Here is a 57,671-nt window from a genome sequence, read left to right as displayed (position 1 = left end):
GTTTACCCTCTTTCGCTTTATTGCTGGCCTAGGATTAGGAGGTGAATTTGGAATCGGGATGACCTTAGTAGCAGAGACCTGGCCGGCACATAAACGTTCACGCGCAACGGCGGTTGTTGCGATCGGATTCCAAGTGGGGATCGTCTTAGCGGCATTAGTGAGCCTACTCTCCCCCTATATCGGCTGGCATGGAATGTTCCTTATTGGTGCTTTACCGGCACTTTTAGTCTGGTGGACGCGCCGAAATCTAAATGAACCGGAGATTTGGTTACAAATTAAGCGGGAAAATCGTAATAAGATCTCCATTAAGCCACTCTTTAAGGATTCACGGACAACACTAACGACAATCGGTCTTATTATTGCCACTAGCGTTCAAAACTTTGGCTTTCATGGGATTATGATCTGGATGCCGATGATGCTCGCAAAAGAGCATAACTTTACACTCTCTGGTACCTTCTTCTGGACAATTATCACAACAATCGGGATGGTTATCGGTACACTTACCTTTGGGGCAACTTCTGACAAGATTGGTCGACGTCCAACCTATATCTTCTTCCTCTTAGTGAGTGCGGCTTTTGTCTGGATCTACTTCCAACAATCAAACTACTATGTTCTTCTCTTTCTTGGCGCAGTTTTAGGGTTCTTTGTTAATGGCATGATGGGGGGGTATGGAGCGCTTCTCTCTGAACACTATCCAACAGAAGCTCGCTCTTCAGCGCAAAATATTATCTTCAACCTAGGTCGTGGTATTGCCGGCTTTGCACCGGTCATTATCGGTACATTAGCAATGAAACATGATATTAGCTATGCATTGAGCCTTATTTCAGGGGTTTATCTTCTTTCGGCGCTCTCCTTTATCTTCTTAATTCCCGAGACAAAAGGAAAGATTCTCGATTAGATTTCTCTTTTACAATCTCAATCAACAAAAGATCTATCCAATGGTAGATCTTTTTTATTTCAACCCACAAGAAAGTTTTTCGAACCACAGGAACTCACTATTTTTGTTCTCATTACCACGGCATCCGTGTAAATCAGCACACTTAGTTCCTAAGTAATCGCTAAGATCATGAGACTTGCGGGAACGCAATTATTAGGAGAGTGAAGGGGCAGAACCCGGCAACATTCAGCCTCTTTTTCTCAATAACTCTCTATCACTCTAGATATCAAAAGTAGATATCAAAAGATCATTTTTAAGAATTATCGCTGGATCTGTTACCAATTGTAGAGGGATCCCATCCCAACCTTGTCAACAGAGTTATCCACAGCTTATCCAAAGGCGCGGTGATTGTTACAGGTTGACCACTTTTAGGATGATCTAAGGTCACACGATAAGCATGTAACAGAAGTCGATCAACATCATAATGCTCTCTAAAGAGCCTATTATGCCGTAAGTCACCATAAGTAGTATCTCCCACAATCGGGTGTGAAAAATGATTCATGTGTCGCCGTAATTGATGTTTTCTTCCGGTCGTCGGCGATAATGAGAGCAGAGAGTAACGAGAGGTTGGGTATTTCCCTGTGGATAACTCTATCTCACATTGAGCAAGCGGTTGATAAAAAGTGACAGCCTCTTGATCTTCAATCTCCCCACGGTCTCGATCGGCAATCTTATCTCGAATAAAAGAGAGGGGGGAATCGATCACGCCCGTCTGCTCAACATATCCACGAACAAGCGCAAGATACTCCTTTTGCACTGAGTGCGCCATAAATTGCTCTCCTAAAGAACGCGCACTCGCTTGATCAAAAGCAAAACAGAGAACTCCGGACGTTGGCCGATCTAAGCGATGAACCGGATAGAGGTAGGCTCCCACTTGATCTCGCAAATGCTGCAATACAATCGTTGTAACTTTAGGATCAAGCAGAGAGCGATGAACAAACCAACCACTTGGCTTATTAATCGCAATTAAAAAGTCATCTTGATAGAGGATCTCTAATGGGGTCTCTGCACTCTTTTCCGGCAGTAGCACTCGATGACCCGCTTGCTGACCAAATTTAGGTTGATCCATTATGATTCAATCCCCTCACCACGGCGCTGAGTAATATCGCTATTGAGCCCTTTGCCCCCGCGCTTGCCATCTGCACCATAGGTCATAATTTGATAATTTTGCTCTGAAGCTTCGTAAAGATAGGAGGCGCCCCAAGGATCAAACAAGATCTCTTCCCGAAGATAAGGGCCGTTCCAACGATCATCTTGTGAAGAATAAAGAAGGATCGATAACCCCTCTTCCGTTGTAGGATAGCGATAAAAATCATCTCGAAATACCGCCAAAGCGCCCTCTATTGAGCGTAAGTTTTGCTTAACCTTAACACGCTTCGATTCATCATTTATTTCCAAAATGTTTTGTGAAAACATAATGATTAAAATCGCCCCAATGACCGTTAATATCATCAACTCAACAAGCGAAAATCCCTGTTTATAGACCGTTTTAAATGTATGTTTAAACATCTTAAGAGACCTCGCTAAAATCTACTTGGTAACTTGAGAAAAGAGTTCAAAGTAGGTCGGGAAAGTCTTATCAACACATTGCGGATCTAAAATTGTGATCGGCGCTTTAAGCGAAAGCAGTGAAAAACACATAGCGATACGATGATCATCATAGGTCTCTATCTCTATATTGGGCGTAATCGTCTCCTGTGGATAGATCACTAAATAATCCTCACCCTCTTCTACCTTGACCCCCACTTTTGTCAATTCTGTCGCCATCGCCGCAATTCGATCGGTCTCCTTCACACGCCAGCTACCGATATTGCGTAATATGGTCTTACCTTTGGCAAAAACGGCCAAAATTGCCAAAGTCATCGCTGCATCAGGAATGTGGTTACAATCAAGATCAATTCCTCTTAAAGAGCCTTTTTGAGGCCTTGAGACAAAGATCTCATTCTCTCCCCATTTAACCTCTGCCCCCATCGCAATAAGCGCATCGACAAAACGGATATCTCCCTGAATCGATGCAGTTCCGACCCCTTTAACCGTTAATGGTCCCGCTAATGCCCCTAAAGCTAAAAAGTAAGAAGCACTTGAGGCATCGCTCTCAACAAAGAATGTTCCCGGCGTTACAAAGGTTCCATCGGCAGGAATCATAAATGATTGGTAGTGATGATGATTAATCTCAATCCCAAATTGGCGTAACAGCGTTAGGGTGATCTCAATATAGGGTTTTGAGATTAAAACCCCCTCAATATCGATGGTGATCTCCCTTTTTAAGAGCGGTAATGCGATTAGTAGTGCCGTTAAGTATTGACTTGAAACATCCCCTTTAATGGAGATTCTCTCGGCTGTAAAGTTTCCCTTACCGATCTTCAGTGGAGGATATCCCTCATTTTCAAGGTATTCAACATTCCCTCCTAATGCACGCAAGGCATCGACAAGATCTTTGATCGGTCGCTCATGCATTCTTGGAATTCCCGTTAATTCATACTCCCCTTGATTGAGTGCTACAGCGGCAGTTAATGAGCGAAAAGCGGTTCCGGCATTACCTAAAAAGAGTGTCGCGCACTTATTGGGAAATCCACTATTGCTTCCTCTTACCTCAAAGATACGCGCAACCGGATCCTTCTCAACAATATCGACTCCTAGAGTACTTAATGCTTCCAACATTCTCTCAGTATCATCACTTTCTAGAAGATTGATAATGGTTGTCATCCCCTCTGTTAATGCGGCTAAAAGTAAAATTCGATTTGAGATACTTTTCGAGCCAGGAATGGTGACCGAACCAGCAGCTGCGCTTATTTGAGGTAAATTCAGTTTCATCATTGTAGCTAAATCCAATTACAGAGAAAATTACAGAGAAGATGGGTAAATTAAGGATCGATCTCTCTTAAAAAAATACCGATCAGCAGTCATAAGTCGTGAATAATCAATATCTTCATCAATATTTTAGAGAGTCTTACATAGGTAAGACGCAATTGACTAGAGTAATGATCTTACCACATCAGTGCAACTCTATTCTTTTTTGATCAGATCGTTTAAGAAGACTTAAAAAATCTAAAAAATCTGGAAAGTCTCGAAAGACTAAAAAAGCTGAAAAAAATAAAAGGTTAAAAAATAAAAAAAGAGCTAGTTTTCAACTAACTCTTTCTATCGATTAAGACTCATTTGAATCAATAGAGCTCTATTGCCCTTTCTCAGGGGCATCCCCATAAACATCATAATCGAAATATTTTGCTTCAACCGCTTTATAAGAGCCATCTTCACGAGTTGTTTGAATCGCTTTATTGAAACGCTCTAAAAGTTCAGTATCTGATTTACGAAGACCGACACCAACACCTTCTCCTAACCACTCTTCATCAAAAAAGGCAGGTCCTATAAATTCAATTTTTCCTGCATAATCTTCTTTCAGATAACCGATATCTAACGGTACAACATCAGCAAAGACTAGATCTATTCGTCCTGTTTCAAGATCCATCATTGCTTCATCTAAACTACGATAACTGCGAACATCTGCGGATCTACGATATTTATCATTCATATAGATCTCATGGATTGTACCACTTTGAACACCGATCTTTTTCCCTTTTAAACCTTCATCGGTAATGTCGATACTCTTACCTACGGGAATGACGAATCTTGCAGGTGTTTGGTAATACTTGTTACTAAAGTTAATCGCCTTTTTACGAGTATCTGTAATTGACATTGACGCTAAGATCGCATCGATACGTTTAGTGTTTAAAGAAGGGATTAAAGCATCAAAGTCCACTTGAACAATGTCACATTTCTGTTCCATCTTTTCGCAAAATAATTTTGCTAGATCAGGTTCAAATCCTTCAATTGTCTGATTTTCAGAGATGTAACTAAAAGGAGGGTAAGAGCCTTCGATCCCTATTTTAATGACATCTTGAGCCATTACTTGCGTAGCAAATAGTAGGGAACTACTAATAATTAATTTTTTTAACATAGCAAACCTCTAATGAATGATCGATCAATACTCTTGTCTATAATTCTTATATTCATCTCTTTAAAGAATAAAAGATAATGATGAGTCGACAGAGTTATCCACAATTTACCGCCTTTGTTGAGGAATAATCAAGTATTAGCCCCCTTTTTTTCTGTGTATATCTCTCATCATAAATAGTGGGATGAGTTCGGGGATAAATCGGGAGCTTTTTTATCACGAAGTTATCCACAGGTTTCTACCGCTTTTTTGCGGATAATTATCCTAAAGTGATATTTTTATGCTTTCTATCACTTTAAAAAGGGGGAGTAAGTGGCCAATAAGTCTTTCTCTACATTAAAAAGGAAAAAACCGCTAATAGCTGAATATTAGCGGTTTTTAGATAGCATCTTCAATTACGCTGCCTATCTTTTATCTTTCATTTGATCCTGTATTAGTTACGTTTGATCGCTTTTCCTAAGATCAATCCAACGACAAGAGCTACAATCGCTGGAACCATCCAACCCATACCACTCTCCTGGTACGGTAGATAATTGAGGAGTGATGTGATAGATGCTTTAAATCCAGAATCATCAAGATACCCCAAAATAACTGAAATCGCGCTGATAACAAGCGTGACATAGATCGGCAGTTGGAACGCAAGATTAGGCATTCCTTTTAAGAGGCGATCGATAAAGATTAAGACAATTAGAACAATTGTGATGGGGTAGATAATCAGAAGAATCGGAACGGCCCCCATAATGATCGAGCTTAATCCTTGGCTTGCAAGAATAAAGCTGATGAGGGTAAAAATAACCGCATAGACACGATAGGAGATCTTGTTATAGATCTCATTGAAGTAACTACTAACAGCAACAATAAGGCCAATAGCGGTTGTTAAACATGCCAGTGTCACAATCAGACTTAAGAGAAAACGTCCTGCTTCGCCATATGTTAAACGTGCAACCCCAGTTAAGATCGAGGTTCCCATATTACCACCTGCCGCTTCCGCTTCAGTTAAAGGATAGTTATTTCCCATCCATGCAAGGGAGATATAGACCAGACCTAAACCTACACCCGCAATAATGGCGGCAATGGAAGCTTGTTTAAAGATCGATGCTTGTGATGTTAATCCTGTCGCTTTTACTGCATTAAGAACAATAATGGAGAATGCTACAGCCGCAATGGTATCCATTGTTTGGTAGCCTTCGGAGAATCCAACAAAGAAAGGGGCTTTTTCAAATTGCGCTGATACCTCTGTAATAGGGGTATTGAGATCAAAAAAAGATTTGATAATCAAAAGCACAATAGTGATTAAAAGTAGTGGCGTTAAGATTTGACCAACACGATCCACCAACTTTGTAGGATTGAGTGCGAGATAGAAGGTTAAACCAAAATAGATAACGGAGAAGATAATTTTTGATGAAAAGGTCTCAATCCCGCCATCTAAGAAGGGAAGGACCGCCATCTCATAAGAGACCATTGCAGTTCTTGGAATTGCGAAGAAAGGACCAATGGTAAGATAGATCACTACCATAAAGATCAGCGCAAAGAGTGGGCTGATACGTCTTGCCTCTGAACGAAATCCCTCATTAGAAAAAGATCCGGCAATAATACCGACAAGTGGTAGTCCTACTCCGGTCACAATAAAACCGAGAATGGCTGGAAGAAAGTTAGTACCACTCAATTGCCCTACTGTCGGGGGAAATATCAAGTTACCCGCGCCAAAAAAAAGCGCAAATAACATAAATCCTATAAATAAAGTTCTTTTAGACATACAAATTAATCTCTAGAAAATGCAATTCAACTAGCGCTTTTGCGTGAGTTGATTAATTACAGATAGTTACTCCTATAACAATTTTGATGTCTTTTAGAGTAATTCCTCAGATTTTTTTAGTTGTTAAAGCCATCTGAACCCAAGCGCTCTTCGAAATAATAAATTATTGGTGTCCTTTTATTATTATCATCTCTTTTATAAAGATTGATGATGATGAGCAGCCATAGTTATCCACAGTTTTTGATAAAAAGCAGTGAATAACTCATCTTAAGCCTAATTTTAGCTGTTGAAAAGTAGTTGTATAAATATCTGGATCACTTTGTCGATAAAAAAAGAAAAAGTTATCCACGAGTTATCCACATTTTTGTGGATAACTTTATACTAAGGTTTATCCCCAGTATATGTGGATAACTAATTAAGTTATTGATTATAGAGATAAAATTTTCTTGAGAAGCTGTTGAAGAGCATTGTTTCGGTGGGAAATTTGATTTTTTAGTGTTGCCGGTAGAAGACCAAAGGTCGATTTTTTTTCGGGATAGAAGAAGAGAGGGTCATAGCCAAAACCTTCATTACCTTCAATTTTTTCTGTAATAAAACCATGGACTTCCCCTTCAGCAATGAGTGGAACGGGATCATCGGCGCTGCGAAGGAGCACAAGAACCGCTTTAAAGTAGGCGGCGCGTTCTACGCCTGAAAGATGGCGCATCTTGGTCAGTAGTTTGAGGTTATTATCATGATCATTGCCTGACTCGCTATAACGAGCAGAGTAGATTCCAGGTTCTCCGTTGAGTGCCGGGACAACAAGCCCTGAGTCATCCGCTAATGTTGGCAACCCACTCTTTTTCGCGGCATCGCGCGCTTTAATCAATGCATTTTCGATAAAAGTGAGTCCATTCTCTTCTGGTTCAGAGTCAATATTGAGATCTTGTAGAGAGAGAACTTCTATCTCAAGTGGTGCAAAAAGCGCCTTAAATTCCTTAATTTTTCCTTGGTTGTTGGATGCGATTAAAATTTTTTGTAATGGTTGTCCCATAGGGAACCCTCCTTAATTAGTGTGGATAGGACATAAAAAGAGTATTTCAAAAAGAGCATTTGAAAAAGTGTGCTTAATACAGTGGGTTAATCGATCAAATCAATGGGTCAATGGATCAATCGGTAAGATGATTAAAAAATAAAAAAATAAAAAAATAAAAAGATTAAATAGATCAAAAAAACCGATAGAAGTATCTTATTGATCGGTATCGAATTTCTTTATCTTGATTTATTCATCTTGATATTTTGAAGAGGAGAATCGGCGATGGGGATAATATCGAAGCGATCCTCTAAATGGTTGAGATGATTTGAGAGCGCACCATGCATCGATGTACTTAAGGAGGGATTTATCTCTAAAAGGGGGACTAAAACAAAGGCGCGTTGATGCATAAAAGGATGGGGGATGGTTAAATCGGGGTGATCAATCGTCTCATCATTGTAGAGAAGAAGATCGATATCGAGCGTTCTCGGCCCCCAATGAATGGTTCTTTCTCTTTGATGTAGCGCTTCAATTCCTTGCGTTATTTTAAGTAATTGTAGTGGGGATAGGGTTGTCCCAATCTTGAGTGCCGCATTGATAAAATTAGGCTGTTTTGGACCGATTGGTGGAGTTTCATAGAGTGATGAAGCTGCTAAGAGGGTTATTTGTGAACTATTTTGGATCTCATTAATTGCTGTTTTAACCTGCAAAAGGGGATTATTGAGGTTAGAACCGAGCGAGAGATATACGATATTCATACTGTCTTTTAAACCTGTTTTAAAAATAATTAAAATATATATCTTGCATTTAGAGGAATTTACGCTTAATGTTAGAACCTGTCTACAAATAAAAAGTTTGAGACAGTATTCTATTTTTAAATATGATCGTTGGTCATATAAGTTTTATTTTTGAGGTTTTTTATGCGTATTGGAACTGTTAAATGGTTCAATGAATCCAAGGGATTCGGTTTTATCACTCCTGATGATGGTGGTGCAGATGTATTTGTACACTTCTCTACAATCCAAGGGGATGGCTTTCGTACTTTAGCGGAAGGTCAAAAAGTTGAATTTGAAGCAAAAGAGAGTGATCGTGGTCTTCAAACAACAGTTTGTAAACCTGCTTAATTCTATTTAAGTAATGAGAGTCGGAGTTTAGTTGTTCCATTGAATTGTTAGTTAGCATTGCATTAATTAGTAACCTCTAGAACAGACAAAAACCGGACATAAAAAAGCCTCTAAGCTATTTAGAGGCTTTTTCATTTTTGTCATACTTTAATTTTATCTCGCCTCATCTCATCTTATCTCATCAGATTTGATCTGATCTGACCTTATCGATTTCTTTCCCTACACTACTTCTAATGCTTTAGAGGGTTCTATGGGGGTTAAAATGGTTGGTTTAGCGCTTTACCATCTTTCCCTATGCCCCTTATGCATTATTGTGTTGATAGGGTGATAGATGAGTCATATTAGCAACATTAGCTATATTCGCGATTATCGAAGATGAGGCTAGAAAGGTAAAGAGATGGTCGACGATAAGAATAAAAATAGAGCTGAAAAAAGTGTACAAAAAAAGAGACTAACAGGAGAAGTGTTAATCTCTTTTTTATATGCTCTAAATAGAGCGAAAGCTTGATGTAAGATTACATATTAGAGATCATTACATCGCCAAATTCGCTCGTGGAGACTTGTGTTGCATCTTTCATCATGTTGGCAAAGTCCGCAGTCACTTTCTTCGAGGAGATTGCGCCATTGAGTGCTTTAATGACAAGATCAGCAGCTTCAGTCCAACCGAGATGACGAAGCATCATCTCTGCCGATAAGATGAGTGAACCTGGGTTAACAATATTTTTACCTGCAATATCAGGTGCTGTTCCATGAGTTGCTTCAAAGATCGCAATAGAGTCAGAAAGGTTCGCTCCTGGCGCAATACCGATTCCCCCTACCTGTGCCGCAAGAGCATCTGAGATATAGTCACCATTGAGGTTTAAGGTCGCGACAACGCTATATTTTTCAGGTTCGAAGAGAATTCTCTGTAAGAAGGCATCTGCAATACTATCTTTGATCGTGATTATATTGCCTGTTTTAGGGTTCTTAAACTCACACCAAGGACCATTACCAATCAATGTTGCACCAAACTCTTCACGCGCAAGCTCATAACCCCAATCACGGAAGCCACCTTCTGTGAACTTCATGATATTACCTTTATGAACTAAGGTTACATTGGGTTTATCATTATCGATAGCATATTGAATCGCTTTACGTACAAGACGCTTGGTTCCCTCTTCTGATACTGGTTTAATACCGATACCTGAAGTCTCTGGGAAGCGAATTTTATTAACATGCATCTCATTTTGTAAGAAGTCGATCACCTTTTTCGCTTCTGCTGAACCTGCTTCCCACTCAATTCCTGCGTAGATATCTTCAGAGTTTTCACGGAAGATCACCATATCGACCTTTTCAGGTTCTTTAACAGGTGAAGGAACGCCTTGGAAATATTGTACCGGGCGCATACAGAGATAGAGGTCGAGTGTTTGACGCATTGTTACATTCAGTGAGCGAATTCCACCACCTACCGGTGTTGTTAAAGGACCTTTGATAGAGACAATAAACTCTTTAAGAGCTTCTAAAGTCTCTTGAGGTAACCACTCATCTTTGCCATAAACTTTTGTCGATTTTTCCCCTGCAAAAACTTCCATCCAAGAGATTTTTCGTGCGCCATTATAAGCCTTCTCAACAGCAGCATCGATCACTTTTTGCATTACCGGTGTGATCTCTGCACCTACTTCATCACCTTCAATAAAAGGGATAATTGGTTGATTCGGCACATTAAGCGAGAAATCTTTGTTAAGGGTGATTTTTTCGCCCTCAGGAACTTTAATATGTTGATAACTCATAAAACCTCCAAAATAAATAAAAATTAAACGAAATTGAATCTCAATAGAAAATTAACTCTGTGAGATGATGCGCTTAGGTCCAATCGATGTTGGAGTGTTAGGCGCACCGATCCCTAAAAATTGGTTATCGTCACTATAAAGGCGATATAAGTTATGATCGAGTTTACCCTCAATGCGTATCCTTTGTCCATGGAGAATACGTCTTGCCTCCTCTTGGGTGAAGATTAATGAGGGGAGATCCGTTACGGCACTATCGGCAGGTAGGAGAAGGGCATCTAATGATTCATAAGGGTTTTCTCCCTCTAAGAGTGCTTCTAGCTCTTCTAAAGAGATAAGCTTCTCAAGACCGTAAGGTTCTATTGTTATACGACGTAACATAGTTAAATGGCCGAGAGTTCCTAATTCTTTGGCGATATCTTCTGCTAAAACGCGAACATAAGTTCCTTTTGAGCAGGTAACGGTTGCCGTAAAGCTCTCTGGCGTTAAGTGATCGAGGGTTAATTTTGAGATGGTAATTTTGCGAGGTTTTCTTTCAACTTCAATTCCCTCTCGTGCGAGCTCATAGAGCCGCTTTCCTTGGTGATGGAGTGCTGAAACCATGGGTGGTATTTGCATAATCTCTCCAATAAATTGGGAGAAGATAGCGGTAAGCCTCTCTTCAGTGAGATTAGGAGGAATCGCTTCAGTTGCAATAATGTCACCTTCAGCATCGCCTGTGTTGCTCTTTTCACCGAGCTTGCAGGTAAATTGATACTGTTTTGAGTTATCGAGCAGAATGCCGGCGAACTTAGTGGCTTCCCCAAAGCAGATGGGGAGCATTCCTGTTGCCATCGGATCGAGCGTACCACTATGACCTGCTTTATCAGCATTGTAGAGGCGCTTTACCCGTTGGAGTGCTTGATTACTGGTTAAACCTTTCGGTTTATCTAAAAGCAAAATGCCGTCAAGTTGACGGCGTTTATCTTTAATCTTCTGAATCATCTCTGCGGCTCTCTTTAGCTTTCATCTCATCGGTACGAATAGCTTCTGTAATAAGAGATGTAATCGCATTACTCTTTTCGAGAAGATCATCATAGATAAAATGGAAACGAGGAATCGTTCTTATACGAAGAATTTTTCCCAATTGACGACGAAATTCAGGACCATATTCATGGAGCAGGGAGATCATCTCTTGACGCTCCTCATCGGGTCCTAAATAGGTAATGTAGACTTTCGCTTGAGAGAAATCTCTTACTGTATCGACCTGAGTTACAGAGATCATTAACGCCCGTGAGTCGTTAACATCTTTACGTATGAGCAGTGAGAGCTCCTGACGGAGCTGCTCATTGATACGTTTTAAACGGGAATTTTTGCTATCCATTTTATAACTTTCGCTCTACTTCCACTGTTTCAAAAACTTCAATTTGGTCGCCGGTGCGAACATCATTATAGTTTTTCACTCCGATACCACACTCAATGCCTGCGCGAACTTCATTAACGTCATCTTTAAAGCGACGTAATGATTCGAGTTCACCTTCATAGATCACAATATTATCACGAAGAACGCGAATTGGATTATTTCGTTTGATAATCCCTTCTGTCACCATACAACCAGCGATCGCTCCAATTTTTGGAGACTTAAATACATCACGAACTTCGGCAATACCGATAATCTCTTCTTTAAATTGTGGTGCAAGTTTACCAATTAGGGCTTTCTTCACCTCATCAATCACATCATAGATAACGCTATAGTAGTAGAGTGATAAACCTTCATCTTCAATAATTTTACGTGCTGTATTATCCGCTCGGACGTTAAATCCAACGACTAAAGCATCGGAAGAGACAGCAAGGTTTGCATCAGATTCTGTAATTCCACCTACACCGCTTGCAATAACTTTAACTGTTACCTCATCATTTGAGAGCTCTTCAAGAGCATTGACAAGTGCTTCAACAGAACCTTGAACATCCGCTTTAAGAACGATATTGAGTTGTTTATTCTCTTCTGATCCCATTGAGCTAAAGAGATTTTCAAGTTTCGACTTATGTTGTCTTGCTAATTTAACTTCGCGATATTTTCCTTGACGGAAGAGGGCGATCTCACGTGCTTTACGCTCATCTGGAACGACCATCACCTCATCACCGGCATTTGGAACACCAGATAGACCAATCACTTCAACAGGAATAGAAGGAGAAGCACTCTCGACTTGCTGTCCATTCTCATCGATGAGCGCTCTTACGCGTCCATACTCATAACCGGCAAGGAGAATATCTCCCTTTTTAAGACAGCCTGATTGAACGAGGACAGAGGCAACAGGACCACGACCACGATCGAGTTTAGATTCAATCACAGAACCTCTCGCCGGACCTTCTGCGATTGCTGTTAATTCTAAAACTTCAGCTTGAACTAAGATCTGATCGAGAAGATGATCAATCCCTTCTCCTGTTTTTGAGGAGACAAATGCAAAGAGGTTATCGCCTCCCCACTCTTCGGGAACGATCTCATATTGTGTCAATTCAGACATAATACGATCTTTATCAGCAGTCGGTTTATCCACTTTAGTCACTGCAACAATAACAGGCGTATCTGATGCTTTAGCATGCTGAATACCCTCAATTGTTTGTGGCATGATGCCATCATCTGCTGCGATAACAAGAACAACGATATCTGTTACTTTCGCTCCACGAGCTCGCATTGCCGCAAAGGCGCTATGGCCTGGAGTATCGAGGAAAGTGATAACACCTTTATCGGTCTTAACATGATAAGCACCAATATGTTGCGTAATACCCCCTGCTTCACCGCTTGCAACATGCTCTTTACGGATATAGTCAAGGAGGGATGTTTTACCATGGTCAACATGTCCCATGATGGTCACAACAGGAGGACGAGGTTTAATAAGATCGACATCACCTTGCTCGATAGAGGCGATTAACTCCTCTTCTAGTGGATTTTCACTTACAAATTTGTAAGTGTGACCCATTTCTTCCACAATAATTGCGGCTGTTTCACGGTCGAGAAGTTGGTTGATTGTTACCATTGAACCTAAGTTCATCAAGGCTTTGATCACTTCTGCCGCTTTTACCGACATCTTATGCGCAAGATCAGCAACGCTAATGGTTTCGCCTAATTCCACCTCAATCTGTTTTGTTGCGGTAGGAAGTTGGAAACCATGCTGCTGTTGAGGTTGGTTGCGTCTTGTTTGGCGACGATTACGTTTATTCTCTCGTTTTAAAGAGATCTCAGTACGATCATCATCGTCATTACGGCTGCGACGTTTAGATCCTACTTTACGTGTCTTCTTATTATCTACTTTATCGCTATCTAACTTCGCTGAGCGTTTAACAGGTTTTGCTAAAATCTCCTCAACTTCTTTCTCAATAAGATCTTCAATCGGTGCTGGCTCTTCAACCTTCACTTCCTCTTCTTGAGTTTGGAATTGGATCTCAACTTTAGAAACTGGTTTTTCAGAAGCTGAAGCCATACGGTTAAGACGCGCAATCTCTTCTTGCTGCGCTTTTTCCCGCTGCTCTTTTTTAGCTCTCTCAGCTTCTCTTTTCTCTTCTAATTCTCTCTCTGCGCGCTCTTTTGCTGCATTTTGACGTTCGAGCTGATGTTGTTCAGCCTCTTGTCTTTTTGCTTCTTGATCCGCTTTTCGTTTCGCTTCCATCTCAGCCTTATCAGCGGTTGTTGAATCTTCAACAACTTTTTGTGTTTCGTTTTTAGATTTAATTTCTGTTGTGTCTACCGGAAGTACTTCAGGCTTTGTTGCTTGTTCAGCTACATTTTCCACTTTTTTAGTAGCCTCATCAACTGCAGCTGAAGTAATGTTTTCTTCAGGTAATACAGCATTATTAGCATTTTTTTGCTTCACATAAGTACGACGACGACGAACCTCAACAGGAACAGTTCTTGCACGACCTGGTGCAGTTTCAACTTTTAGTTCTGTATGGGTTTTTCGTTTAATCGTAATTTTTGAAGGGCTTTTTGTTTTATCTATTTCACTCATTCTCAATCTTCCAAGTAGACACTCTATGTCTATTTTAAAATGTTTAACTATTCATATTATTCAAACCAACTCTGTCTTGCTGCCATAATATATTTGCTTGCATCGTCCTCATCGATACCGGTTAATTCACATAACTCATCTGTTGATAACTCAGCTAAGTCATCGAGCGTGCGGACGCCATTTTTTGCAAGAGCGATCGCAAGTAACTCATTATCTTCAAGTACGGCAATGAGTTCTGGGGTTGGTGCTGACTCCCCTAAGTTTTGAAGAAGTTCTTTTTTATTCTTGAGTGCTTCAAGAGCGGCATCACGAAGCGCTTCAACGATCTCTTCATCGAATTCTTCAATCTCAAGCATCTCTAATACCGGTACGTAGGCAACTTCTTCAATCGTTGAGAAACCTTCACGCATTAAGATTTCTGCAACCTCATCATCGACATTGAGCGCTTCCATAAAGAGATCTAAGATACGTTCAGATTCTTTCTCATATTTCTGCTGGGCTTCTTCATTACCCATCACATTTAACTCCCAACCGGTAAGTTTTGAGGCTAAACGAACGTTTTGACCACCTCGACCAATTGCTTGAGAGAGCTTATCTTGACTAACGGCAATATCCATCATGTGACGATCTTCATCAACCACAACAGACATAACCTCAGCAGGGGACATTGCATTGATGACAAATTGTACGGGGTTTTCATCCCATAACACGATATCAACACGCTCTCCTGCTAATTCTTTAGTGATATTTTGTACGCGAGAACCTCTCATTCCCACACAAGCACCGACAGGATCGATTCTTTGATCATGCGTCTTTACCGCAATTTTAGCACGGCTGCCGGGATCACGACTAGCTGCAATAATTTCGATAGAGCCTTGATTGATCTCAGGGACTTCAATCTCAAAGAGCGCTTTGATCAGATCATCGCTTCTTCGTGAGAGAATAATTTGTGGGCCACGAGGATTATCCATGCTGATCTCTTCTAAAACCGCACGAACTTGGTTTCCAATACGTAGAGATTCTCTAGGAATCATATTCTCTTTTGGCAAAAATGCCTCATCATTATCCCCGATATCAACATAGAAGTTGCCACGGTCAACGCGCTTAATGGTGCCGCGAATTAATTCACCGATACGATTTTCATAGCGGCGCGCCATCTGCATTCTTTCAGCTTCACGGATTTTTTGGAAGATGATCTGTTTTGCCGTTTGTGCACCGATACGTGCGAAGGGGATATTATCAATCTCCTCTTCAATAAAGTCACCGATCGCAATCTCTGGATCATCAATCTGTGCCGCTGAAAGCGTAATTTGACGAGTAGGAACTTGCTCTTCTTGTGGCAAGTGATCATCAACCACCATCCAACGACGGAAAGTACGGTATGAACCATCGGTTCTATCAATTTCGATACGAAGATCGACATCAATGGTATAAGTTCTGCGTGCAGCTGCTGCAAGGGCGTGTTCTAATGCGGTAAAAATCTCATCGCGAGAGATGCCTTTTTCATTAGAGACGGTTTCTGCAACGAGCATGATTTCTTTATTATTCATTTGAGAACTCTCTTTAAAATTTAAAAATCGATCACAAGTTGTGCTCGGTCAATGTTGGATAAAGGAACTGATATCGGTTCATCTGAGAATTGATCATTCTCTAATTTGATGACGACGCTTAAATCACTCTCTGTTACAGCGACAACTTTCCCTTGAAAGCGACGACGATTATCGATTGCTGAACGCAACTGGAAAGCAATTAATTGATTTTGGTAGGCTGCAAACTGCTCCGGCGTAAAGAAGTAACGATCTAATCCTGGTGATGAGACCTCTAAGGTATAGGCCATTGTGATAGGGTCATGCACATCTAGAAGACCGGCGACTTGATTGCTAACAATTTCACAATCTTCAATGCCAATGCCATCCTCTTTATCGATATAGATGCGCAAAATAGCATTTTTTGAATTTGGGTGAAATTCAATTCCCCATAGTTGATACCCTAACGCCTCAATAGAAGGAGATAAGAGTTCTGAGAGATTATAAGGATCTTTACGCATATAGAGTGATTTCCATAAAAAAATTTAAATATGCAAAAAGCCCGTTTAAAAACGGGCTTTTATTATTATTTGGTTGCGGGGGCCGGATTTGAACCAACGACCTTCGGGTTATGAGCCCGACGAGCTACCAGACTGCTCCACCCCGCGTCAATGAAGAAACTATTATAGATGAACTTTAATAAAAAGCAATACCTTTACTGCTTTTTATTAGCGGTCTTCTCTTTTGATTCGATCGCTTCTCTCTATAGCTGATCTATTCTGACCTATTCATGGCCTATTCAGCGTTCACTTATTAATGGTTGCTGATAATAAGATTTTCGATCAGTCTATTTTTCGTGGATGCTTCTGTTAAAGGATCTTCTTTTTGATATCAATTATAAGGGAGAGGGTGAGAAGGTAAGACTCAGGTGATAAGTTCTTTTTAGAAGGGATTGATCCAAAAAAGGGCTTATTATCTATGTGGAAACCCCTATTATAGTTAAATAATAGAGGGTTAATGCTCAATTAGGGCAGAAGAGTCTAAAAAAAGTGTGTAGAATGTTTCTCATATTTTGAACAATTGATGCGATAGAAAGGGAATTATGCCAGCAGGATTTTTAATGGGCATTGCGATCTGTTTCGAAGTTTTAGGGACAGTCTGCATGAAACTATCAGATGGATTTAATGAGATCTTGCCCTCTCTACTAATGTTATTTTTTTATGGTTTGGGATTTGTCGCTTTTGTTGCATGTATTGCCCGAATACAGATTTCAATCGCTTATGCATTATGGACGGCGATTGGAATGGTCGCTATCTCGGTGATCGATATTCTATTTTTTGATGCACATCTATCGGGAATGAAAATAGTAGCATTTGTCTTGATCGGTTTAGGTGTTGCCGGGCTCTCTCTTGAACCCCAACCTAAAAAGGTGAAGCATGGGTGAAATTTTAAATTTTTTAGGGACTATTAATGCGTGGGTCTTACTTGTATTTGCTATTTTCTGTAGTGCTTTTGCCACAACAAGCTTAAAATTCTTAGGAGGCGGATCGCCGAAGATTGTCTTGCTAGGAGTCATTCTAGGCTATTCACTCTTTCTTTTTATAATTACGTTGGTGATGCAGCGAATCGATATGAGTATTGGTTATGCGGTTTGGGCCGGATTATCCACCGTTCTGATGACGCTATCGGGAGCTCTCTTTTTTAAAGAGCGCTTAAGTATGCAGAAAGTGATTAGCTTAACGCTTGTTGTATTAGGGGTGATTCTATTAAATCTTGCAGATAGCACTTTCTAGCGCGATAGGGAAAGTTAATTGATCCTCTCTAAGAGATAGATATGCTATTTTTTCTACCTCTAACTAGGAATATAAGATATATAGAATATATAGACATATCGATATATTAATCTATATCCGGCTATATTGATCAATCGTTTTTCAAATTTTATAAATAGGAGTTTAGTGAGGAGCATACGAAGAACAAATAATAGTATTCGCGCTTCTTTATTCTTATTAATCCCCCTATTTTATAGGTAATTATTCGATTTTTTACTATTTCTGCTATTAATTGAATATTGCAATGGTATTAATATTCTCTATAATCTCCTCAATTTTGTGATTGAGTTGAAGAATTATAGGTCAAAATAGTGGGGTTGGGAATTTGATGTAATAAATAATTTACATTCTTGGCGTTATAATAGGTCTATAATTGATGTTTAATTTTTAAAAGCTCTTCTTCATTAATCTATAAATTTAAAGAGAGAAAGAGTATTAACTAGCTGGTTTGAGGTAAAAGGGATGCTAAAAAAGATTAAAGTTGCATGTGGGAACTGTAGTTTACAGCAGCTCTGTCTTCCTGTGGGGCTTGAAAATAGTGAGTTTGTGAAGCTCGAGAAGATTGTGCAAAGAGGAAAGCCTTTATCTCGTGGTAAGCATATTTACTATCCGGGCGATCAATTTACATCGCTCTATGCGGTTCGTTCCGGTGCGGTAAAGACCTATAAGGTTGCCAATGATGGTTCAGAATATGTAACGAGCTTCTATCTGCCCGGTGAGATTATCGGTTTAGATGCATTAAGCTCAGGTGTACATGCTTGTGGTGCCAAGACATTAGAGACCACAAGTCTTTGTGAGATACCTTATAGTCAGTTAGATACGATTGCGGTAACGATTCCTAATATCTCAAGACAACTATTGAAGATTATGAGTCATGAGATTAAATGTGATGGGCAGATGATGACAATGATCGGCTCTCAGCCAGCAAAATCACGACTTATTGCACTCTTTCTAAGTCTTTCTGCTCGTTTGAAGCGCCGTGGGTATTCTGAAACAGAGTTCTCTTTAAGTATGTCACGAGCAGATATTGGCAGCTATTTAGGATTAGCGGTAGAAACGGTGAGTCGTCTGCTTAAAAAGCTTCAAGATCAAAATCTAATTGAAGTTAATCATCGTCAAATTAAGCTACTTGATATCGATACATTAAGAGAGATGGTTAATTTAGATATTCAGTAGCTATTCAGTAGATATATTGTGTAAAGTAAGATTAAATCCGGCCAGTGAATGATACTACTGCGATTCCCACCAAAGTAGCTATTCTATAAATAGATATAAAAAGAGCTATCACTCTAATTAAAGGGTGATAGCTCTCTTTTTATCTCTTGAAAAATTCGATAATTTTCACTCAATATTAGATCACTCAATATTGACACTATAAGAGATGCCACTGTGATCACGTTAGCCCTACAGCCTATAGACCTATAGAATGAAGATTATAAAAGTTACTCAACTACGCTAGGTAGATTGAGAAGCTCTGGAAAACTCCCGACAAAGATAATAACTGCCGCAAAGAGTAACGCCAAGATTAAGGCGATATTCCCTCCTCGAATTCTCTTGCCTTGAGGATATTTTTTTCGAGCTTTATAGACTAAAAGGACAGGTAAAATTACGCCGATAAAGGCAAAAATAACACCGGCAAAGGCAAAGGCACTAAGGAAAATTGTAGGGTAGGTAAAGCCGACAATAATAGGTGGAATAAAGGTAATTGCACCGACCATAAGATTACTTTTGCTGAGATTGAAGTGGGCAAGAAGATCTTTAACTGCATTTGAGAGCCCAAGTGAGACGCCAATATAGGAAGTGGTAAGGGCTAAGACAGAAAAGATACGGACAATTTCACTAATGGTTTTACTGCCAGTTGTGATTTCAAAAGCGGTAATTAATCCATTGAGGCTAGGGTCCTTATTGAGGATTGCAACAAGATCTTCCTGTTTGAGGACTCCATGAGTTGCCATCTGCCAAATAATATAGATTAAAAAGATCCCTGTTGATCCTAAAATCGCCGCTAATTTTAATTTTTGATGATCTCCTTGAAGATATTCATTAATGGTTGGCGTGCAGATATGAAAACCAAAGGTCATAAAGAAGATAGGCAGCGCCGAGATTACCAAGAGATTATTGGTAGGGGCATAATGGAGGTTACTGAAGGAAAATTTGCCAAAGAGGAGATAGAGCAGTACAACAAAGCTAATTACTTTAAGGGTAAAGAAGAAGCGATTGGTAATATCGGAGAGTGTGATCCCGATAGTAATAATGGCGCCAAAGAGTAGGGCAAAGAAGAGCGCTGCCATTTTTTGTGCTTTGACAGGATCTAAATTGAGAGATTTTGGAATTAAGTTGAAGAGAAGGTTTCCACTTCCTGTGATGTAGGCGGTTAGCACAGCATACATAAAGAAGAGGAGAATAAAGTTGACAACAAGGCGCCCCGTCATTCCAAAGTATTGTTCCGTAATAGTCGCAATTCCGGCATCGATAGGGCTATATTGATGGACTTCAGCATAGAGTAGGGCGGTATAGGTTAAGAGAATCCATAATGAGAAGAGGAGAATAAAGGTCATGCCAAATCCCATCTGCGCTGAAGTTAGAGGCATGGCTAACATTCCTGCACCTACTGCTGTTCCAGCAATAATTAAGGTGCTGCCAAATAGACGACTTTTCACGTTGTTTGTCCTTTGATGAATAAAAAAAGAGATTGATAGGCATTGAAAGCACTATTTGATCGTATGATGATAGTGGAGAATAAAATAGATGTCTAAGCTCTTTTCGAGATCTATTTGCCATTTTTGATCTTTAATCGATATTGGACAAAAGATCAGCAGATACTCTTCCTACATAAGGATGATGAGTTGGCTTTAAAGTGAGGGGATCGATCTAGTTAAAGGCACTCCTAGAGCCTGATTGTGAAGATGTTACAAAAAGGTTATAACGAGGTTATAGCGAGATTATAGTGAGGACAAGTGAGTGGGTGAGAAGCTGTTAGGAAGAGAAGATTGAGTCGAAGAGAGATAAAAAAAGCGAAAAAATAGGTTTAGGGGGTTGACGCCAATAAAAATAGCTTTATAATACTAACTCTTCTCAGGGTCATTAGCTCAGTGGTAGAGCAGTTGGCTTTTAACCAATTGGTCGAAGGTTCGAATCCCTCATGACCCACCAAATTTACCTGAAGAAAGTGCTTGCAATGAGATCGATAGTTGACAAGCTTACTAAATCGGTTATAATTATTTTCGATTTAGGGTCATTAGCTCAGTGGTAGAGCAGTTGGCTTTTAACCAATTGGTCGAAGGTTCGAATCCCTCATGACCCACCATCTATTAAAACCTCCCATCATTGGGAGGTTTTTTTATATCTTTTTTACCCCCATTTGTAGAGGGTATCTCTAGAAAGGATATTCTAGATTGGTGTTAAATTATTGATCGGTCTATATTGCATATATCATCCTATAGAGGTAGAAGATAGAGGTAAGAGTTCTATTTAAGAAGGTGCAATTAAGGGTTATATAGGAGGGAGAATGGCGCAAAAGTGGCTTGAACACTTTTTCGAGAAGGCATTAGTGCAGCGATCTCGAACAGTTTTAACGCTCAATCTTGATCCCCACGATCAAGATACAATAGAGACTGAGTCAATCATCCATTCTTTTCGCACATATTATCCTAATGCACTCCTTTTTTCTGATGATCCCTTATTACAAACACAATATCAGGCAGAAGCTTTAAAAGCGACTCGCCATTTTTTAGGGGCCACGACAGAAGCTGTTCTGCTCGATATCCGACGAGGATTTCCTCTCGACTACTTTCTTTCAATTGCGGCAACGATAGGCACTAGAGGTGTTTTATTACTATTAGCCACAATGCCATTAGGAGAGCAGGAGAGTCAGCGCTTTCATGATATTGCGATCTCCACACCCTATTTCGATCACTATTTAGCGAGACAGCTGAGCTATTACAGCTATTGTTACCGGCAAGGAAAATTATATACTCCTCAATTTCAGCAAGATGAAGATGCTCTAAAAGAGAAGTTAGTCGCGATAAAGAGAGAAACGGTAGCGCTCTCTAAAAATAAAAAAGAACGCTTAAATCAAGCACAATTTACCGAAGAGCAACGAAGAATCTATAACCATTTTCTAACAGAGGAGAGTGGTGTGTTCACGCTCTTTTCTCCAAGGGGAAGTGGAAAATCAGCTTTAGGTGCGGCATTGATCGCTAGCAATCCTAAGCAATTTATCTTAACGGCCCCTAACCAGTTAGCTATTGAACAGTATCAATCTTTAACGGATTGTCAGTTTCGAGCGCCGGATGCGCTCTTTTTAGGAATTGAAGAGGGGGTCGTTTTAGCGCAGACATTGATTATTGAAGAGGCAGCAAAGATGCCCCTCTCGCACCTTGAGCGTTTAGTGAAACGATTTCGCAAGGTATTGATGATCTCATCAGTGGAAAATTATGAAGGAACAGGACAAGGTTTACGGGAGAAACTCTATGATCTTATCTCCATTAAGAAACAATATAGCCTTAAGGTGATTCATCGTTTTGATAAGAGCGACCCTTTAGCTAGGTTAGTAGGGGCGTTGCGCTTTACTCAAAGTAGTCGGTATGATTTAGATGTCTCCTTACCAGTTCCTACAAAGGAAGCGTTACAAGAAGCATTAGTGATCGAGCTTTATGATGATAGAAATATAGCGCAGTTACGAGAAGATAGTGAGAAATTATTGGCGCTCTATCAGTTGCTAAATCAGACCCATTACCAGACCAATATTCAAGATATAAGACGGCTCTTCGATGCACCTAATCAGCTCTTTGTATTAGCTTTTTATCGATCTAAATTGATTGGTGCAACATGGGGGATCAGGGAAGGGGAGTTACCAACTGCGCTTGCTGAAGCAGTTTTTCGTGGAGAACGGCGCCCGAAGGGCAATTTGGTACCACAAATTTTAGCCGGTCAAAGTTATTTTCCAGAGGCGATGACCGCACGATCTGTACGAATCTCTCGTATCTCCGTTGCCACTCCTTTTCGAAGATTAAGAGTCGGTGAGGAGATGATCTCTGCCATTGAAGCAGAGAGATCGTTAGCACTTGATTTTCTTTCAGTTAGCTTTGGGCTTACCGCAGATCTTTTGGCATTTTGGAAGAGTTTAGGATTTCAGCCAGCTCATTTAGGCTCTCATCTTGATAAGACAACCGGTCTCTACTCATTGGTAGTTCTTAAAAAGATTCAGGATCATCCATGGATTGAAGAGAGTTATCGTAAATTTGCCGCTGATGCGGTTTTAAATATTAAAAAGATGGGAGAACGCCCTGCGATTGCCGAGATCTTAACTCTCTATGTTAACGCAGGTAGTTTTGATGCGCGTGATGTGGCGGTGATTGATGCTTATAGTTATGGTAAGAGAGCAAGATATAGTGTGGAAAATGCACTCTATCGTGCTAAAAAAGAGGGTCTAGCTGATCGATTAGAGTCTGAAGGTGAATGATTGTTAGACATCAGTTGACAGTGGTCTACTTCCTCTCTATAATCTTCAAATATAGTTTAGCCGGCGTAGCTCAGTTGGTAGAGCAACTGACTTGTAATCAGTAGGTCCCGCGTTCGATTCGTGGTGCCGGCACCAGATAGAAGACCCAATAGCAATTAGCTGTTGGGTTTTTTTTATTATTTCAATTAGTTAATTATTTATATTCTTTAAAGATATTGAGACAGGTTTTTAAAACCTCTAAAAAGCTTAATTCAGCTGCTTTTGATAAAAGAGTTGACTTCTTGAGTTTGGGACTCTATAATTCCACTTCTTGATTAAATTTAAAGATTAAATTTATGAAAGCCGGCGTAGCTCAGTTGGTAGAGCAACTGACTTGTAATCAGTAGGTCCCGCGTTCGATTCGTGGTGCCGGCACCAGATAAAGAGCCCAACAGTTTAACTGTTGGGCTCTTCTTTTATCTCTATCTTTATCTTTGATGTTAGGGGTTGATCTTTTTACTGTGCTCCCTTCGATCGTATGTATTACTCAGATAGGGTATCTAAAACATCTGGATTCATCTTTAACACTAATGCTTTAATTTCAGGGCTAGGATACTCTGCTCGATGCATCAGTAGTGAGTAGAGTTCAGGATCTTGCATCTCAAGGAGTGAAAGGTAGAGCTCTTTTTCACTATCGGGAGCACTTTCAAAGTGATTTTCAAGATAGCGATCACAAAGTGCATCAAGCTCTCTCATCCCTCGACGTGAACGCCATTTTATTTTTCGAAGATCATATTTATTATCCATTACATCAGCCTCCAATTAATATTTAACAATTAACGATATCGATTTTGACAATCTTAGTTAATTTCCACTCAAGTCTATATTAAAACCTATTAAAACCTATTAAAGCCTATTAAAGGCTATTAAACTCTATTAGTCCTATTAATGATCGATACTCTTATTAAAGCTTATTAACTTTCGATCCTATAAACCTATAAACCTATAAACCTTAACGATCTTATCGATAGATCATATAGCCATACGACATAGATATACAGATAGCGCCAGACAATTATACAGATAGAGATAGCCTCGATAGATGATGTCAATAGCGTTATCACGATAAGAGTGAGAGCAAAAATCCCAAGCAACTCTTCAAAAATCTTCTATTGATGCCACTGATATGCTCAATAAAAGAGTATAAAAGGCTATAAAAAGCTATTTATAGCTGATTTAAATAGTGATTAAGCTCAGTTTAAATTCAGTGTAAATCATCATTGTATGACTAATCATTTTGTTTATGATTATTCACACGCTTTTATTATCTGCTCTCTATCGATTGCATCTTTTGCTTGTTACTTCTAATACTCACTCTATGCTACCCACTATTGATCTATTTCGGTATCTCTTTTTATGAAGTAGGTTAAAGCGACGGATGAATCTCTCCGATACTTTCTGGTAGGTTTAGATAGTGGATGCTAACGAGAAGAGAGCAAGGAAAAATCCCATTTTATAGCGTTTTGTAGAATAACCCGTAAAAAAAATGCGCAAATGGGGAGAGAATTTTGTTATGATCTATGCCTTGCTAAGAAGTAGATCGCAATTTGCCTTACGCTCTTTTGCTTGATTATGTTTCATATCTTAGCTAGTATTCTCCCCTTAATAAAATTGTGACATGTGGTGAAGCTATGAATAAATGGTTTGAATTAACTCTAAAAGCTGATGCGCGTTTGACGGCTGACCTGCTTGATGAAGCATTAGTTGAGTCAGGTGCTGTTGCTGTCACCATGAAAGATGGTAGCGATGAGCCCATATTTGAACCACTTCCAGGTGAGACACCATTATGGAGTGAAACATTAGTGACAGGATTGTATGAAGTCCCGTGTGATGTTGAAGCGATTAAAGCTTTTTTGATGAGTTATTTAGACCAACCTTATCTTCCAATTGTTGAGACTCATGAATTAGAAGATAAAGATTGGGTGCGTGCTTGGCAAGATCACTATAAGCCCATTAAATTTGGTGAGAATCTCTGGATCTGTCCGACACATCTTCCCTCTCCTGAGCCGGAGATTGCTACGGTTCGTTTAGATCCCGGTCTGGCATTTGGTACAGGAACCCATCCGACAACAGCGCTCTGTTTAGAGTGGCTGTCTGATCATCGTGAACAGCTCATAGATGCGACGATTGTCGATTATGGTTGTGGCTCCGGTATTTTAGGGATTGCTGGAAAATTGTTGGGAGCAAAAGCCTGCTATAGCACTGACATCGATAAGCAAGCGATCTATGCAACAGAGCAGAATGCTGAACGGAACAGTGTATCGATTCATGCAGCGCTTCCAGAATCATTTTCCCCACCTAAAGCGAAGATTGTGCTCTCCAATATCTTGTCGGGACCATTAGTTGAGCTCGCACCGATCTTAGCAAACTTAGTTGAGCCGGGTGGTCATCTTGTTCTTGCAGGACTCTTAGATCATGATGCGGAGTTTGTAAAGGATGCTTACCGGGATCAATTTGAATTCCAAGCAGATAAAAGTTTAGACGGTTGGACAAGGCTCTACGGTATTAAGAGATCGTAATGAAAATAGGCAACTATCAAATATCATCGCCCTATGTGCTTGCACCTATGGCGGGGGTAACGGATCTTCCTTTCCGTAAAATTTGTCGGCGTTTTGGTGCTGGCCTTGCAGTCAGTGAGATGGTCAATGCTAATCCAGAACTGTGGGAGACTGAAAAATCACAACTGCGATTGATCTATGAAGGTGAGCTCTCTCCTGTGAGCGCTCAGATTGTAGGATATGATCCAAAGATGATGGCAGCAGCGGCGCAATTTAGTGTGGAAAATGGTGCTGAAATCGTTGATATCAACATGGGCTGCCCAGCGAAAAAGGTCTGTAAAAAGGCCGCGGGATCTGCATTGTTGCAGGATGAAGCACTTGTTGGTGATATTTTAAAGGCTGTGGTTGCGGCCGTTGATGTACCGGTTACATTGAAGATACGTACCGGTTGGGATCGTGCTAACAAGAATGCTGTAACAATTGCCAAAATGGCTGAGTCGATCGGGATTCAAGCTTTAGCGATTCATGGGCGAACACGAGAGGATCGATTTTTGGGAGAAGCGGAATATGAGACGATTGCAAAAGTGAAAGAAGCAATCTCCATTCCTGTCATTGCCAATGGTGATATTGACTCACTTGATAGAGCGAAAGAGGTATTAGCGGTCACTAAGGCAGATGCCATTATGATAGGGCGGGGCGCTTTAGGGAATCCTTGGTTGTTTCGTTCTCTTATTGAAGAGAAAGATTATCAACCAACCCTTGAGGAGCGTTATCAAATCGTTACTGAGCATATCTCCGCTCTACACCATTTTTATGGGATTGAGAAGGGGATTCGTGTTGCTCGAAAGCATATCCTTTGGTATCTCGGGGATCGAGAGATACCACAAGAGTGGCGAAGCGCAATGTTGCGCGAGAAGATTCCAGAGCAGCAGTTAGCGTGGATTGACAAGATATTTTTAGATCCAGCAATATTTTTTCAATAAAGAACAATTTTCATAACCTTAAGAGGTGATAATTTTACAATATTATCATTTGCTATAGGTCTGTTTTATAGAGCGGATAGATAGATCGATTCACATTCTACGATTGATGGCTTAATTGATGGCTCACTTGTGGTGTGAAGAGATTCTCTTTTTATTGAGTTGGTTACACTAAGAATGGCAGAGGTATAACATGCCCTTTAGTTATCGCTGAGTAATATCTCATTCGCTTCATTTATTTTTTAATTAGATAGATATTCTAGGAGTAGTAAACATGATTTCTCGTGAGCGTCTTAAAGATCATATTCCATTGCGTGAGTCAGTCAAGGAAGCATTAGACGAAATTTCCAGTATGTTAGATGGGAAATATCCACCCAATCTTTACCGTTTAGTGATCAACGAGGTAGAGAGACCTCTTTTTGAGAAAGTATTAGAGTACACGGATGGTAATCAGTCCAAAGCATCGGAGATCTTAGGAATTACACGCTCAACTCTAAAAAAACGTTTAGATTACTTCGATATTGATCCGAGAGATCATAAGTCATAGATCTTCAAAGTATCCATGGCATAATAAGAGAGCAATATAGATCAATCGGTTACTCTAAGTAGATGAAGTCAGTGAAGTGAGCAGTATAGAGAGAAGGTGACGGCATAAAATGGGTAAGCTACTGATCTGTATTGCTCTTAAACTTTGAGATAAGCACAATGGCAGTATTGTAGTTGTAATACTTGTAATACTTGTAATACTTGTAATACATTTGTAATGTTTCAAGTGCTTATCATGTTAATGTGATTAGTGATGAATAGGATTATTGAGGAGAGATGTATGAAGAAAGCAAATGAGATACGTCGAGGTGATGTCGTACAATATAATAACCTCTACTACTTAGTGCGAGAGGTGGAGAAATCTGCACCGACAGCCCGCGGGGGAAATACCACTTTTCGAATACAGATGTTCTCTATCCCCGATAATCACAAAATTGATCTCTCTTTACGTGCTGATGATGAGTTAGATGATGTTGAGTTAACAAAACGTGAGGCAAGTTACTCCTATAAAGAGGGAGATAATTATGTCTTTATGGATAGTGAAGATTATAGTCAATACTATCTTAGTGAGAAGCTTGTAGGCGATGATGCAGGATTTATTCTTGAGGGCATTGAGGGCTATTACGTCTCCTTAGTCAATGAGGTGCCCGTTGCGCTCTCTCTACCGCAAACTGTTGTGTTAGAAGTTATAGATACAGCGCCTGAGTTAAAGGGTGCAAGTGCTACAAAGCGCAATAAGCCGGCAAAACTCTCTACAGGGATTACGGTTTCTGTTCCTGAGTATATTGAAAATGGGACAAAGATTGTGGTCAATACCGATACAAGAGAGTACTCAAGTCGCGCTAACTAAACGCACAAATAAAGGCGTTACTAAAGACATTAACAAAGATGTTAACAAAGAGTAAATTGCGGTTGCGTTACAGGCTTTATTAAAATTTATCAGCTTTATCGTTGATTACAGATGGTGTCATTGCAAGATGACACCATTTTTTTAGGTGGTTACTTTTACTCCTTAATCCTTTTAAAGCCGGCGAGATCCTACTTAATAAGCATTTTGTATGAAAGGTTAAAGGGCATGACTAAAAGGATTGATATAAAAGGTAAAAGGGGTGATTAAAAAAAATAATCTTATAAAAGAGGTGATTTACTCTTGAAATCGTTTAAAAAGGCGATATTAAGTTATAATAGTCAGTATTAATTGTGATCTGTTGTAGTGAGCAGTGCTTTAAAAGTGTATTGCTATCAGATTACGCTCTTCTCGCTTGGATAGTTTTGATCTAGGAGTCAATATGAAAAAATTAATGTTAGCCGGTGCATTAGCAGCGAGCCTCTTTTCAGGAGTCGTTATGGCAGAAGAAGCAGTAACAGCGCCTCATCTCTATGTGGAAATGGATACAACAAAAGGAAACTTTGTTGTTGAACTCGACCCTGAAAAGGCACCTATTACCGTTGAGAACTTTAAAAACTATGTTGATGATGGTTATTACGATGGTCTAATCTTCCATCGCGTTATTGATGGTTTCATGGTTCAAGGAGGTGGCTTTGATCAGGAGATGAAGCAGAAGAAGAGTGGGGCGCCGATAAAGATCGAATCAAATAATGGTTTGAAAAATGAGCGTGGAACGATTGCGATGGCACGGACAATGGACCCTAATTCAGCAACAAGCCAATTCTTTATTAATACTCAAGATAATACATTTTTAGATTATCCCGGTCAGGATGGGTATGGGTATACTGTCTTTGGTAAAGTTGTTGAGGGGATGGATGTGATCGATAAGATTGAAAAGGTTAAGACCACATCAAAAGGGGGCCATCAAGATGTGCCTGCTGAACCTGTTGTCATTGAGAGTGTTAAGTTTGTTGAAAAACCGTAACCGATGCTTTAATGGTTTAAAGGTTTTAAATGTATTTATCGGCTAGTTGTCGATCCCTTGATTGCTACTAGTTATTGATCGTTAACAACGAATAGATCCGCACTGAGTGTTGATCAAAACAGAGGGAATAGAATGAAAAAGTTATGGATTGTGTTAGGTGCAGCGCTTCTTCTTACGGCATGTAATGATAAAGAGGTAACACCGGCGACGATTGATGAGAATACAACAATCGAATTTGATAAGGAGCATTCAGCACAAAATGCACTCGATTATGCCGGCGTCTATAAAGGGCAATATCCTTGTGCTGATTGTAGCGGTATCGATGTAGAGCTTACACTTGAATATAATGGTGGTTACGATCTTAAACAGACCTATCTCGATGTTAAAGGGAAAGATGAAACCTTTAATGAGTCTGGGCGTTTCACGTGGAACAAAGCAGGACAAGTTGTAACATTAGAGGGCACTGATGGCGGACCAGATGGTGCGCTTCGTTACTTTGTCGGTGAAAATGTTCTCTTTCCTGCAGATAAAGAGGGAAAACGTATCGCTAATGAGGGACCTTTTGACTATACACTTCATAAGGTATTACCTGAAGAGTAGTGTACAATCGATCACTCTCTAGTGATTATGAATAGTACATTAATACATTAATCTGTACATTCAGTAGTACGCCAGTTACATCAAGTAACACACAAAAAGCAGTAAAAACAGTACAAACAGTACAAAACAGTACAAAACAGTACAAAACATTAATGGCAACTACCGCTATCGTTAGTGATAGTTGCCATTAGATCTATAACAAAAAAGAGGTATTTAATAATGCTTAAGTTCCACACAACAATGGGCGACTTTACCATTGCACTCAATCATGAAAAAGCACCTGTCACCGCTGAAAACTTTCTTCAATATGCGAAAGATGGTTATTTCAATGGTACGCTCTTTCACCGTATTATTCCTGGGTTTATGGTTCAAGGTGGCGGATTAGAGCCTGGAATGGTGGATAAACATAAAGGACACCGTGAACCGATTCAGAATGAAGCAGATAATGGTCTGAAAAATGTGCGCGGATCTGTTGCTATGGCTCGGACGATGGATCCTCATTCTGCTACCTCACAATTTTTTATCAACTTAGTGGATAATAGTTTCCTCGATCACAAATCGCAGACGCCACAAGGTTGGGGTTATGCTGTATTTGGTGAAGTGGTAGAAGGAATGGATGTGATCGATAAAATGGCTAAGGTAGAGACAACCTCTCGTCGCGGTCATGGTGATGTGCCGGTTGAAGATATTATTATTGAGAATGTTGAAGTTATTAGTGAGTAATCGCTGATGCGAGCAGATTCTATCTCACTCTTTATTGGTGATATACATCTCAGTGAAAGTCGTAACGATATCGTTACGGCTTTCTTCTATTTTATTGATCAAATAGCCCCGATGGCGGATCACCTCTATATTTTGGGGGATCTTTTCGACTTTTGGGCGGGAGATGATATTGAGACGCCTCTCACTATTGCCTTGGCGCATCATCTTGCTGCTTTAGCTGATCATGGAACGAGGATCACCTTTATCCCCGGCAATCGTGATTTTGCCTTAGGTAAGCGTTATGCAAAGCAGGCAAAGATGGAGATCGCACCGAGCGAGCTTATTTTAGAAAATGAGGATATTCTCCTACTTCATGGTGATGAGCTCTGTATTGATGATCATGCTTATCAGCGTTATAAACGCTGGATTCGTCATCCCTTTATTCTCCCCCTTCTACGTATGCTCCCTAAATCTTACCGATTACGGTTGGCGGCAAAAATAAAGCAAAAGAGTGCACAATCGACAGCACGTAAGATTATGGATGTTAATGAGGCTTATACGGAGCAATATTTTCAGAAGCGAGAGGTGACCCGGATGATTCATGGGCATACTCACCGCCCGGCGACGCATGATTATGAAGGTGGGCGGTATCGTTATGTTTTGAGTGATTGGGATACTCAGGGTGATTACCTCAAATTAGAGCGTGGAAAAATAACGAGGCATCAATTCAATATTGCCGATTTTCAGCCGTGATCGTGATTGATCTGTTCTATCATTTCAGGGGAAAATAGCGTAAGATATTGAGTGGTTATATATCACTATAGAGTCCCTATCGATCGTGATATTACGCGACCCATCTCGGTTTAGCGCAGTATACGAGATAGAGAGGGCTAGGTAGATGCACAAAGAGCGTTTCGACCCTTTATTCAATATTAAAAAAGGTATTGAAGTAGCGTTGAAATCGTCTGAAAGCAGCATTAAATAGCATTAAACAAGTATTAATAAGTACAATAATTAAAAAAGAGTAACTATATGAATTCTATTATGCCTTTTATCCAACAAAATTGGATGTTTGTAGCGGCACTCGTTGTTGTAGTCATTCTCCTTATTGCGAATGAAATTAACTCAGCAAGAGGAAAGAGATATCGAATGAGTGTTACAGATGCATTACGTGAATATAATGACGATAATGCGGTCTTTATCGATATTCGTTCGAAAAAAGATTATAAAAAATTACATATCCCTAGTGCGGTCAATATTCCGGCAGCAGAGCTTGAGAAGAAGCTTGAGAGCTTAGCTCAATTTGGGGAGAAGAAGATTATTGTGTATAGCGATACCGATCCACGAGCAAATGAAGCGTGTATTAAGTTGCGTAAGATGCATCCTGACGCGCCTTTAAATGTTTTGGTTGGTGGTATCGTTGGATGGCAAGAAGCGAATTTGCCTCTTTCTAAAGGTTAAAGGAGAAACAGATGAAAAAAGTAGAAGTCTATTTTAAAGCAACGTGTGGTTATTGCCGTCGTGCATTTGAGATTCTTGCGCGCCATGGCGTTGAACCTGTCAAAATTGATGTTGATAGTGATCCAAAACTTTGGGAAGAGTGCCAGAAGCGTTCAGGCCGTAATACTGTTCCTCAAATCTTTATTGGAGATCATCATGTAGGCGGTTGTGATGACCTGATGATGCTTGAGACAAGAGGTCAATTAGATGACTATCTTTCAGGTAAATTACCCCAGTAATCAATTGATTGGCTGATCGATTTGATCTAACTATTTAAAAAGGCAAAGAGATGACTCAAGAGAAACAACCTACATTCGATATTGTGAGAATTTATACAAAAAATGTCTCATTAGAATCTCCTAATACTCCTGAAGTTTTTAAGTTAAATGTTCAACCTGAGATCCAGATTCAGTTAGGAAATGATCATCGTGAAGTTGATCCTAATATCCATGAGATTCTGCTTCGTGTGACGGTTACGGCGACTTATAAAACAGAAGCTGAAGAGGGGGCTGAGGGTGAGACTAAGGTGATGTTCTTAGCAGAAGTAGAGCAAGCGGGTCTCTTCTTAATTGAAGGTTTTGAAGAGGGGCAAGAGGCACACTTAAAAGGTGCATATTGTCCTAATATTCTCTACCCCTATATTCGTCCTGCTTTAGATCAGTTAATCGCAGGAGCAGGCTTCCCGCCGGTAATGCTTTCACCTATTAACTTTGAGGCAATCTATGCCGATCGCTTAGCTCAGCAAGCAGCAGAGGCTGCAGAAGAGCAGGTTGATGCTTAAGTAAGGGCACTATTTTATTTAATTGCTATATCGCTTATCGCTATATGTATGGCTATATCGTTATATCGTTATAGAGCTGATCAATTAAATAAAAGCTTAATGTTAAGCAACCAATAAAAGAGAGACCCAAAATCAATATGCTGATTTTGGGTCTTTTTTATTGCTCAATAGAGGGAATCGATATTTGATAAGTATAAGTACTCCTATTGGCATCGGTTTGAAGGATTTTTTAGTCAAAATGCAGTCAAAATGCGGTCAAAACGTAGTCAAAAGATTATTGAGTCAATGGCACTTATTGAAATGGTACTCATTGAGGCTATTGAGGCTGATAGGTATTTAATCGATTGATCCAGCCAGAGAGCCAGCGTTCCTCCCCTTTTTGAGGATCTGCATTTTTAACCCGCTCCGTTAAGACACTTTCGGCTGCATTTCGAAAGCTTCTTAAAATAGCAGCATTTTTAGCAGCTTCTGTATCTCCCGTTGCTACTAGATCCATCTTTTCTAATACCTGCATTAAACCCCATCCTTCCCCTTTATAGCGCTCTTTAGGGTTGATTCCTTCTCCTTTAAAGTTGACATAATCGATCAAGGCGTAAAGACCATTTGGAACGCCGGCAACATCATAGAACTTCATCTCGATAAAGTCGGGATATTGGGATACCTGCTTCATCTTTTGGAGAGCATTTTGCAATCGTTGATAGATAAAGAGGGTCTGTAGCTCTTGTGTATTTTCTAAAAACTGTATCAGCTCATCGAGTTCGCCGGAGGCTTTAGCTCGGTTGAATGCTTCTCGAGTTTTCCATGGCGCAGATCGATTTTTCTGTAAAATTTTAGGGAGGGGAACGCCTTGATTGGCGATAAAGGTGACTAATGCCGGAAAGGTCTCTTCAAAGTGTGCCGGTTCATCGGTCTTAAACCAGATAAAGTGGCCAATTCCTAATGAGGGGAAGTTCTCCCCTTGATTCCAAACCGCTAAATTATCCCGTTTACCACCGGTCTCATTTTTATAGATTTGTGCTCCGACCTTCGCTAATTCTGCCTGTGAGAGTTGTAGTTGTGGCGCTGCAAAGGAGAGTGATTGCAATGCTAGTGCGATAAGGGCAATGGAAGCCCCTTTTTTAAAGCGCTTTTGGAAAGATGGGATAAGACTCATAGACGAATAGCTCCTTGCTTTTTCCAATACCAGATAAGAAGAAATCCCGCTGCAGCACCGCCAAGATGAGCAAAATGAGCAATCGGGTTCCAAGAGAGATTGAGAAGACCTAAAATCACTTCTAAAACAATAATGCCGGGAATAAAGTATTTTGCCTTGATGGGAAAAGGGATAAAGAAGAAGATTAAACCGGCATTGGGGTAGAGCATTCCAAAGGCAATTAATACCCCATAAATCGCACCGGATGCTCCCATCATTGGACGAATATATTCAGCGACAAGAGCTGAGAGTTCAGGGATGCGATCGATATAACCAGGACCTGTGATAATACCGAGGTGATCCATTTTAAGGTTGTTTTTCACTTCGAATAAGACTTGATTCACAACCGTAGGGGTGTCGAGTGCATAGAGCTCTGCGGTTAAGTTATTGATGGTGAAGTAGCTCTGAATATTAAAGAGGATAAATGAACCCATTCCGGCAACGAAGTAGAGAAGAAGAAACTTTTTTGTCCCAATAACTCGCTCAATTGTTGCACCAAACATAAAAAGGGCAAACATATTGAAGAGTAGATGGGAGATGCCGGCATGGATAAAGAGATGTGTAAAGGGTTGCCAAAGATGGAAAAATGGCGAGCTTGGGAAGTAGCTACCAAGAAAATATTGGAGCTCGAAGATCTCTAAAGCGCTCAGGAGTGCTAAGAGAATAAAAATCCCCACATTGAGAAAAATGAGGGATCGTGTTGCGATCGGTAAATCTCTAAACATAGTGTGCCTTTCGGTTAGATATCGATACAGGGGAGAGTCTCTATGGGAGAGATTATCTTATCATAAGATAAATAGGGAGAATGATTCGGTGGCATCATTTTATTTTGTTAAACTAGCCCTATAAAATCGCAATGGTTTAAGGAGATATCTGGGAATAGGGGCTATATAGTCAAGCGCTATTGAGAGACTCTTTACATATTCGTTAATATATTCATGTTCGCTAAAATATTGGCTTGATGAGATTAGATAGGGATGTTTATTGTATGGTAAAAGAAGAGAGTGGGAAGAAAGAGATTAAAGAGTTACCTTGGATTCGTTATGATCAAAATCCATATGGCGTACCACTATTAGATTTACGCCCGATTACCTATCAGTTAGGAAGTGATATAGAAGAGAGTGCTTTGAAGAATCTAGACTCTTATAGTTTAGAGGATGGCGCCTCATTTTCAGGTTCCTCGCCGGTCACTGAGCGGGAAATAGTAGCTGATCTGCGTTATCGAATTGATGGAAAGCTCTATCCGGGATCTCTCTTTGTCCCTCAAACTCCCGATGATCGCTGGGCGATCTTCTTTGATGGTCAAGCCCTCTATTTTGTTCGCAGCTGGTCTAGAGAGCTTGTGGCAAAAGCAAGCGTACGTTTTGAAGAAAATCAGATGGTAATTGACGCAATTGAGGGGCGAATGACCGATAGTGATTTTGAGACAGAGAATCAGACAGTTGCCTTACTCAATTTTTTAATGTTAAGTCATGTTCTTGGGGAGAGTGCTCCCGTTCCGCTACTCAATGAGTTAGAGCATGATACGAATCGCGCCGCAGTTTGGGCTTTTTCACTCTTTGGTCATCGAGCAAAAGTTGGTGTTTTTGCCGAAGATGCTCTCTTCTCCTCCAAGAAGGTAGTACGAACAACAACGGCTTACCATATTGCTATTGCCAATGATGATCAGGAGAGCGTTAAATTGATTCTACAGCAAGGATTAGTCGATCCTAATCTATTGGCTCAAGATGGTTTTACTCCCATTCATTGGGCGCTCTACACCGATCATTATGAGATGATGAAGCTCTTGGCAGAGCAAGGAGTTGATCTCAATCTTCTCTCATTAAATGGAACAACGCCCTTGATGGATGCAGTAGAGATTAAGTCAGAGAAGGGGTTAGCGGCGCTTTTAACATTAGGTGCCGATCCTAATAAAGTGGATCTCAATGGTTTTTCTGCGCTTCATCGTGCCGCAGCGATGGGATTACCAAAGATGGTAAAGGCACTTTTATTAGCAGGGGCAGCCATCGATTGTCTCAGCCATAATGATTTAACACCTGTCGATTTAGCTAAAGAGAGTGGAAACCAAGAGGTTATCGTTCTCTTAACACCTCAAGACTAGTTATCACTCTTTATATCGCGATGGAATATATTTGTTTAATATAAATTTTTAATATGGCTATTTAATAGCATTACCGCTATTTATATTGCTCCCTTTATCATTTATCCATTTATCCATTTATCTTGAAAGTTATGTTTGCTTTATTGAAATATTTAGCGAAAATTTATAAAAAGAGAGTATCAGGTCTCTAATAGTGCTTTGATTAATTCTGTTTGATGAAATCTGTTTCTATGAAGCTCAATTAGAGGTTTGATGGCTCTCTTTTCTGTTATCTATAGGATTAATAAGTACTCAGCAGGAGTACTCAATGGGTTATTGATTCGGTTATTTGCCATATTATTCATATCGATATTAAAAAAGAATAAAAAAGTGATAAAAAAAGATAAATAAAATAGATAGAAAACTTGAAATGGTAAAGATTATCCCCATCTTCTGATCAACAGGGGAAGGTTCTAATATCTGAATAAAGGTGTGTCAGAAAAGATCGCAAAGAGTTGAAGAATAAGAAAGATTTAGAATGGTAAGCCCCAGCACGATTCATAATTATGGGAGATTTGGTAGATGAACCAAGATAAATTTACACAAGCATTCTTAAACGCGTTAAGTGGCGCACAGACTTTAGCGCTCACTAACGATAATCAATATATTGAACCAGAGCATGTCTTAAGTGCCATGCTCAATCAGAAAGAGGGCTCGGTTTTACCGCTATTTCGTCAATGCCGAGCTAATATCCCGCTCTTAAATCAGAAAGTAAATGATGCGATTAATAAGTTTCCAAAGATCTCTGGAAGCAATGATATCCATATTAGTCAAAACTTACAGCGGGTTTTAGTTGCAGCAGAGAAAGAGATGCATCGCCGGGGCGATGGTTATCTCTCATCAGAAGTCTTTATTTTAGGTATTTTAGATGAGAATAAAGGACTTGCTGAGATTCTTAAAGATTCTGGTGTTACTAAAGAATTACTTAACCGAGCGATCGATTCCATTCGTGGAGGTGAGACTGTGCAAGATCCTAATGCAGAAGAGAAGCGTGAAGCGCTTAGCAAATATACCGTTGATTTAACTGAGCGAGCAGAGCTTGGAAAACTTGATCCCGTTATTGGACGAGATGATGAGATCCGCCGTGCTATTCAGGTTTTATCTCGTAGAACAAAGAATAATCCCGTATTGATCGGGGAGCCGGGTGTGGGTAAGACAGCTATTGTTGAAGGCCTTGCTCAGCGTATCGTTAATGGGGAAGTTCCTGAAGGTCTAAAAGGAAAACGTGTTTTATCGTTAGATCTTGGGGCATTGATTGCCGGTGCAAAATTCCGTGGGGAGTTTGAAGAGCGTTTAAAAGCGGTCTTAAATGAACTTGAGAAAGCAGAAGGGCAGGTGATTCTCTTTATCGATGAGATTCATATGATGGTAGGTGCCGGAAAGACCGATGGTGCAATGGATGCCGGAAACCTCTTAAAGCCTGCACTATCGCGTGGAGAACTCCACTGTATCGGGGCAACAACCCTTAATGAGTATCGCGAATATATTGAAAAAGATGCGGCACTTGAGCGTCGTTTCCAACAAGTTTTAGTGGAAGAACCGACAGTTGAAGATACCATTGCGATTCTTCGTGGATTGAAAGAGCGTTACGAGATCCATCATGGTGTTGAAATTACTGACCCGGCAATTGTCGCGGCTGCTACATTGTCACATCGCTATATTACCGATCGTCAATTACCTGATAAGGCGATCGACTTGATCGATGAGGCGGGAAGCCAGATCCGTATGGAGATCGACTCAAAGCCTGAAGCGATGGATAAACTTGATCGCCGTATTATTCAGTTGAAGATTGAGCGAGAAGCGATTAAGAAAGAGACCGATGATGCATCGAAAAAACGTCTTGAGACACTTGAGGCGGAGCTCTCTAAACTTGAGAAAGAGTATGCAGATCTTGAAGAGATCTGGAAAATTGAGAAGAGCTTGATGCAAGGCGCAACCTCTCTAAAAGAGGATCTCGATCAGGCGCGTATTGAGTTAGAAGCGGCAAGACGAAGTGGTGATCTTGCGAAGATGAGTGAACTTCAATATGGCAAAATTCCTGAGCTTGAGCGTCAATTGAAAGAGTCACAAGAGGCTGAAAACTATGAAGAGCGCGAGCATCGTTTAGTAAGAACGAAAGTGACCGCTAACGAGATCGCGGATGTGGTCTCTAAGTGGACTGGCATCCCTGTAAGTCGCATGATGGAAGGGGAGCGGGAGAAGTTACTTCGAATGGAAGAGGTTCTTGGGGAGAATGTCATTGGTCAGAAAGAGGCGATTACTGCAGTTTCTGATGCGGTTCGCCGTTCACGAGCGGGATTATCTGATCCTAATCGTCCGATCGGATCATTCCTCTTCTTAGGACCTACCGGGGTTGGTAAAACAGAACTTACTAAAACTTTGGCAACATTCCTCTTCGATGATGAAAATGCGATGCTTCGTATCGATATGTCTGAGTTTATGGAGAAACACTCCGTTGCACGTTTGATTGGTGCGCCTCCAGGATATGTCGGCTATGAAGAGGGTGGCTATTTAACCGAAGCTATCCGTCGTCGTCCCTACTCTGTGATTCTCCTTGATGAGGTTGAAAAGGCGCATCCTGATGTCTTCAATATCTTATTGCAGGTATTAGATGATGGTCGCTTAACAGATGGTCAAGGTCGGACCGTGGACTTTAAAAATACAGTGATCATTATGACCTCAAACTTAGGATCTCATCTGATTCAAGAGCAGGCGAGTCGTTTGAGTGATCTGAGTGAAAAAGATCAATATCTTGCGATGCGTGAGTCGGTGATGGATGTCGTTGGTCAACATTTCCGTCCTGAGTTTATCAACCGTATCGATGATATTGTAGTCTTCCATCCATTAGGTAAAGAGCATATCCGTGAGATTGCGAAATTACAGGTAAACCGTGTTGTCAAACGTCTCCTTGAGCATGATGTGATGTTAAGTGTCACAGAAGAGGGCTTAGATAAGCTCGGTGAGATCGGTTATGATCCTGTCTTTGGGGCTAGACCGCTCAAACGTGCAATTCAAACACACCTTGAGAATCCTTTAGCAAAAGCGTTCTTAAAAGGTGAGTTTAAAGCGGGAGATAGCGTCATTATCGATGGTGATCTCAATATGGATGTGATAGATGCTGAGATTGAGGTGATCTAATCTTATCTGTCTAAAGATTAGAAGATCGATCTTGCTGATCATGATTGGGCTGGTAGAGAAATTCTCTATCAGCCTTTTTTATTCTCTGAAAAGATGTATTCTGCAGGAGTTACTGTCTTTCGTTTGCCATAATTGCTATCGATCTTCAATGATTGAAAGGGTATTAGAAACGTATTGGAAAAGTATTAGAAGAGAGCGGGGGAGATCGAAAGAAGAGATGTTTCCATTTGATAGCTTCGCAGTGGAAAATAGTGGGAGTCAAAATCAAGAGAGCGAATCTTATCTCCCTGATAGGAAATAGAGCGTCTATTAGGTGGATTGATGAGATCCTGATCTCTATCGCCGGTCAGTGTAAGGGCGTGTGAAATCGGCGTTGTCATTGAGCTAATAGCAACTAACGCACTGATCTTAAGAAATTGTCGGCGTGAAGGGTGAAATGGTTTCCGATCCATTATTAAAACCTCCCTAGGTCTGTTACATTGATGCTACGATTTTTCATTGTAGCTTACTTTTGGTAAAAGATGGGTCAATTAATTCTTTAGCATCGGCTACAGTATTACAAAAGATGATTGTAAATGGGGACGTTTCATTTATGATTTTGCTATGACTTTACTGTTACTTTGATCCAAAGCCGATATAATCTTACTCTTTTATCGTTCTTTGAGTGCTACTCTTGCTTGTGATCTAATGGGATAAATTTAAGGATAAATTTAATCAAATAGAGCTGGCGATGAGGGGCTTAAGGTAGCACCGTTTAAAATTTGGGGAGTTTTAATATGCTGAAGAAAAGTGCAAAAGTTTATCGAGTCAATTGTGAAATGAAGGAGAAATATCAGGTTGCGATGACAGCACGGGAACACTTAGTGATCGCAGATGAGCCTAAACCTTATGGTGATAATGTGGGGATGACTCCAGTAGAGCTGCTTCTTGGAGCATTAGGGGCTTGTAAAACAATGGTCTTTAATGCTTATGCTGCTCAAAAGAAGATCCCTTATGAATCTTGTCATATTGAGGTAGAAGGGGATTTTGATTCAGCCGGTTATATGGGCGATCCAACGGTTCCAATCGGTTTTAGTGAAATTCGTACTATCTATCATCTCTCTACTTCAGCGGATCGAGCGACGATTGATGCAATGATTGCACATGTAGAGCACCATTGTCCTGTTGCTGCGACGATCGATGTGGCGCCTAAAAAGAGTGTTGTTGTCAATCTGTGTAAAGATTCATGATCTCATGATCAGTTGATTCTAAAAATGTCATAAAATGTCTGTAACTTCTTGAAAAGATTTTAAAAAAAGAGGTACATTTTATCACCTTAATATCGATTTTAAAGATAGAATCGGCAAGAATGTTACCGGTTACCTAAGTGAAGGTGGAGTCTGATTACATTGATTTATCAGTGGTCTAGATACTCTTCTTTATCCCTATTGACCTGTTTTTTATCGACACTATGGCCAATAAATTATTGGTAATTTGTCGATTATAATTGGAAATCAGTTAGTTATTAAATTGTTATTTAACATTAATATTGTGAGCGCCTAAATGGGATTAAAAAATAATCAGAATAATTAAAAAGCAGTTATATAAATATGTGCCGTTTATAAAAATTTACATATTTTTATCTATTATAGACACTCATATAATTAATATTCCATAGACTGTTAGTAGTGATTATAAAATTTATAAAGAGAGTGCTGGGGGCTTAATGTTCAAAGAACAATTTTATTTTTTACTAGATGCCAATATCTGGTTCGGCCTACTCATACCGGTCTATATTATTGTTGCGCTCTACTTTATCTATCGTATTAGTTTTTTTCGACTCCCTTATTTTAGGGAGATTAAGCAACTTCTCTTTGAAAAGCGCAAAAATAATAGTGGAATTACCCCTTTTCAATCTTTTAGTTTAAGTATGGGAAATCGAATCGGTATCGGTAATATCGTAGGGGTTTCACTTGCAATCAGTATTGGTGGGCCAGGCGCCATTTTTTGGATGTGGGTCTTTGCTTTTTTAGGAATGTTTTTAGCTTTTGCGGAGGCAGTCTTAGCTCAGCTCTATAAATCTAAAGAGCGCGGGCTCTATCGTGGCGGACCAGCTTACTATATTCGTAAAGGGCTCAATATGCCGAAAGTAGGGGGGCTTTATGCCCTGATATTTATTGCGCTCTTTATCGTTATCTTTAATGGAATCCATGCAAATGTTCTTGCCTCATTAGCGCATAGTACCTACAGTGAAGTGACGGGTGATCGCGTCTTATGGGCTATCTTTATTATCATTTTAGTGACCGTGTTAGGAAATGTTCGGTGGCTAACTCATATTGCAATATTAATGGTTTCTATAACTCTTTTTCTCTATGTTGCGATTATTCTTGCCATTATTTTCCTCAATATTCAGGAATTGCCGGCTCTTTTTTGGTTGATCATTAAGAGTGCTTTTGGTTTTCAGGAAGCGATAGGTGGCGGCATTGGTATTGCGATTGTTGAGGGTATTAAGAAGGGAAGTATCTCTCATGAGGCTGGTATTGGTAGTACCGCTTCAGCAGCTGCCGCAGCAAATACAAGTCATCCTGTAAAACAGGGTTTATTACAGAGCTTTGGGGTGTTTATCGATAGCTTTGTAATTGGTGGACTCTCTGCTTTTATTATTCTCTCTTCAGGACTCTATAGCCCCAATGTGGCCAATGGAATCCTTCTAATGCAAGCTTCATTAGGGCTCTCACTGGGCGGATTAGCGCCCTATATCTTCTCCTTTATCTTAATTCTCTTTGCCTTAACCTCAATCATTAGTGGTTTTTACTATGGAATGGTGAATGCTCTCTATTTTAAAAATCGTAAATGGGTAGAGTATCTCTATAAACTCTTTTTTATTATCGTGATTCTTGCGAGTTACTTTATCAATATGAGTGCATTAATTGCGATTACGATGATCTTTATCTCCTTACTCACGGTACTTAACTCTATTATGATCTTCTCCTTAAGGCATGTGGTTGTTGCGCTTTGGGAACACTATATGGAGCAGAAGAAGTTGGGATTTGATCCTCAATTTTATGCAAGAGATATCCCTTGGTTGGGAGAGATTGAGTGTTGGCAGAGCGATGATTTAGAAGCTCAGTTTCAAGAAGATGCCTATTTCCGGGTGATGCCGGATAGAAAGCGAGATTAAGCAATAATTAAGTAATAGATCGATAGATTGTTATATCGTTACTATAAGATATAAAAAGCGGGAATTACCCGCTTTTTTTGTTGATTGGTTAATTTAATTTTAGATCTTTTTAATCACGACATCTGGTTTAATGATGATTTTTCTCTCTCGATAGAGGGAGCCCAATGCGCGCTTAAAGGCTGATTTACTAACCCCTAAAATTTTATGGATCTCATCAGGTGAACTCTTGTCGCTGATCGGTAGAGTACCGCCATATTCACTGAGTCGGCGCATAATCATCTCTTCTAATGACTCTCGCGCTTCAGGTGTGTTAATGATCGCCTGTTCAGCGATATCGAGCTTACCATCCTCACGAATATGTTTGACAAAACCTTCGATCTCATCCCCAATTTCAAGGTCGCTCTTGACATCACTATGGTAGATCAGCCCCCAATAGGTGTGATCTACAATAACTTTCACCCCTAAATCTGTCATACTCTCAACGATAAGCGCTACAGGATTTCCCACTTCGTAATGGTGCGGCTGTTGATCTAAAAATTTCTCAAGCTTCATACTTGCAGTGATGCGTCCTGATACTTCATCGATGTAGGTATAAACGATGACAAAGTCGCCTGCGTGAACTGTTCCAACCTCTTCACTAAAAGGGAGTAGGAGATCTTTAGGTAACCCCCAATCGAGGAAGATACCGATATCATTGATCTCAACGACCTGTAGATCGGCAAAGCGCCCGACAGCGGTATAAGGTTGCTGAGGCGTGGCAATTGCATGACCATGATTATCGAGATAGACAAAAAGGTCTAGCCATTTGCCCACTTGAGTGGGTTGACCTTTAGGGATATCGCGATGGGGAAGAAGCACGTCTCCCTCTAGAATTAATCCTAATTTATTCTTTTCGATGATGGTTAAACGATTCATCTGCCCGATTTTAGGGCTATGGGTACTATTATAAGACATAAGGCCTTTTATGATTAATTGAGACATTGTAGCGTGAAGCCGTCTGACTTTTAGTTGCTACTTTTAAAACAACGCATATTTATATTTAAAGAGTATTTAAAGTAAAGATCGTTGTGAAGATCTTAAATAGATCGACTAATAGGCTCTATTATAAACATCTAAAAAAAAATAGGGATCGAAAGCTGTCGTAGGATCTAAAATTTTTCTCAAGAGATTCCTGGCGGATATGAAGTTATCTCTCTATAAACCGTTATAAATCTCTTGACAAGGGCTTATTGAGAGCTTCCTTGCTCGCTTTTTGCCACAATTGCAGTGGCTGCGCAAACGGCTGAACCCCAAGCCCATTGAAAATTATATCCTCCTAACCAGCCGACAACATCTACAACTTCTCCCACAAAGTAGAGATTCTCTACGATACGACTCTCCATGCTTTTAGGATTGAGCTCTTTGGTATTGACGCCTCCGCGGGTTGCTTCGGCGGTTTTATGACCATCGGTACCACTCGGTATGATGTGCCACTGGTTGAGCATCTCTCCTAAGCGCTCCAAAATCTTATTGGGAATCTCCGGCAGAGGCGTTGTTAAGTAGGTGTTAAAAGGTGCTTTTTGAAGCCAAAATTGAACAAAACGTTTGGGCAATGTGGGAACGAGGGTAGTCAGGGCGCGTTCAATCTGATATCTATTGTTCTGCTTAATGTCTAATAGCGCTTTTGTCAGATCGATACCGGGAGCAAAATTGATAGTGATCGCTTGTCCTGGAAGAAGATAACTGGAGATCTGTAAGATACCGGGTCCTGAGAGCCCTTTGTGGCGAAAGAGTAGATCCTCTTCAAAGAGGATGCGATCTTTAGCTCTCTTTCCCGATTGTGTTGAGATCTCAACAGGTATCGAGATTCCGGCAAGGGCATGATATCCTTCTGTTTCCCAAAAATCGAAGTGGAGTGCTACAAGTGCCGGACGAGTGGGAATGATTGAGTGACCAAATGATTTAGCTACACGATAGCCAAAGTCAGTCGCCCCTATTTTAGGGATTGCTAAACCGCCTGTTGCAATAATTAAAGAGTGAGCTGTTAATGATCCTTCAGAACTCTCTAGCTGAAAGTTTTCTCCCACCTTTGTGATGGCATCAATTTTGCAACCTGTTCGAAAATCGACGGCTGCCTCATTACACTCATTGAGCAGCATATTGATAATATCTTTTGAGGAAGCCCCCTGTTCGCGATCACAGAAGAGTTGCCCGCGATGTTTTTCGGTATAGGGGATCTGATAGCGTTCAACAAGTGCTATAAAATCATTTGCGGTGAAGTTTGAGAGCGCGTAACGAACAAATTTAGGATTTTCTGAAACATAGTAGGGCGCAGCATCAAAGCCATCGATATGGGTGTTGGTGAAGTTACAAAAACCGCCACCGGCTATCCGAATTTTCTCTCCAATCTTTGTTGCATGATCTAACAGAAGAACAGATAGACCCGCTCGACCGGCATAACTTGCCGCCATCATTCCGGCTGCGCCGGCACCAACAATAATGAGATCAAAATGGGTGGGGGATGTGGATGATTTCATAACCTGCTTTACCTACTTATAAGTGTGGAGAGAAGCAATTATAAGCACTTTTAAAGGAGAGGCGAGTTCTTCGTTACTTTTTTCCCCACCTCTTTTGCTCCTTTCTTCTCTTATGCGCCAATTGTATTTCGATTCAATTGTGCTTCGATTACCATCTAAACTCCACTATCTAAACTCCATTTTACCCTATTTGCGAAGGTGATTGAGAGATTCGCTTTTGAGCTATTTTTTCCTCAGAGATAGAGGAGGTTTGATACACTGCTAACTATCTTAAATTGACTTCTCGAGCGCCTTTGATTCCCGCTCTGATGAAGGTGAAGAGATCTCTCTTCCATATCACCCTTTATACTGTAGCAAATCGCTATCGGAAAGCGGGGAAGATTGTAGAAAGGGTGATCTGACCTGACCTTAATAAATCTGGTCTTAAGTCTTAATGATTCGCAGTATATTTTAATAATTAATAATTAATAATTGGATAAAGAGGGGAACCTATGGCAGGAGAGTTATTCCTGGTTTTAATGTTAGTCGCAATGGTGGCTGGATTTATCGATGCCATTGCCGGAGGTGGAGGATTAATAACTCTGCCGGCACTACTCTTAGCAGGGCTATCGCCGGTACAAGCATTGGCGACTAATAAGTTACAATCCTCCGCAGGCTCCTTTTCGGCAACCTTCGCTTTCTTCCGGCAAGGATTAATTCAGTGGCATCATTCGAAATGGGTCTTTTTTCTTGCTTTAGCGGGTGGTATGGTGGGCGCACTTTTAGCGACGCGATTGCCGGCAACTTTTCTACAGATTATTGTTCCCATATTGCTGCTTTCAGTGGCGGTCTACTTTCTCTTCTCTCCCAATTTAGATGGACGAGAGCGGCGAGCAAAGATCTCAAGAAACCTCTTTCTCTTAACTTTTGTGCCACTGATAGGTTTCTACGATGGTATTTTTGGTCCGGGGACAGGCTCATTTTTTATGGTGGCCTTTGTGTTACTACTCGGATCAACCCTTGTTAATGCCATTGCCGAGACAAAGCTTGCCAATTTTGCTTCTAATATCGGCTCCCTCCTTATCTTCGCCTTTTCTGGAGAGATGCAAGTTCTATTAGGGCTCTTAATGGCGTTAGGCGCTTTTATCGGCGCACAGTTAGGAGCACTATTTGCGGTGAAATATGGGGGGAGAGTGATTCGCCCCCTCTTGATTGTGATGAGCGTCGGTATGGCAATCAAACTTCTATTAGAGCCCTCAAATCCCCTCTCTTTATGGATCCTCTCTTTGTGGGGATAAGGGAGTGCTTCGCCCGATGCTTGCATTTTTAGAAGAAAGAGAGTAATTATGAAAGTGTTGTCGATTAATATGTTGTTACATATTTTAAACAATAATAACTATAAATAGATGCCTAAAAGGTATCACATTAACCCGGAGAGATGATAAGGGCTAAGTCTTGTGATGACTTGTCATTATCAAAAAATGATCAACGAATGATCAGCGAATGATTAATCAGTGATCAGTCAGTGATCAATAGAAGGATCGATAAAGGAGAAAGTATGAGGAAAGAACATCTATTAACGCGCCTCTCATTAGGCGTTAAAAGAGCTGTAGCCACGATTACTGTTGGTGGTGCGCTACTTTTAGGAACGGCGCAAGCCTCCACATTAGTCTACTGTTCAGAAGCTTCACCAGAGACTTTTAATCCCCAATTAGCATCATCAGGGACAACATTTGATGCCAGCGGTATTCCACTTTATAACCGATTAACCGAGTTTGTCTTAGGCACTACAGAACTTGAACCTGGTTTAGCAGAATCTTGGGATGTGAGTGAAGATGGCAAAGAGTACACATTCCATCTCCGAAAAGGGGTCAAATTTCATAGTAATAAGGACTTTAAACCGACTCGGGACTTTAATGCCGATGATGTGATTTTCACTTTTGAAAGACAGATGAACCCTGAGCATCCCTATCATAATATTTCGAGTCGTCAATTTGAGTATTTTGAATCGATGGGATTCCCTGAGTTGATAGAATCGGTCGAGAAGGTTGATGATCATACCGTTAAAATCACATTAACCTCGCCTGAATCACCCTTTTTAGCCAATTTAGCGATGGCATTTGCCTCTATTTTATCAGCAGAATATGGTGAGGTTCTCTTAGCGAAAGGGAAGCCTGAGGAGATTGATCTTAAACCGATTGGGACAGGCCCATTCCAATTTAGAGCCTATGAGCAAGATTCCCGTATCCTCTTTACGAAATTTAAAGATTATTTTGGGGAGCCGGCTAAACTTGATCGTCTAATCTTCTCAATTACTCCCGATGCTTCAGTTCGTTTTGCAAAGTTACAAAAGGGTGAGTGCCATGTTATGCCATACCCTAATCTTGCCGATCTTGAGAAGATGCGCGCAAGCTCCGATATTGATGTGAAAGAGTTAACAGGACTCAATATTGGCTATCTTGCTTTCAATATGGATAAACCGCCTTTAGATAAGTTAGAGGTACGTAAAGCCTTAAGTCTAGCGGTTAATAAGGCTGATATTATCGATGCAATTTTCCAGGGAAATGGAGAAGCGGCGAAAAACTTTATCCCTCCGACAATGTGGGGCTATAACGATGAGATTGTTGATTATGAATATGATCCTGCAGCAGCTAAAGCACTTTTAGCGGAGGCGGGATTACCGGATGGCTTTGAGGTAACGCTCTGGGCAATGCCGGTACAGCGTCCTTATAACCCTAATGCCCGTAGAATGGCAGAGATGATTCAATCTGACTGGGAGAAGATCGGTGTTAAAGCTAATATTGTCACCTATGAGTGGGGCGAGTATTTAACGCGTCTTCGTAATGGTGAACACGATACAGCATTGATGGGTTGGACCGGTGATAATGGGGATCCTGACAACTTCTTCTCAGTTCTTTTAAGCTGTGTGGCCGCAGAGGCAGGATCAAACTACTCTAACTGGTGTAATAGTGAGTTTGATGAGATCTTAGCGGAAGCAAAAGCCGCAACAGATCATGATCAACGTGTTGCGCTCTATCAGCGTGCGCAAGAGATCCAACATCGAGAGCAGCCTGTGCTCAATATTGCTCACTCGACCGTCTATATGCCGGTTCGAAAAGAGGTGGTCAATTATGTCATCGATCCATTGGGAACTCATAACTTCAATCAAGTTGATATTGAGGATTAAACTCAGATAGAGCCGCGATAGCTCAAACTCTCTTAAGCGTTTTACCCAATAAATGCTTCAATAAGAGGTTATAGCGGCGATAAGAGAGAATAGAGGAGCGCGTGTCTGGTGATAACGATAACCTGTGCGCTCCTTTTTATCGCTGAGATCATCTTTCTTCTACGGTTTCTCTATGAGATCTTCATCTAGCAGATGCTACTACGGTAGATGTAGAGGCATTATGCCCCGTCGAAACTTCATTAAAAGGGCTGAAGAAAGAGATCAATCGCTATCGCATTTCCTCAATCTTCTCTAGAGATAGGATGCAACATGATTCAATTTTTCTTTCGCCGATTAGGGATGATTATCCCCACCTTTATCGGTATCACACTATTAACCTTTATCTTTATTCATCTGATACCGGGCGATCCCATTTTGCTTTTTGCCGGCGAGCGCGGTATTACTCCGGAGCGCTATGCTGAGTTGCGTGCGCAATTTGGTTATGATCAACCCTATATCGTGCAATATTGGAACTATCTTAAAGGATTGTTTCATGGCGATTTAGGGAACTCTCTGGTAACTCAGCGCGCGGTCTGGTCAGAATTTGTCCCTCGCTTTAAAGCAACATTAGAACTTGCAACTTGTGCGATGATTTTTGCGGTTGTGGTGGGGATTCCTGTCGGCGTGATCGCCGCGGTGAAGCGTGGATCGATCTTTGATCATGCGGCTGTTGGGATCTCTTTAACAGGATATTCAATGCCCATTTTTTGGTGGGGCATGATGTTGATTATGCTGGTCTCTGTTAATCTCGATCTAACGCCGGTCTCCGGCCGGATTAGCGATATGGTTTTTCTCGATGATAGTGAGCCATTAACAGGTTTTATGTTGATCGATACCTTTTTCTTTGGGGAAGAGGGAGATTTCTGGGATGCGCTTCATCATATGATTCTTCCGGCGATTGTTCTTGGAACGATTCCCCTTGCTGTGATTGTACGAATGACCCGTTCCTCAATGCTTGAGGTTCTCAGTGAAGATTATATCTTAACTGCAAGAGCAAAAGGATTAGGGCGGATGCGTATTATTCTGATTCATGCTTTACGAAATGCATTAATTCCTGTTGTGACTGTTATCGGCTTGCAGGTGGGAACCATGTTAGGGGGAGCGATCTTAACGGAGACAATCTTCTCGTGGCCGGGCGTTGGCAGATGGTTGATAGAATCGCTCCAACGCCGTGATTACCCTGTTGTTCAGGGTGGCGTTCTACTCGTTGCTTCGCTCATTATTTTAGTCAACTTTATTGTTGACCTTCTCTATGGCGTTGTAAATCCCCGTATTAGACATCAATAAGGAGAGCAGCGATGGCTCAACATCATGATCGAGATTTAAATGTCATTTTAGAAGAGGGAGAGGCCACTTTAGAGGCGGATCGCCCCCCTTCGACGACGTTACTTTTAGCACGAAAACCGGAGACACCCCTGCGACAATTTTGGTTCTACTTTAGTCGAAATAGAGGGGCTTTATTAGGTTTTATCTTTATTCTTTTTATCCTTTTTGTTGCGATTTTTGCCCACTATATCGCTCCCCATGATCCTACTGAGCAGTTTAGAGGCTCCTTTCTAAAACCCCCTGTCTGGATGGAGGGGGGAAGTTGGAAATTTATCTTAGGAACTGATGATGTAGGGCGCGATATCTTAAGTCGATTGATTTATGGTGCGCGTCTCTCTCTACTTGTCGGGGTTGTCGTTGTTCTGCTCTCATTGATCTTAGGGATCTCTTTAGGCCTTTTAGCTGGCTACTTCGGCGGTGCTGTTGAGGCGATTATTATGCGTATTGTCGATATTATGTTGGCATTACCTAGCCTTCTGTTAGCTTTGGTGTTAGTGGCTATCTTTGGTCCTTCCATTATCAATGCCTCTATCGCGCTAGCCTTTGTTGCGTTGCCACACTATATTCGTTTGACCCGGGCAACAGCTTTAGGAGAGATGGAGAAAGATTATGTGGTTGCATCTCAAGTCGCAGGTGCCGGACATCTTCGGCAGATGTTTATCAATGTCTTACCTAACTGTTTAGCTCCCTTGATTGTCCAAGCGACTTTAGGATTCTCCAATGCGATTTTGGATATGGCTGCGCTTGGTTTTTTGGGAATGGGGGCTCAACCGCCGACGCCTGAGTGGGGCACAATGCTCTCAGATGTCTTGCAATATGCCCAATCTGCTTGGTGGGTCGTTGCATTTCCGGGGATTGCCATTTTATTGACAGTCTTAGCTTTCAATCTTATGGGTGATGGCTTGCGAGATGCGTTAGATCCAAAGCTGAAGGTGTAAGGAGGCGATAATGAAATTATTAGATGTGAAAGCATTAACGGTTGAGTTTGGCGAGAAAGGAGATCGCTTCCGTGCGGTTGATCGTATTGGCTATAGTGTCAATCAGGGTGAAGTTGTGGGTATCGTTGGAGAGTCGGGATCTGGAAAGTCTGTCAGCTCCCTTGCTATTATGGGCTTGATCGATTTTCCCGGAGTTGTAACCGCTGAAGCACTCACCTTCGATGGTAAAGAGTTACAGAAGATGAAGCGTCGGGAGCGGCAGAAGATCTTAGGGGATGATGTTGCGATGATTTTCCAAGATCCGATGACCTCTCTCAATCCCTCTTTTACGATCGGCTATCAGATTATGGAGACCTTAAAAGTCCATCAAGGTGGGCGAAAAAAGGCGCGTAAAGCACGTGCTTTAGAGTTATTAACCTTGGTTGGAATCCCTGATGCGGCGAATCGTTTCGATCTCTATCCCCATCAATTATCGGGCGGAATGAGTCAACGAGTAATGATTGCTATCGCGATTGCTTGTAATCCTAAATTACTGATTGCAGATGAGCCGACAACAGCCCTAGATGTGACGATTCAAGGGCAGATTATCTCTCTGCTTCTGCAGCTGCAACGAGAGCAACAGATGGCGCTTCTCTTGATTACCCATGATTTAGCATTAGTTGCAGAGTCTGCCGATAAGATTATTGTGATGTATGCTGGTCAAATTGTAGAGATCGCTCCCGCTTCTGAGCTCTTTCAAGCACCCTTTCATCCCTATACTGAAGCGCTACTTCGATCGTTGCCGGAGTTTTCTCAAGGAGCTCTGCGTCTGGAATCCCTTCCCGGCGTTGTACCGGGACGTTATGATCGGCCTCAAGGTTGTCTTCTCAACCCTCGTTGCCGCTATTGTCAGGCGATCTGCCGGCAAGAGGAGCCGCCGTTACAGCAGTTAGAGAATCGTTTTGTGAAGTGTCACTTTCCTTTAGCTAAAAAGAGTGTCTCAGGGCTGAGATCAAAAGGTGATGGCACAGAGGCTGAGGATGGCGCGGAAGTGATATCGGTATCAGGAGGAGCTTATGAGTAGTCAGGAAGAGAGAAGTGGTGCTAAGAAAGTGCCTCTTTTAGTCGCGGAGGAATTAACGAAATATTATGCTGTCAGTCGAGGCTTATTTCATGAAAAGGGGGAGGTAAAGGCTTTAAATGGCATCTCCTTTGAGCTTGAAGCGGGTAAGACTTTGGCGGTTGTGGGTGAATCGGGGTGTGGGAAGTCGACCCTTGCTAAAGTATTAACAATGATTGAGCCCCCTACAAGTGGAGCGTTACGCTATCGAGGAGATTCTCTTTTAACCCCGGCAGCTGAAATGGCTGCTTTACGGCGTCAAAAGATTCAGATTATCTTTCAAAATCCCTATGGCTCTCTTAATCCCCGAAAGAAGATTGGAGCGATTTTAGAAGAGCCCTTAAAGATCAATAGCGATCTGAGTCGTGCAGAGCGAAAAGAGCGAGTTTTAGAGATGATGGAGAAGGTGGGACTTCGTCCGGAGTTTTATGATCGTTACCCCCATATGTTCTCTGGAGGGCAGCGGCAGCGAATTGCCATTGCGCGAGGATTAATGCTCAATCCCGATATTGTTATCGCCGATGAACCTGTCTCAGCACTTGATGTCTCTGTTCAAGCGCAGGTTCTCAATTTGATGATGGATCTGCAAGAAGAGTTAGGTCTCTCTTATCTCTTTATTTCGCATGATCTCTCTGTAGTAGAGCATATTGCTGATGATGTGATGGTGATGTATCTGGGTCGAGCTGTGGAAAAAGCGAGTAAAAAAGCGCTCTTCTCTGCACCGATGCACCCCTATACAGAGGCTCTTCTCTCTGCAACACCGCGGTTGAATGATCAAAATCGGCGCGAAAAGATTACATTAATGGGGGAGCTTCCTAGCCCACTCAATCCCCCTCAGGGTTGTGCCTTCCATACTCGTTGTCCTAAAGCGTTTGAAAAATGTGCCCAAGCTCAGCCGGAGATGAAGCAATATCGAGATATTCATGGTGAATTACATGAAGTGGCCTGCTTTAAACTTGATCAGGTAGCGGTTGATCAACCTACTGTTGACCAGGTAATGGGCGATGAATGATAAATCGCAGCTGAAAGGGTAAGAATAGTGGGGAAATAAGAGAGTGATTCGAGAAGATCTGATCTTAGAATCTCCCTCTTATTAGAGATCACTTGCCCTCAATAAGAGGGCAGGCTTTTAATCATTATGAAAAATATTTTTCAAAAATGTCTGTGCGCGATCACTCGGAGTACCCTCAAAAAACTCACTTTTTGAGAGATCATCATAGATCTCCCCCTCATCGATAAAGATAATACGATCGGCAACTTGGCGGGCAAATCCCATCTCATGGGTGACACACATCATTGTCATTCCCTCTTGCGCTAACTCGGTCATCACCGCAAGTACTTCATGAATCATCTCAGGATCAAGTGCCGAGGTGGGTTCATCGAAGAGCATAACAACCGGATCCATCGCTAATGCTCTAGCAATTGCCACACGTTGTTGCTGCCCACCTGAGAGCTGAGTAGGGTATTTCCCGAGATGTTTACTTAAACCCACTCGATCTAATAACCCTAGGGCTTTAGTATGGGCGATCTCTTTATCCCGTTTTAAAACCTTCATCTGTGCCAGCATTAGATTTTGCTCAATCGACATATTGGGAAAGAGTTCAAAATGTTGAAAGACCATTCCCACTTCAGCGCGAACCTTATTAATATCCGTTTTAGGATCCGCTAAAGAGTGGCCATTGATAATAATATCCCCTTCTTGGAAGGGTTCTAAACCATTTGCACATTGAATTAAGGTCGATTTTCCAGAACCAGAGGGGCCACAGACCACCACAACTTCCTTCTCTTTAATTTCAGTGGAGCAATTCTTTAATACTTGGAAACTGCCATAAAATTTACTGACATTTTGATATTGAATCATAGGGACCCTCTTCTCTTTTGTAAGGTTCGAACTAGGTAGGAGAGTGAAAAACAGATCACAAAGTAGGTAAAGCCGGCGAAAAGAATCATCTCCATTTTGGCATTATTGTTATAGCCAATAATATCGGTGGTTCTAAAGAAATCATTGAGGCTCATAATGTAGACCAAAGAGGTATCTTGAAACAGAATAATGCCCTGAGTTAAAAGGAGCGGGATCATATTTCGTAGTGCTTGGGGGAGAATGACATAGTAGATTGCCTGTCCTCTTGTCATGCCTAATGCGAGCGCGGCACTCATCTGTTGCCGGCGGACACTCTTAAAGCCTGCCCGAATAATCTCAGAGTAGTACGCCGCTTCAAAGAGAGAGAAGGCAACGATTGCCCAGAAAAGTCTCACGCCGGTGCTATTTCCTAAGCCAAGATATTGTTGCAAAGTTGGACCTATCGCCAGATAGAACCACATTAAAACCATAATGAGTGGAATTGAGCGAAATAGATTAACGTAACCTGTTGCTAACCAAGCGATTGGTTTTGGGCCATAGAGGCGTAAGATAGCAAGAATAATCCCCCAAAGAATACCTACAACAATAGCAATTGCAGTAATCTGTAGGCTAACCCCCATTCCTTCGAGGAGAAATGTGTAGTTTTCACTAATGATAGCGAAGAGACTTGAAAAAGAGAATTGTCCCATTTTTAAGCTCCTTCTTTCTGCGAGGGAAGTTGTGTCCAGCGCTCAATCAATTTCATAATAAACATCAAGGTGATGTTGATAATGATGTAAGCAATGGTGACCAGGAAGAATGATTCATAAGCTTTTGCTGTGTAATCATTGATCTGTGCTGCTTGCCGGGTGAGCTCTGCTAAGCCGATTGTCTGGAGTACGGAAGAGTTTTTAAAGATATTGAGTAACTCTGATGTCATTGGAGGCAAGATAATTCGCAATGCCTGAGGAAGGATAACATAGCGATAAGCTTGAGAATATGTGAGTCCTGTAGCCAGTGCTGCTCTTAGCTGACCACCTGCTAATGATTCAATACTAGAGCGAACCTGCTCGGCGATTCGTGCCGAAGTAAAAAGCCCTAAACATAAGATCCCTGCGGTCATCATCTGTACTAAAGGATCTTGAGATTTGATCCAATTACCCATCGATTCCGGCATTAAATTGGGCCAAACGTAATACCAAAAGAAGAGTTGAACAATAAGAGGTACATTGCGTAAACACTCAACATAGCTTGCACCAATAAAACGTAAAAGGGGGCTCGGAAGCGTGCGTAGTGTGCCAACAATGATGCCTAGCACTAAGGCTAAAAACCAGCTGCTGCTAGCGGAGATAATGGTCCATTTTGCCCCCTCGAGAAGCCAATCGAGATATGTTTCATTGATGACAGCTTCTTGTAAGAGCATGGAGAAATCTAATCCAAACATAGATTAACCTTTTATAGAGAGGATAAATGAGATTCAGTTTATTGAAGGCGAGAAACTCTAGAGAAGAGGGTTAACTCTTCCTAGAGATGGTGAGATAGAAATGCATCTCTCTATGAGTTATCTCAGAGAGGTTTCAATATAGAGAATTCTATATAGAGAACTTAATAGAGAGATGCGGGACCAATAGATCTGCCAATAAGATCTTCAAGATGCTACTGATAAGGCTTATCTGTTGGATTATTAAAGAGCTCTCGCATACTTTCAGAGAGGGGGAATTCTAAGTTTGCATTGCGAGGTGGGATCGGTTCTGTGAACCATTTGTTGTAGATCACCTCCATCTCCCCAGATCCTGAGAGATCCGCGATCACCTGATCGGCTAATGCTTTGAATTCGCTATCCCCTTTACGCAACATGCAAGCATATGCTTCCTGTCCTTGTGACTCTCCGGTCACGACCCAGCGATCTGGTTGAGGTGATTTCGCTCTTTCACCATAGAGAAGGGAATCATCCATTACAAAGGCAACTCCACGATTATCAGCGAGCATCATAAAGGCATCTCCATGATCTTTTGCCGCTTGAATCCGCATATTCATCCCTTTTTCGGCATTCATATTACGCAGCACACGCTCTGAAGTTGTCCCTGCGGTGGTAATGACTACCTTATCTTTAAGCTCTTCAAAAGATTCAATACCGGTATTAACATCGGTAATCATGCGAATATTGATGATGAAGATCGTATTTGTAAAGTCTACCTCTTGTGCTCTTGCTGTATTGTGGGTTGTTGATCCACATTCAAGATCAATAGTTCCATTTTTCATCAATGGAATACGGTTTTGAGAGGTGATAGGGACAAGTTTAACATCGATCTTTTTTCCTAATTTCTTCTCGATACCCTCAACGATTTTCATACTAATCTCATGAGAGTAACCGACAACATTTTGCTGATTATCATAATAGGAATAGGGGATCGATGATTCTCTATGACCTAGGGTAATTGTTCCTGTCTCATCAATTTTTTTAAGGGTGCCCGTTAGCTCTTCTGCCATAGATAGCGTAGGTAATGCCAACAATCCACACAATGCGAGTCCTAAAATAGACTTTTTCATCTGTTATCCTCCAGATTATGGGTTCATTATTCTTCAACAATAATGAGTAATTTAGTGGTGAAACCATCAACGATTATTTTGTTATATTTTTTATAGTTATATTTATATGCGTGATCGCTAGAGAGAAGATGCCAGAAAAGGCCTCTTTGTACTTCTCTATTTCTGATGGTACATATCTAGATATATGATAATGGTTTAGAAAAGGCAATATATGATGAGTGACTTTTATGCTATCAATATAACTTAAAGTTATAGCTTATCGAGCTTCTGACTTTGGTGTTTATAGAAAACTGATAGAAGTTTTAAGTAAGCTCAACATTATTGATCTCCATTAATGCTAGTTAAATGTTAATCAATCTTTAATCAATATTTAATTAATATTGAGCTATTGATACAGATTACATATGTGAAGGCATATGAAGGCCAGTACCATATTATTAATACATATCTGATACACATCTAATGTACATCTAATACACATCAATTTAAGATAGATCGCTAATGATCTTCTGATCTCTGATAAATTAGAGGATAATAGTAGGGAGTTGCGACATCTTGACGGCTTTTTAGTAACTCCTTATTCTGTTCGCCACATAATAGAGATCTATAGGAAGAGATTATGCAAAAAAAATTGATAGTGCTAGGAAGTAGCAATGTGGATTACATCTTAAATGTTCCCCACTTTTTAGCGCCAGGAGAGACATTAGCAGGTGATCAGTATCAAGTATCATTAGGTGGAAAAGGGGCTAATCAAGCAGTTGCCGCTGGCAGAGCAGGTGCTGATGTGACCTTTATTGCCGCGGTAGGGGATGATGATGTTGGAAAGTCTGCGATTTCACAATTTCAGCAGGATCAGATCGATACAGGTTTAATTCAAGTTATTGAGAATGAAAAGACCGGTGTTGCGCTTATCTTCGTCAATAGTGAAGGTGAGAATATGATCGGGATCTATGCGGGCGCTAATGGCGCAATGACCAAAGAGGTTGTTACGCCGCTACTTCCTGAAATTGGTCAGGCAGATCTTCTTTTAATGCAGTTAGAGACACCCCAAGAAGCGCTTGATCTTGCGGCCGAGCATGCTAAACAGTCAGGCGTACGTGTTGTTGTTAATCCTGCACCTGCTAGAGCTTTATCAGATCGTTTTCTCTCCTATATCGATATCATTACCCCTAATGAGACAGAAGCGGAGTTATTAACAGGCGTGAAGGTTGAAACTGAAGAAGATGCTGCATTAGCTTCTCAAAAGCTGCATGAGAAAGGGATAGAAGTTGTTATTATTACATTAGGAAAAAAGGGAGCTTGGGTTAGTCAGATCAATGCTTTTCAAGAGATAAAAGGAGAACTTATTCCTGGGTATAGAGTCAAGGCGATCGATACGATAGGTGCCGGCGATACCTTCAATGGTGTCTTAGTAACGGCCCTTTTAGAAGGGAAGTCACTGCTACAGTCTGTGAAGCTTGCGCATGCTGCGGGCGCGTTGGCAGTTACTAAAAAAGGAGCTCATCCTGCGATCCCATGGCGTGAAGCGATCGATCAGTTCTATCTGCAAAATAGTATTGAGGATTAAGTAATACATTCTTAAATACATCTTTATATAGCACATGCTATCTATCGCTCTTTTCTACTTCTAAATAGTTGGCTTTGAACAGATTTTGAAAAGAGTTATAAACTTTTTTTAAAATCTTTCAA

General features: G+C 40.9%; 52 protein-coding genes and 5 tRNA genes (1 of these 57 running past the window's edge). 32 read left to right on the top strand and 25 right to left on the bottom strand.

Going from position 1 to position 57,671, the window contains the following annotated elements; genetic code table 11:
• A protein-coding gene (locus DC077_RS07915) for an MFS transporter (RefSeq protein ID WP_109201960.1) crosses the window boundary here: on the top strand, positions 1-898 show its 3' portion. 317 nt of this gene lie to the left of the window's left edge; 898 of the gene's 1,215 nt are visible here — the last part of the coding sequence; the start codon falls outside the window, past its left edge; it ends in the stop codon at positions 896-898.
• Positions 899-1,190: 292 nt separating this feature from the next.
• Here DC077_RS07915 and truC read toward each other — a convergent pair whose 3' ends face one another.
• The 7 genes from truC to folK all read right to left on the bottom strand — a co-directional run bounded on the left by truC (position 1,191) and on the right by folK (position 8,418).
• Positions 1,191-2,006, bottom strand: a complete 816-nt coding sequence (truC, locus tag DC077_RS07910; protein ID WP_109201959.1) for a tRNA pseudouridine(65) synthase TruC — start codon at positions 2,004-2,006, stop codon at positions 1,191-1,193.
• A complete protein-coding gene (gspG, locus tag DC077_RS07905; RefSeq protein WP_109201958.1) occupies positions 2,006-2,446 on the bottom strand; it encodes a type II secretion system major pseudopilin GspG in 441 nt (146 codons plus the stop codon). Before gspG ends, truC begins: the two co-directional genes overlap by 1 nt.
• Positions 2,447-2,467: 21 nt before the next feature.
• On the bottom strand, positions 2,468-3,754 hold the full coding sequence (aroA, locus tag DC077_RS07900) for a 3-phosphoshikimate 1-carboxyvinyltransferase (protein ID WP_109201957.1): 1,287 nt from the start codon (positions 3,752-3,754) through the stop codon (positions 2,468-2,470).
• 358 nt (positions 3,755-4,112) lie between these two features.
• Entirely contained in the window at positions 4,113-4,895 is a 783-nt protein-coding gene (locus tag DC077_RS07895; RefSeq protein WP_109201956.1) for a transporter substrate-binding domain-containing protein, read from the bottom strand.
• 430 nt (positions 4,896-5,325) lie between these two features.
• Positions 5,326-6,648: a branched-chain amino acid transport system II carrier protein gene (brnQ, locus tag DC077_RS07890; RefSeq protein ID WP_109201955.1), complete on the bottom strand. Its 1,323-nt coding sequence runs from the start codon at positions 6,646-6,648 to the stop codon at positions 5,326-5,328.
• A gap of 427 nt (positions 6,649-7,075) precedes the next feature.
• Entirely contained in the window at positions 7,076-7,681 is a 606-nt protein-coding gene (gene rdgB / locus DC077_RS07885; RefSeq protein ID WP_109201954.1) for an RdgB/HAM1 family non-canonical purine NTP pyrophosphatase, read from the bottom strand.
• Between the two features lie 218 nt (positions 7,682-7,899).
• Positions 7,900-8,418, bottom strand: coding sequence for a 2-amino-4-hydroxy-6-hydroxymethyldihydropteridine diphosphokinase (folK, locus tag DC077_RS07880; protein WP_109201953.1), 519 nt, complete (start codon positions 8,416-8,418; stop codon positions 7,900-7,902).
• A 162-nt stretch (positions 8,419-8,580) separates the two neighbouring features.
• Here folK and DC077_RS07875 point away from each other — a divergent pair, with 162 nt between their 5' ends.
• Entirely contained in the window at positions 8,581-8,784 is a 204-nt protein-coding gene (locus DC077_RS07875; protein WP_094568408.1) for a cold-shock protein, read from the top strand.
• Between the two features lie 515 nt (positions 8,785-9,299).
• On the opposite strand, the gene icd is transcribed toward DC077_RS07875, so the two are convergent.
• The 7 genes from icd to DC077_RS07840 all read right to left on the bottom strand — a co-directional run bounded on the left by icd (position 9,300) and on the right by DC077_RS07840 (position 16,730).
• On the bottom strand, positions 9,300-10,553 hold the full coding sequence (gene icd / locus DC077_RS07870) for an NADP-dependent isocitrate dehydrogenase (protein WP_109201952.1): 1,254 nt from the start codon (positions 10,551-10,553) through the stop codon (positions 9,300-9,302).
• A gap of 51 nt (positions 10,554-10,604) precedes the next feature.
• The gene (gene truB, locus DC077_RS07865) at positions 10,605-11,534 is read right to left on the bottom strand and encodes a tRNA pseudouridine(55) synthase TruB (RefSeq protein ID WP_109201951.1); all 930 of its coding nucleotides are present in this window, start codon (positions 11,532-11,534) and stop codon (positions 10,605-10,607) included.
• Positions 11,518-11,913, bottom strand: a complete 396-nt coding sequence (rbfA, locus tag DC077_RS07860; protein ID WP_109201950.1) for a 30S ribosome-binding factor RbfA — start codon at positions 11,911-11,913, stop codon at positions 11,518-11,520. Before rbfA ends, truB begins: the two co-directional genes overlap by 17 nt.
• A gap of 1 nt (position 11,914) precedes the next feature.
• Entirely contained in the window at positions 11,915-14,536 is a 2,622-nt protein-coding gene (gene infB, locus DC077_RS07855) for a translation initiation factor IF-2 (protein WP_109201949.1), read from the bottom strand.
• A gap of 56 nt (positions 14,537-14,592) precedes the next feature.
• The gene (gene nusA / locus DC077_RS07850; RefSeq protein ID WP_109201948.1) at positions 14,593-16,086 is read right to left on the bottom strand and encodes a transcription termination factor NusA; all 1,494 of its coding nucleotides are present in this window, start codon (positions 16,084-16,086) and stop codon (positions 14,593-14,595) included.
• A 20-nt stretch (positions 16,087-16,106) separates the two neighbouring features.
• Positions 16,107-16,583 (bottom strand): ribosome maturation factor RimP, encoded by a 477-nt coding sequence (gene rimP, locus DC077_RS07845; RefSeq protein ID WP_109201947.1) that lies wholly within the window; start codon positions 16,581-16,583, stop codon positions 16,107-16,109.
• A 70-nt stretch (positions 16,584-16,653) separates the two neighbouring features.
• Positions 16,654-16,730, bottom strand: a tRNA-Met gene (locus DC077_RS07840).
• A 434-nt stretch (positions 16,731-17,164) separates the two neighbouring features.
• On the opposite strand from DC077_RS07840, the gene DC077_RS07835 reads away from it, so the two are divergent.
• The 3 genes from DC077_RS07835 to fnr all read left to right on the top strand — a co-directional run bounded on the left by DC077_RS07835 (position 17,165) and on the right by fnr (position 19,070).
• Positions 17,165-17,506 (top strand): DMT family transporter, encoded by a 342-nt coding sequence (locus DC077_RS07835; RefSeq protein WP_109201946.1) that lies wholly within the window; start codon positions 17,165-17,167, stop codon positions 17,504-17,506.
• The gene (locus DC077_RS07830; protein WP_109201945.1) at positions 17,499-17,855 is read left to right on the top strand and encodes a DMT family transporter; all 357 of its coding nucleotides are present in this window, start codon (positions 17,499-17,501) and stop codon (positions 17,853-17,855) included. The genes DC077_RS07835 and DC077_RS07830 overlap by 8 nt, the downstream gene beginning before the upstream one ends.
• A 501-nt stretch (positions 17,856-18,356) precedes the next feature.
• Positions 18,357-19,070, top strand: coding sequence for a fumarate/nitrate reduction transcriptional regulator Fnr (gene fnr / locus DC077_RS07825; protein WP_094568417.1), 714 nt, complete (start codon positions 18,357-18,359; stop codon positions 19,068-19,070).
• A 266-nt stretch (positions 19,071-19,336) separates the two neighbouring features.
• Here the strand turns inward: fnr and DC077_RS07820 are convergent, their stop codons facing one another.
• Positions 19,337-20,554 carry an aromatic amino acid transport family protein gene (locus tag DC077_RS07820; protein WP_109201944.1) on the bottom strand — a complete coding sequence of 406 codons (1,218 nt, stop codon included), beginning with the start codon at positions 20,552-20,554 and terminating at the stop codon, positions 19,337-19,339.
• Positions 20,555-20,972: 418 nt separating this feature from the next.
• On the opposite strand from DC077_RS07820, the gene DC077_RS07815 reads away from it, so the two are divergent.
• From DC077_RS07815 to DC077_RS07795, 5 genes are all read left to right on the top strand, one after another.
• Positions 20,973-21,047: transfer RNA gene (locus DC077_RS07815), tRNA-Lys, on the top strand.
• 79 nt (positions 21,048-21,126) lie between these two features.
• Positions 21,127-21,201 (top strand) — tRNA-Lys (locus tag DC077_RS07810).
• Between the two features lie 201 nt (positions 21,202-21,402).
• Positions 21,403-23,358 carry a tRNA(Met) cytidine acetyltransferase TmcA domain-containing protein gene (locus DC077_RS07805; protein ID WP_109201943.1) on the top strand — a complete coding sequence of 652 codons (1,956 nt, stop codon included), beginning with the start codon at positions 21,403-21,405 and terminating at the stop codon, positions 23,356-23,358.
• Positions 23,359-23,417: 59 nt separating this feature from the next.
• Positions 23,418-23,493, top strand: a tRNA-Thr gene (locus DC077_RS07800).
• 206 nt (positions 23,494-23,699) lie between these two features.
• A tRNA-Thr gene (locus DC077_RS07795) sits at positions 23,700-23,775 on the top strand.
• Between the two features lie 105 nt (positions 23,776-23,880).
• Here DC077_RS07795 and DC077_RS07790 read toward each other — a convergent pair.
• The gene (locus DC077_RS07790; protein WP_109201942.1) at positions 23,881-24,144 is read right to left on the bottom strand and encodes an FAD assembly factor SdhE; all 264 of its coding nucleotides are present in this window, start codon (positions 24,142-24,144) and stop codon (positions 23,881-23,883) included.
• Between the two features lie 884 nt (positions 24,145-25,028).
• On the opposite strand from DC077_RS07790, the gene prmA reads away from it, so the two are divergent.
• From prmA to secB, 11 genes are all read left to right on the top strand, one after another.
• Entirely contained in the window at positions 25,029-25,916 is an 888-nt protein-coding gene (prmA, locus tag DC077_RS07785; protein ID WP_109201941.1) for a 50S ribosomal protein L11 methyltransferase, read from the top strand.
• Entirely contained in the window at positions 25,916-26,878 is a 963-nt protein-coding gene (dusB, locus tag DC077_RS07780) for a tRNA dihydrouridine synthase DusB (RefSeq protein ID WP_109201940.1), read from the top strand. Before prmA ends, dusB begins: the two co-directional genes overlap by 1 nt.
• Before the next feature lie 271 nt (positions 26,879-27,149).
• Positions 27,150-27,422 (top strand): helix-turn-helix domain-containing protein, encoded by a 273-nt coding sequence (locus tag DC077_RS07775; protein ID WP_094568422.1) that lies wholly within the window; start codon positions 27,150-27,152, stop codon positions 27,420-27,422.
• Positions 27,423-27,701: 279 nt separating this feature from the next.
• The gene (efpL, locus tag DC077_RS07770) at positions 27,702-28,271 is read left to right on the top strand and encodes an elongation factor P-like protein EfpL (protein WP_109201939.1); all 570 of its coding nucleotides are present in this window, start codon (positions 27,702-27,704) and stop codon (positions 28,269-28,271) included.
• A 439-nt stretch (positions 28,272-28,710) separates the two neighbouring features.
• Positions 28,711-29,295: a peptidylprolyl isomerase gene (locus DC077_RS07765; protein WP_109201938.1), complete on the top strand. Its 585-nt coding sequence runs from the start codon at positions 28,711-28,713 to the stop codon at positions 29,293-29,295.
• 132 nt (positions 29,296-29,427) lie between these two features.
• Positions 29,428-29,895, top strand: a complete 468-nt coding sequence (locus DC077_RS07760) for a copper resistance protein NlpE (RefSeq protein WP_109201937.1) — start codon at positions 29,428-29,430, stop codon at positions 29,893-29,895.
• 219 nt (positions 29,896-30,114) lie between these two features.
• The gene (locus DC077_RS07755) at positions 30,115-30,618 is read left to right on the top strand and encodes a peptidylprolyl isomerase (RefSeq protein WP_109201936.1); all 504 of its coding nucleotides are present in this window, start codon (positions 30,115-30,117) and stop codon (positions 30,616-30,618) included.
• A 6-nt stretch (positions 30,619-30,624) separates the two neighbouring features.
• On the top strand, positions 30,625-31,350 hold the full coding sequence (locus DC077_RS07750) for a UDP-2,3-diacylglucosamine diphosphatase (RefSeq protein WP_109201935.1): 726 nt from the start codon (positions 30,625-30,627) through the stop codon (positions 31,348-31,350).
• Positions 31,351-31,629: 279 nt separating this feature from the next.
• Positions 31,630-32,058 (top strand): rhodanese-like domain-containing protein, encoded by a 429-nt coding sequence (locus DC077_RS07745; protein WP_109201934.1) that lies wholly within the window; start codon positions 31,630-31,632, stop codon positions 32,056-32,058.
• An 11-nt stretch (positions 32,059-32,069) separates the two neighbouring features.
• A complete protein-coding gene (gene grxC, locus DC077_RS07740; RefSeq protein WP_109201933.1) occupies positions 32,070-32,336 on the top strand; it encodes a glutaredoxin 3 in 267 nt (88 codons plus the stop codon).
• Positions 32,337-32,386: 50 nt separating this feature from the next.
• Positions 32,387-32,878: a protein-export chaperone SecB gene (secB, locus tag DC077_RS07735; protein ID WP_109201932.1), complete on the top strand. Its 492-nt coding sequence runs from the start codon at positions 32,387-32,389 to the stop codon at positions 32,876-32,878.
• Positions 32,879-33,194: 316 nt separating this feature from the next.
• Here the strand turns inward: secB and DC077_RS07730 are convergent, their stop codons facing one another.
• Together DC077_RS07730 and DC077_RS07725 are read right to left on the bottom strand one after the other, a co-directional pair.
• Complete coding sequence (locus DC077_RS07730; RefSeq protein WP_109201931.1) at positions 33,195-34,031, bottom strand: hypothetical protein; 837 nt, start codon at positions 34,029-34,031, stop codon at positions 33,195-33,197.
• The gene (locus DC077_RS07725; protein ID WP_109201930.1) at positions 34,028-34,795 is read right to left on the bottom strand and encodes a rhomboid family intramembrane serine protease; all 768 of its coding nucleotides are present in this window, start codon (positions 34,793-34,795) and stop codon (positions 34,028-34,030) included. The genes DC077_RS07730 and DC077_RS07725 overlap by 4 nt, the downstream gene beginning before the upstream one ends.
• A 263-nt stretch (positions 34,796-35,058) precedes the next feature.
• Here DC077_RS07725 and DC077_RS07720 point away from each other — a divergent pair, with 263 nt between their 5' ends.
• Entirely contained in the window at positions 35,059-36,171 is a 1,113-nt protein-coding gene (locus tag DC077_RS07720; protein ID WP_157953514.1) for an ankyrin repeat domain-containing protein, read from the top strand.
• Between the two features lie 561 nt (positions 36,172-36,732).
• Positions 36,733-39,348, top strand: coding sequence for an ATP-dependent chaperone ClpB (clpB, locus tag DC077_RS07715; RefSeq protein WP_109201928.1), 2,616 nt, complete (start codon positions 36,733-36,735; stop codon positions 39,346-39,348).
• A 185-nt stretch (positions 39,349-39,533) separates the two neighbouring features.
• Here clpB and DC077_RS07710 read toward each other — a convergent pair whose 3' ends face one another.
• On the bottom strand, positions 39,534-39,800 hold the full coding sequence (locus DC077_RS07710) for a hypothetical protein (RefSeq protein ID WP_109201927.1): 267 nt from the start codon (positions 39,798-39,800) through the stop codon (positions 39,534-39,536).
• A gap of 324 nt (positions 39,801-40,124) precedes the next feature.
• Here DC077_RS07710 and DC077_RS07705 point away from each other — a divergent pair, with 324 nt between their 5' ends.
• Together DC077_RS07705 and DC077_RS07700 are read left to right on the top strand one after the other, a co-directional pair.
• Positions 40,125-40,577: an OsmC family protein gene (locus DC077_RS07705; protein WP_109201926.1), complete on the top strand. Its 453-nt coding sequence runs from the start codon at positions 40,125-40,127 to the stop codon at positions 40,575-40,577.
• 476 nt (positions 40,578-41,053) lie between these two features.
• Positions 41,054-42,508: an alanine/glycine:cation symporter family protein gene (locus DC077_RS07700; RefSeq protein ID WP_109201925.1), complete on the top strand. Its 1,455-nt coding sequence runs from the start codon at positions 41,054-41,056 to the stop codon at positions 42,506-42,508.
• Between the two features lie 99 nt (positions 42,509-42,607).
• Here DC077_RS07700 and DC077_RS07695 read toward each other — a convergent pair whose 3' ends face one another.
• Together DC077_RS07695 and DC077_RS07690 are read right to left on the bottom strand one after the other, a co-directional pair.
• Entirely contained in the window at positions 42,608-43,462 is an 855-nt protein-coding gene (locus tag DC077_RS07695; protein ID WP_109201924.1) for a CvfB family protein, read from the bottom strand.
• Between the two features lie 272 nt (positions 43,463-43,734).
• Positions 43,735-45,024, bottom strand: a complete 1,290-nt coding sequence (locus tag DC077_RS07690) for a BaiN/RdsA family NAD(P)/FAD-dependent oxidoreductase (protein WP_109217919.1) — start codon at positions 45,022-45,024, stop codon at positions 43,735-43,737.
• Positions 45,025-45,515: 491 nt separating this feature from the next.
• Between DC077_RS07690 and DC077_RS07685 the strand changes: the two genes are divergently transcribed.
• From DC077_RS07685 to DC077_RS07660, 6 genes are all read left to right on the top strand, one after another.
• Positions 45,516-46,301, top strand: coding sequence for a TSUP family transporter (locus tag DC077_RS07685; RefSeq protein WP_239990362.1), 786 nt, complete (start codon positions 45,516-45,518; stop codon positions 46,299-46,301).
• Between the two features lie 260 nt (positions 46,302-46,561).
• Positions 46,562-48,190, top strand: a complete 1,629-nt coding sequence (locus DC077_RS07680; RefSeq protein WP_109201922.1) for an ABC transporter substrate-binding protein — start codon at positions 46,562-46,564, stop codon at positions 48,188-48,190.
• A gap of 309 nt (positions 48,191-48,499) precedes the next feature.
• On the top strand, positions 48,500-49,516 hold the full coding sequence (gene dppB / locus DC077_RS07675; protein ID WP_109201921.1) for a dipeptide ABC transporter permease DppB: 1,017 nt from the start codon (positions 48,500-48,502) through the stop codon (positions 49,514-49,516).
• Between the two features lie 11 nt (positions 49,517-49,527).
• Positions 49,528-50,493: a dipeptide ABC transporter permease DppC gene (gene dppC / locus DC077_RS07670; RefSeq protein WP_109217918.1), complete on the top strand. Its 966-nt coding sequence runs from the start codon at positions 49,528-49,530 to the stop codon at positions 50,491-50,493.
• Between the two features lie 10 nt (positions 50,494-50,503).
• Complete coding sequence (dppD, locus tag DC077_RS07665; protein ID WP_109217917.1) at positions 50,504-51,556, top strand: dipeptide ABC transporter ATP-binding protein; 1,053 nt, start codon at positions 50,504-50,506, stop codon at positions 51,554-51,556.
• Positions 51,549-52,604, top strand: a complete 1,056-nt coding sequence (locus tag DC077_RS07660) for a peptide ABC transporter ATP-binding protein (RefSeq protein WP_109217916.1) — start codon at positions 51,549-51,551, stop codon at positions 52,602-52,604. The genes dppD and DC077_RS07660 overlap by 8 nt, the downstream gene beginning before the upstream one ends.
• Before the next feature lie 117 nt (positions 52,605-52,721).
• On the opposite strand, the gene DC077_RS07655 is transcribed toward DC077_RS07660, so the two are convergent.
• The 4 genes from DC077_RS07655 to DC077_RS07640 form a co-directional block, all read right to left on the bottom strand.
• Positions 52,722-53,453, bottom strand: coding sequence for an amino acid ABC transporter ATP-binding protein (locus DC077_RS07655; RefSeq protein WP_109201917.1), 732 nt, complete (start codon positions 53,451-53,453; stop codon positions 52,722-52,724).
• Positions 53,450-54,142, bottom strand: coding sequence for an ABC transporter permease subunit (locus tag DC077_RS07650; protein WP_109201916.1), 693 nt, complete (start codon positions 54,140-54,142; stop codon positions 53,450-53,452). Before DC077_RS07650 ends, DC077_RS07655 begins: the two co-directional genes overlap by 4 nt.
• A 2-nt stretch (positions 54,143-54,144) precedes the next feature.
• Positions 54,145-54,876, bottom strand: a complete 732-nt coding sequence (locus DC077_RS07645) for an amino acid ABC transporter permease (RefSeq protein WP_109201915.1) — start codon at positions 54,874-54,876, stop codon at positions 54,145-54,147.
• A 212-nt stretch (positions 54,877-55,088) separates the two neighbouring features.
• Positions 55,089-55,982: a transporter substrate-binding domain-containing protein gene (locus tag DC077_RS07640; RefSeq protein ID WP_109217915.1), complete on the bottom strand. Its 894-nt coding sequence runs from the start codon at positions 55,980-55,982 to the stop codon at positions 55,089-55,091.
• Positions 55,983-56,601: 619 nt separating this feature from the next.
• Here DC077_RS07640 and rbsK point away from each other — a divergent pair.
• Positions 56,602-57,549, top strand: a complete 948-nt coding sequence (gene rbsK, locus DC077_RS07635) for a ribokinase (protein WP_109217914.1) — start codon at positions 56,602-56,604, stop codon at positions 57,547-57,549.
• The last annotated feature ends 122 nt before the right edge of the window (positions 57,550-57,671 follow it).

It is taken from the genome of Ignatzschineria cameli (genome assembly GCF_003121895.1).
In the GTDB taxonomy this organism is placed as follows: domain Bacteria; phylum Pseudomonadota; class Gammaproteobacteria; order Cardiobacteriales; family Wohlfahrtiimonadaceae; genus Ignatzschineria; species Ignatzschineria cameli.
This window is presented reverse-complemented; position numbering and strand designations above follow the sequence as displayed.

Bases quoted from the DNA above. Each gene is read 5' to 3' on its own strand.
- DC077_RS07895 (WP_109201956.1), bottom strand. From the start codon at position 4,895: ATGTTAAAAAAATTAATTATTAGTAGTTCCCTACTATTTGCTACGCAA.
- brnQ (WP_109201955.1), bottom strand. From the start codon at position 6,648: ATGTCTAAAAGAACTTTATTTATAGGATTTATGTTATTTGCGCTTTTT.
- DC077_RS07680 (WP_109201922.1), top strand. From the start codon at position 46,562: ATGAGGAAAGAACATCTATTAACGCGCCTCTCATTAGGCGTTAAAAGA.
- clpB (WP_109201928.1), top strand. From the start codon at position 36,733: ATGAACCAAGATAAATTTACACAAGCATTCTTAAACGCGTTAAGTGGC.
- rbsK (WP_109217914.1), top strand. From the start codon at position 56,602: ATGCAAAAAAAATTGATAGTGCTAGGAAGTAGCAATGTGGATTACATC.
- secB (WP_109201932.1), top strand. From the start codon at position 32,387: ATGACTCAAGAGAAACAACCTACATTCGATATTGTGAGAATTTATACA.
- icd (WP_109201952.1), bottom strand. From the start codon at position 10,553: ATGAGTTATCAACATATTAAAGTTCCTGAGGGCGAAAAAATCACCCTT.
- DC077_RS07745 (WP_109201934.1), top strand. From the start codon at position 31,630: ATGAATTCTATTATGCCTTTTATCCAACAAAATTGGATGTTTGTAGCG.
- grxC (WP_109201933.1), top strand. From the start codon at position 32,070: ATGAAAAAAGTAGAAGTCTATTTTAAAGCAACGTGTGGTTATTGCCGT.
- gspG (WP_109201958.1), bottom strand. From the start codon at position 2,446: ATGTTTAAACATACATTTAAAACGGTCTATAAACAGGGATTTTCGCTT.
- DC077_RS07760 (WP_109201937.1), top strand. From the start codon at position 29,428: ATGAAAAAGTTATGGATTGTGTTAGGTGCAGCGCTTCTTCTTACGGCA.
- DC077_RS07650 (WP_109201916.1), bottom strand. From the start codon at position 54,142: ATGGGACAATTCTCTTTTTCAAGTCTCTTCGCTATCATTAGTGAAAAC.
- DC077_RS07645 (WP_109201915.1), bottom strand. From the start codon at position 54,876: ATGTTTGGATTAGATTTCTCCATGCTCTTACAAGAAGCTGTCATCAAT.
- efpL (WP_109201939.1), top strand. From the start codon at position 27,702: ATGAAGAAAGCAAATGAGATACGTCGAGGTGATGTCGTACAATATAAT.
- DC077_RS07690 (WP_109217919.1), bottom strand. From the start codon at position 45,024: ATGAAATCATCCACATCCCCCACCCATTTTGATCTCATTATTGTTGGT.
- DC077_RS07660 (WP_109217916.1), top strand. From the start codon at position 51,549: ATGAGTAGTCAGGAAGAGAGAAGTGGTGCTAAGAAAGTGCCTCTTTTA.
- DC077_RS07875 (WP_094568408.1), top strand. From the start codon at position 8,581: ATGCGTATTGGAACTGTTAAATGGTTCAATGAATCCAAGGGATTCGGT.
- DC077_RS07710 (WP_109201927.1), bottom strand. From the start codon at position 39,800: ATGGATCGGAAACCATTTCACCCTTCACGCCGACAATTTCTTAAGATC.
- DC077_RS07765 (WP_109201938.1), top strand. From the start codon at position 28,711: ATGAAAAAATTAATGTTAGCCGGTGCATTAGCAGCGAGCCTCTTTTCA.
- fnr (WP_094568417.1), top strand. From the start codon at position 18,357: ATGCTAAAAAAGATTAAAGTTGCATGTGGGAACTGTAGTTTACAGCAG.
- DC077_RS07725 (WP_109201930.1), bottom strand. From the start codon at position 34,795: ATGTTTAGAGATTTACCGATCGCAACACGATCCCTCATTTTTCTCAAT.
- DC077_RS07720 (WP_157953514.1), top strand. From the start codon at position 35,059: ATGGTAAAAGAAGAGAGTGGGAAGAAAGAGATTAAAGAGTTACCTTGG.
- infB (WP_109201949.1), bottom strand. From the start codon at position 14,536: ATGAGTGAAATAGATAAAACAAAAAGCCCTTCAAAAATTACGATTAAA.
- dppC (WP_109217918.1), top strand. From the start codon at position 49,528: ATGGCTCAACATCATGATCGAGATTTAAATGTCATTTTAGAAGAGGGA.
- rdgB (WP_109201954.1), bottom strand. From the start codon at position 7,681: ATGGGACAACCATTACAAAAAATTTTAATCGCATCCAACAACCAAGGA.
- truB (WP_109201951.1), bottom strand. From the start codon at position 11,534: ATGATTCAGAAGATTAAAGATAAACGCCGTCAACTTGACGGCATTTTG.
- DC077_RS07705 (WP_109201926.1), top strand. From the start codon at position 40,125: ATGCTGAAGAAAAGTGCAAAAGTTTATCGAGTCAATTGTGAAATGAAG.
- DC077_RS07835 (WP_109201946.1), top strand. From the start codon at position 17,165: ATGCCAGCAGGATTTTTAATGGGCATTGCGATCTGTTTCGAAGTTTTA.
- DC077_RS07775 (WP_094568422.1), top strand. From the start codon at position 27,150: ATGATTTCTCGTGAGCGTCTTAAAGATCATATTCCATTGCGTGAGTCA.
- dppB (WP_109201921.1), top strand. From the start codon at position 48,500: ATGATTCAATTTTTCTTTCGCCGATTAGGGATGATTATCCCCACCTTT.
- DC077_RS07805 (WP_109201943.1), top strand. From the start codon at position 21,403: ATGGCGCAAAAGTGGCTTGAACACTTTTTCGAGAAGGCATTAGTGCAG.
- prmA (WP_109201941.1), top strand. From the start codon at position 25,029: ATGAATAAATGGTTTGAATTAACTCTAAAAGCTGATGCGCGTTTGACG.
- DC077_RS07730 (WP_109201931.1), bottom strand. From the start codon at position 34,031: ATGAGTCTTATCCCATCTTTCCAAAAGCGCTTTAAAAAAGGGGCTTCC.
- nusA (WP_109201948.1), bottom strand. From the start codon at position 16,086: ATGAATAATAAAGAAATCATGCTCGTTGCAGAAACCGTCTCTAATGAA.
- DC077_RS07755 (WP_109201936.1), top strand. From the start codon at position 30,115: ATGCTTAAGTTCCACACAACAATGGGCGACTTTACCATTGCACTCAAT.
- DC077_RS07640 (WP_109217915.1), bottom strand. From the start codon at position 55,982: ATGAAAAAGTCTATTTTAGGACTCGCATTGTGTGGATTGTTGGCATTA.
- truC (WP_109201959.1), bottom strand. From the start codon at position 2,006: ATGGATCAACCTAAATTTGGTCAGCAAGCGGGTCATCGAGTGCTACTG.
- folK (WP_109201953.1), bottom strand. From the start codon at position 8,418: ATGAATATCGTATATCTCTCGCTCGGTTCTAACCTCAATAATCCCCTT.
- aroA (WP_109201957.1), bottom strand. From the start codon at position 3,754: ATGATGAAACTGAATTTACCTCAAATAAGCGCAGCTGCTGGTTCGGTC.
- DC077_RS07700 (WP_109201925.1), top strand. From the start codon at position 41,054: ATGTTCAAAGAACAATTTTATTTTTTACTAGATGCCAATATCTGGTTC.
- DC077_RS07695 (WP_109201924.1), bottom strand. From the start codon at position 43,462: ATGTCTTATAATAGTACCCATAGCCCTAAAATCGGGCAGATGAATCGT.
- DC077_RS07750 (WP_109201935.1), top strand. From the start codon at position 30,625: ATGCGAGCAGATTCTATCTCACTCTTTATTGGTGATATACATCTCAGT.
- DC077_RS07685 (WP_239990362.1), top strand. From the start codon at position 45,516: ATGGCAGGAGAGTTATTCCTGGTTTTAATGTTAGTCGCAATGGTGGCT.
- dppD (WP_109217917.1), top strand. From the start codon at position 50,504: ATGAAATTATTAGATGTGAAAGCATTAACGGTTGAGTTTGGCGAGAAA.
- dusB (WP_109201940.1), top strand. From the start codon at position 25,916: ATGAAAATAGGCAACTATCAAATATCATCGCCCTATGTGCTTGCACCT.
- DC077_RS07655 (WP_109201917.1), bottom strand. From the start codon at position 53,453: ATGATTCAATATCAAAATGTCAGTAAATTTTATGGCAGTTTCCAAGTA.
- rimP (WP_109201947.1), bottom strand. From the start codon at position 16,583: ATGCGTAAAGATCCTTATAATCTCTCAGAACTCTTATCTCCTTCTATT.
- DC077_RS07790 (WP_109201942.1), bottom strand. From the start codon at position 24,144: ATGGATAATAAATATGATCTTCGAAAAATAAAATGGCGTTCACGTCGA.
- rbfA (WP_109201950.1), bottom strand. From the start codon at position 11,913: ATGGATAGCAAAAATTCCCGTTTAAAACGTATCAATGAGCAGCTCCGT.
- DC077_RS07830 (WP_109201945.1), top strand. From the start codon at position 17,499: ATGGGTGAAATTTTAAATTTTTTAGGGACTATTAATGCGTGGGTCTTA.